Raw genomic sequence first — 57,671 nt, 5'->3', positions numbered from 1 at the left:
ACCTATAGGAGCCTGCCTTACGCGGTTACGTAGGCAATCAATACTGTAATCAAGTATGGTGTTATGGTCATAAATCAGATTTGGTATTTCATTTATCTTATACCATTTTGCATCGGAAGCAGTAAAACCGGGCTGAATAGTATAATCATCTCGCATTATTAATGCAAAGTAACCTATGGTTATTACTCTGCCTAAAGGAAAACGATCTGGCCTGCCAAACGCTTTCAGCTGTTCCAAATAAACATTATTAAGACCTGTCAGGTCAGCAAGAAGCCGCTTAGCGGCATTATCAATACTTTCCTTTTCTCTTATCCATCCTCCTGGCAAACCCCACTCCCCTTTACGTATACCTACACCGTGTTGAACAAGAAGTACTTCAAGTCCGTTTTTATTAAACCCAAATATTACACAGTCAATTGTAATGGAGTTCATTACTGACTTTTCTGTGGCCTTTCCTGACTCTTTATTAATTTTTTTTTCCACTTTGTAAATCATTTAAGGTGTTATAGCTGGGTATTCACAAGAGGCTTTTGAATATTGCCAAATAAATAACAAAGTTTTTATAGCTGAATTAATAGTTAATATCCCTTATTTGGTTTATTACAGTTTTAACCAAAATGGCTGTTTCCGTCAATGAATTGTAGTCTTTGTTTGTAAGTATATTTTTAGTTATCAGTTTACTCCCTAATCCTACGGCCGATACACCGCTTTTAAACCATGAAGTAATATTCTCCTGATTAGTTTCGACACCTCCTGTAACTATAAAATCAATATCATTAAAAAGAGGTCGTATTGCCTCAACAAATCCTGATCCCAGCACATTTCCGGGAAACAGCTTTATAGTAGTACATCCGGCAGCTACAGCAAGGTGAATTTCCCTTGGAGTCATACATCCGGGAAGGTACGGGATCTTTGCTTTTACTGCGGCTGTATTAACTGTTTCATCAAAAAAAGGGCTTACTAAAAAATCAGCTCCAAGCTCAATGAATAAATGGGCTTCATCGGCATTGATTACTGTACCAACCCCAATAAGAAGTTCCGGCATTGAACTATTACGTTCCTTTATAATAGCCCGCAGATTTTTTATGGCATTTTTGCCTCTATTAGTGAACTCTATTATTGAAATATCCGCTTTAAATAAAGCATTTGTAACTGCAATACAAACTTCTGTATCGTCATGATAAAACAAAGGAAGCAGCCCCTCACTTTTTATACGATTATATATAACTTTTTTATCTCGCATCATTTAAAATTCTTTTAATCTGCTCAACTGATTGTTTTGTTGCATCGCCGGGTTCAGCAAGTTTACATACAGCTGCAGCTGCAGCAAAATTAATTATGTCCTGAAAAGGAAGATTATTATATATACCGTAAATAAGCCCTGCCATAAAACAGTCACCACTGCCTACACTATCTGTAACAGTTATGTTTTCAAAAATATTTGAGGTAAAAAAAGCATTTTCCTTTTGGAGTACACCAAAATAAGACTCTTCTAACCTGTAGGTAAGAGCAATTGCATAAACCTTTTCATATTTTTTCTGTATTCTTTCTATGCTTATTAATGCTGCTTCCTTCAATTCACTGTTAGAAACATTTTTACTGTTAGAAAGAGGTGCAGATATCCCTAAAAGACTCTCAACAGCCCAAATATTTCCCATTATTACGTTACAGTTACGAACTAGATCAGGCATTATTACATCAGGCAATTCGCCATACTTCCATAATTTATTTCTGTAATTGAGGTCTACTGATATTGTTATACCTTTTGCAGATGCAGCAGTAACAGCTTCTTTACAGATAAGGGCAATATTTTTATTAAGAGCAGGGCTAATAGCACTAAAATGAAACCAGATACAGTCTTCAAAAACTTTATCCCAATCAATCATACCGGGTGTTAATTGTGAAAAGGATGAGAAATCCCTGTCATATACTACTCCATTATTTTTAACTTCGGTCCCATAAGGCAGGTAATATACTCCCAATCTATTGCCTGAATAAAAAACTTTATCAGTATTAATTCCTCTTTGTTTAATCTGATTACTTATATCCTTGCCAATATAATTATCGGGTAAGGTTGTAAGATAATTTACAGGAATACCCCATAATGCCAGTGCAGTTGCAACATTGAGCTCTGCCCCGCCTATATAATAAGGAATAGTCGAATCAGAAACCCAACTGTCTTTTAACGCAAAGCGAAGTAATACTTCTCCAAAGCAGCATATCTTATGGTCTTGTAAAAGAGTTATTTCATCCAAGTTTTTACAATGTTTTTATTAAGGCATCTATTTTATTGAGTTTAGCCTTCTATTCAAAAATAAAATATTTAAAACAGCTATACTTACAGAAGCTGTCTAAACTTACGAATACGTTTTAGCTGAAATATTTGTAATAAATAACCTTTCTTGAATTTTAAGGGTAATATTGAATATTGAAAAAAGATTATAAACCAATATTTTATCTATGGATATTTTAGACTCTTTTTCCTTAAAGGATAAAGTTATAGTCGTAACAGGTGGAACCGGTGTTTTGGGTGAATCGTTTATACAGGCAATTGCACAGGCCGGAGGAAAAATAGCTGTTTTGGGGCGTAATAAAGAAAAGGCTGATGCAAGAGTAAAGCTGGCTTCTAAATATGGGGCAGAAGCTATTGCAGTAATAGCTGATGTGCTTAATGAAACAGATGTTATAAAGGCCAGAGATATTATATTAACTCATTTTGGAACAATTGATGGTTTGGTTAATGCTGCCGGGGGCAATATTCCGGGAGCAACTTTTGAACCAAATCAAAACTTTTTTAATTCAAAAGTATCAGACACCATAAAAGCGATTGAACTTAACCTTTATGGAACTATAATCCCTACTCATGTTTTTGGAGAAATAATAGCTAAAAAAGGTAAAGGTTCAATTATCAATATTTCTTCCCTTGCTGCAAGTAGATCTATTACCCGTGTTTTAGGTTATACTGTAGCAAAACACGGTATAGACGGTTATACTAAATGGATGGCTACAGAACTGTCACTTCGTTATGGTGATAAAGTACGTGTTAATGCTATCGCACCCGGTGTATTTCTTACCGAACAAAACCGTACCCTTTTAACAAACGCAGACGGAAGCTTTACACCACGTGCAAAGAAATTTGTTGATAATACTCCTTATTCACGACTTGGTAATCCTAAAGAACTACAGGGCACCCTAGTCTATTTATTAAGTGATGCTTCCGCATTTGTAAATGGTGAAACAATTTTTGTTGATGGGGGCTTTAATGCCTGGTGTGGTGTATAATTATATTGATTTATGAATATTTATAAAAATAAACTAGAACAAGCCTGGAGGTGGTATGGACCCGATGACACTGTTAGCCTTCAGGATATAAAACAGGCTGGAGCTACCGGAATAGTATCTGCACTGCATCATATTCCGCATGGTGAGATTTGGACTGTAGAAGAAATTCAAAAAAGAAAAAAACAGATTGAGGATACAGGCTTAATCTGGTCTGTAGTAGAAAGTGTTCCTGTGCATGAAGCCATAAAAACACGTAGTAAAGATGCAGAAATGTATCTGTCTAATTACAAAGCATCGCTAAAAAACCTAAGTGCCTGTGGCTTAAAAACTGTATGCTATAATTTTATGCCGGTTTTAGACTGGACCCGCACAAAACTGGACCTTGAACTCAATAATGGAGCAAAAGCCCTTTATTTTGAGTGGGCTTCAGTAGCTTATTTTGACATTTACCTTCTGAAACGAAAAGATGCTGAAAAAGACTACTCTGATACTGTTTTACAGCAGGCAAAAAAAATAAAAGATATAATTACTATACAGGAAAGTAACACCTTAAAGGATATTATCCTTATGGGAGTGCCCGGGGAAAGCAGTACCACTCTTGAGAGTTTGCAGCAAAGTATAGAAACCTATCAGTCAATTGGTCATAAAGGATTAAGGCAAAACCTTATTTATTTTCTCAAATCAATTGCTGATGTCTGCAAAGAGGAGGCAATAAAAATGACAATCCATCCTGATGATCCTCCCTACCCTATATTGGGGCTACCAAGAATTGTAAGTAATAAAGAAGATCTTGAATATATAATTAATGAGGTTAAAGATGATTTTAATGGTATATGCTTTTGCACCGGTTCATTAGGTGCAGGTACTCATAATAACATTCCTCAAATATTTGAGGCGGTAAAACAAAGGGTATATTTTATACATTTAAGAAATGTAAAAAAGGATAAGTCAGGTAATTTTTATGAAGCAGATCATTTAGACGGTGATGTTAATATGTATGAAGTTATGAAAGCTATCGTAAAAGAAAATAATAACCGTTCTGTCCCTATTCCTTTCAGGCCAGATCACGGACATCAGATACTTGATGATCTTAAAAAAACATCACACCCCGGATATTCGGCCATTGGAAGGCTCAAAGGGTTGGCAGAACTACGAGGCCTGGAACTTGGAATTATGGGACAATAATCTTAAAATTACACTATGTCATTCTTTTTAAAAGATAATTTCATTCTTGAATCTGATATTGCAGAGCAGTTATACTTTAATTATGCTCAAAATCAACCTATAATAGATTATCATTCTCATCTATCTCCCTCGGCTATTGCTAATGATATAAATTTTGAAAATATAACCCAAGCATGGCTAAAAGGTGATCATTATAAATGGAGAGCCATGAGGGCTTTGGGTATCGAAGAAGAATATATAACCGGTACTGCCTCTGATTATGAAAAATTCTCTAAATGGGCACAAACAGTACCTCATACCTTAAGAAACCCGTTATTTCACTGGACACATATGGAACTTAAAAATCCCTTTGGTATAACGGAATTTTTAAATCAGGACACTTCCCGAAAAATTTATGATACAACTTCCGAAAAACTTAAATCACAGTCCTTTTCAGCAAAAGGATTACTAAGTAATTTCAATGTGGAAATGGTTGGTACTACAGATGACCCTATTGATTCTCTTGAAGATCATCTTAAAATACGTCATGATAATTCAAAAGTCAAAGTACTGCCTACTTTTCGTCCGGACAAAATATTTAATATTGATTACGGAAATAAATTCAGAAACTATCTGCAGAAATTAGGAGAGCTTACCAATATTACAATAATAGATTTAGAATCCTTACTACAGGCATTTAAAATAAGAATTGATTATTTTGATAGAGCAGGGTGTGTATCTTCTGATCATGGATTAAGTGCCATACCTCATAAGGGAAAATTTGGTAAAACTGATATTGAGAAAATATTTAAGGAGGTTTTAAATGGCAATGACAGTAAAGCTCCTGAAATAAAAGAAAGTTTTACCTATTTCATGTTGGTTGAGTTATGTAAAATGTACCACGAAAAAGGATGGGTACAGCAATTTCATTTAGGAGCGTTAAGAAATAGCAATGCATATAAAGTTTCCGTTTTAGGCCGTGATACCGGTTTTGATTCAGTAGGAGATTATAAACAGGCTGAAACATTGTCCGTATTACTAAATGAATTGGAAACTACCAACAAATTATCTAAAACCATATTATACAATCTTAATCCGGCTGATACTACACTATTTGCGACAATGACAGGAAACTTTCAGGGCGAAGGCATCAGGGGGAAAATTCAATACGGATCAGGTTGGTGGTTTTTAGATCAGCTTGACGGAATGACAAATCAGATAAACGCACTCTCTAATCAGGGCCTGATAAGTACTTTCATCGGTATGCTTACCGACTCTAGAAGTTTCCTTTCCTATTCACGCCATGAATATTTCAGGAGACTGCTATGTAACCTTTTTGCCGAGGATATCAGAAAAGGCTTCCTGCCTAATGATGTCACCTGGATAGGATCTGTAATTTCAGACATCTGTTACTACAATGCAAAAAAATACTTTAACCTGAACTAAAGTTAATATAGATGGATAAAACAAAACTCATAAACAATATTGGTAATTATCGCTGGACAATTTGTACACTACTCTTTTTTGGTACAACAATAAACTATCTGGACAGGCAGGTACTAAGTTTATTACATCCTATTCTTGAGGAAGAATTAAAATGGACCAATACTGATTATGGGTTGATTACTGCCATCTTTCAACTTACTTATGGATTGTTTACCCTATTCTCAGGTCGGCTTATTGATAAAATAGGTACAAAAAAAGGGTATGCCATAGCTTTAATAATCTGGTCCATAGGAGCCATATTACATGCTTTTGCTATTCCCATAGGAAAGGGTACTTCAGATCTTTTAGGAATATTAGGTATTACGGGGATTTCTGTTTCGGTAGCTGGCTTCATCATAGCAAGGGCTATTCTTGCAATTGGTGAATCAGCTAATTTCCCTGCTGCTATTAAAGCAACTGCAGAATATTTTCCTAAAAAAGAACGGTCGTTAGCAACAGGTATATTTAACTCCGGATCAAACATAGGGGCTATTCTGGCACCACTTACTGTTCCTTGGATTGCTTATCACTTAGGTTGGGAGAGTTCATTTATCATAATAGGATCTTTAGGTTTTGTATGGCTTGTTTTCTGGTGTATCTATTATGATGATCCTTCAAAACAAAAAAGATTAACTGTTGAGGAATATGAATATATAACAGAGGGCAGTGAAGTTAATGATATAGCTCCTGAAGAGATAAAGGAAACTAAAACTTCATGGTTTAAATTATTGGCTTTTAAGGAAACATGGGCCTTTACATTGGGTAAATTTTTTACAGACGGTGTATGGTGGTTCCTGCTTTTTTGGCTTCCCTCCTATCTCACTTCACAATTCGGATTAAAAAATACAGATATTACTCTGCCGTTGGCTGTATTATACAGCATGACCATGGTAGGTAGTATTTGTGGCGGGTGGTTTCCTTTATACTTCATTAAAAGAGGGTACGACACTGCACCTGCAAGACGAAAGGCAATGTTTTTTATAGCTCTTATACCGTTGGTTGTGTTATTAGTTCAGCCGTTAGGTGAAATAACATTCTGGATTCCGGTAGTTTTAATAGGAATATGTGCCTCTGCACATCAGGCATGGTCTGCAAACCTATACTCTACAGTATCTGATATGTTTCCCAAGTATGCAATAGCCAGCGTAATAGGCATAGGAACAATGGCCGGCAGTATAGGAGGAGCTTTAACATCTTTTCTTGTAGGTAGGCTTTTTGACTCCTATAAAGCTACGGGCGACCTAACTTCTGGCTACACAATAGTGTTCAGTTTTTGTGCAGTAGCCTATTTGTTTGCCTGGTTTATAATGAAACTTTTGGTGCCTAAACTAAAATAAATACTAATTACAGGGTTGTAGATTTTCTTATATTTATAGACGTTTCAAGTAATATAGTTTCATATAATGATGTCCTTTTTGTATTTGATGCACATTCTATAAGCTCAATAAGTTTTTTAAGTGCTAAATACCCCATGTCTTTTGCCGGCTGCCTTATCGCAGAAAGCGAAGGATTAAGAGAAAAAGCAATATCGGTATTTGCAAAACCTATTACCGCAATTTCATCGGGTACTTTTATCTTTAATTTTGCTAAAATACCCAAGCTTCTGGTAGTAATAACATCTGTGGCACCAAATATGGCATTAGGGGCTATATTTTGCTCAATTAACCCCAGTATGGAATTACTTATTTTTGCATCCATTTCATCAGTGTTTTCCAGATTGCAAAAAACCATGTATCTCGGATTAATTGGTATATCTAAATTCTTTAACGCTTTTTTAAACCCCTGAATTCTTTGATTATTATCACCAAATTTATCTCCAGTTATAAATAATATTCTTTTTCGGTTAATATCTATAAGATGCTGGGTAGCCTCTAAAGCTCCTTTATATTCATTTACCCCAATCTTAGTTGTTTTAATTTCAGGATTTAATCTATCAAACAAGACAATCGGACAGTGTTTTTCATTAATAAGGTTTATGTAATCAGAATTAGAAGTTTCGCTAACAGGAGACAATAAAATACCATCAACCCCTTTAGAGATCAAAGAGTCTAAGCAGGCTTTTTCATTCGCTACATTTTCATAGCTCTGCATTATAATAATATCACAGCCTACCTCATTGGAGGCTTTATGTATACCATCTAATACCTGAGCCAGAAAAGTACTGCTGAAAAAAGAGTTTACAATTACACCTATTGAGTTAGTATGCCCTATTTTAAGGCTCTTTGCCAGTCTGTTTGGCCGGTAATTATGCTGATTAGCATAATCAATTATTATTTTTCTTGTTTCAGCGCTTATTTCATAGCTGTTATTTAAAGCTTTTGAAATGGTTGAAACAGAAAAATTAAGTGCTTTTGCTATATCTTTTATTGTAATATTAGCCATTTATAATTGTATTGATTAATTAGTTAAGCAATTATAATAATTTTCAATAAAATATTAATCAATTAACCATTTATAGGAATAAATTATAACATTTTTTTTATCGATATAAAAAATTAAACCTGCAACAGTGGCTGTCACAGGTTTAAACTCAACTTAACACAAACTAATTTAATTATATCCCGGATTTTGATAACCTTGCGTATTTCCTACCATAGCATCAAGCTGCCCCTGAGGAATTGGTCGTAAATAAAGGTAAGGTTCTATACTACGCTGAATTGTTTGTGGTGTGTGATCACCAGTATCTGAACCACAAATAGTATAGGTTGAAGCTAACTCATTCCATTTTTGTGTTCGTACAAGATCGAACCAACGATAACCTTCTCCGTAAAACTCACGTGAACGCTCGGCAAGAATATAGTTAATATCAATATTTGTTGGTGTAGCAGCTACCATTGCCGCGCTATTGTCTTCATTTTTAACCATATTACCATTATTATCCCAACGCCACATACCTGCACGGGCGCGAATAACATTTATCAAATCATAAGCAGTTTTACCTCCCTGCGGTGATGCTCCTTTTACATTAGCCTCTGCTGCTATAAAATATAGTTCGGAGAACTTTGCTATATTGAAAGGACGTGTACTGGCCGCATTAGGCTGCCCTAAACCACTTCCATTATCAGTACGGTAAGTCCCCAGTTTCCATAACCCCGGATAAGTAAGTCTGCTTATACCTTGTGGAGATATTACATAGTCTGCCCTGCCAGGTAAGACACCTGCACCAATATTACTTTTGTATGTAGAGTTTGAATAATCAATTAACTCTGTAGGCTCTTCATTCAAAAAGGTTAATATGGCATCACCAGGATAAACCTCAATGTTATTAGCATTATATAAAAATTCATTAGTTACTCCGCCTTTCTGCCAGTTACCACGATAAACAGTTGTAAAAGTGCCGTCATATCGTGAGTCATTTGTTTTATCTGCAAATGTATTTGTAATAACTTCAATAGTAGGGCACATACGTGTCCAAGGGCGTCCAAGAGGCTGTGAAGCTTCTCGTTGTACCGAGCTTATAAGGGTTTCTTGAGTTTGATCGGCAGCACTTCTAATATTGGTGTAATTCCAGGTCATCATCCATCCTGCAAAATTATCAGGTGCTGTACCATTACTGTAAGTTAGACTTGCTCCATTATAAAATTCACTAGACTCAGTATGATCTGCATATAGGAGTATCTCATTATTACGGTCGTTAGAACCCAAATTAACATCATAATAGGTTTGCTGTAAAGCAAATGGTCCCGGATTATCTATAGCCTCTACAGCAATATCATAAGCCTGCTGATAATACCATTGTGCACTTTGCCCATCAGGGTCTACTCTGGAAGTATCAGGATAGGTTGGAATATTGTTAGGATTCTCAAGCCACCATGCGTAAGTTAAGTATGCTTTTGCCAAATAAAGGCGCGCAACTGTTTTGGTAACTCCGCCAGTAACACGTCCTGCTTCCGGTAAATCATTAATAGCTGTTAACAAATCAGGAAATATTACTTTAGTATATACTTCGGGAACTGTATTGCGAACAGATGTTCTTACCGGATTTGTATTAAACTTTAGCTCTCCGGTACCTAAATCTAACGGAACACCGCCAAATGTTTGTACCAGCATAAAATAATCAAATGCACGAAAGAATCTTGCTTCGGATATAAGTGCCTCTGGTATTGTACCTACTTCAGTGGCATTTTCTATTATACCGTTTGCTGTATTAATATTTGGAAAAGCAGCACCCCACAAAACATCGGCACGACTGGTAACACTAGTTACCTGCCCAACCCCCGAAAGATCCATATCTTTAAAGTTTGCATCAGCACTTTGGGCATAGGTTACTTCATCAGTCCCTGTAAGACAACTATTATAGTAATAAGCCTGTCCGTATATATATCTTAAATGAGCATACATTGATGTTAACCCTCCATAAACCCCTTCTTCTGTCTTAAAATAATCAGGAGTATAAATACTACGTGGCTGTTCCTCTAAAATTTCATCACTACATCCTACAAACATTATAGTTGCAAAAAGTGTAGCTGCTATAGTTTTTATTTTTAAATTTTTCATAATAGTTTTTTTAGAATGTTAGATTTAAACCAAGCATAAAAGTACGTGTGGCAGGTGTATTAGTTCCTACTGTAAGTAACCTGCTTTGATAAGTATCAGTCACAGCTGCGTTTTGATTACCATATGAATTAGGTTCCGGATCAAGACCGGTTTCCTTATGATAAGGAGAGTATAACACAAATGCATTTTGCACCGTAGTATAAAGCCTTAATTTATCTATACCTACCTTTTTAATAAAGTCCTGATTAAAGGTATAGCCAAGTGTAATAGTTCTTATTTTTACATAAGAAGCATCAAAATAACTTAATGTACTTCCATATTTAGGATTATCACCACTAGTTATACCTCCCGGTTTAGGGTATCTGGCATCTGTATTTTCAGGCGTCCAATAATCAACATCAACATTCCCCCTACGACCGTTAAGCATATTTAAATATCCTGTAGAACCGTAAAGTGTACTTATAAGAATACCTCCGCTCTGAAAACCTCCTACAATACCTAAATCAAAATTCTTATAGTTTACATTGGTATTGAAACCTCCCTGAAAATCAGGATTAACATCTAAAACCTGACGATCATCCGGGCCAATAGCCCTTGTTGGTGTACCATCTTCATTATAATCTCCGGTATATTCTACCTTAATCATACCAACATTACCTCCCGGCTCTAATATATCCAGATGGGGGTCTCCTTCCTGCCATAATCCAAGTCTGTTATAATCATAAATAACATTTATCGGTTTACCCACAAACCACCAGTTGGCTTCATCTTCCTGCTGTCCTGATGCTAGTGCTGTTAGCTTATTTTTATTAGAATAAAGGTTGAAACCGGCACTCCATGTTACACCATTTGGATTATCTAATATTAAACCGTTAAGGGAAAGCTCAAAACCTTTGTTTTGCGTCTCGCCTATATTAGCGGTATAACTACCTACTCCGGCTGTTGGCGGTAAATTAACTCCTAATAATACATTATTTGTATTTTGTACATAGTATTCTAAAGTTCCAGATAAACGATTATTAAATAATCCAAAATCAAGACCATAATTCCATGTTTTTGAAAACTCCCATCCCAGATTTGGATTTGGAAGTTCAGATACATAATATCCGGTAACAAAATCACCTCCGAAGTTATACGGACGTGTACTTAGTAATCCTAAAGTTTTATATGGATCAACTGCCTGGTTTGAAGTTTCACCATAACCTACCCTCAATTTTAAAAGACTAATTTCATCCAGTCCATTCATAAAAGATTCATTAGCAATATTCCATCCTGCAGAAACAGCCGGATAAGAATGCCACTGATGCCCCGGAGCAAGTCTTGAAGACGCATCTGACCTAAAAGTTGCGCTTACCATATAACGGTCATCATAAGAATACATTAAACGTCCCATATATGAAACTAACCCACTCTTTTGATAGCTCTGATTTGCCGGATTTATAGTTATTTCCCCTTGTGCCTGCCCCAAATTGAAAAACTGGAAAGCATCTGAAGGTATTTCTCTTGCTGAAATGGAAGAGCTGTTAAAGAAGTTTTCCTGTGCAGAATAAAGAGCAATAGCATTTATTGTATGCTTACCTCCAAAAGTGCGATCATAACTAAGTATATTTTCAACAGCCCAGTTACTATTAAAAGAATTATTAATTGTAGCTGTTGATGGCGTATCTGGATTTGTGCTGAATACTCCCTCTCCTGTATAAGTACCTCCTGTACTCATCCTAATGTTTCCTCCTAAGTTCAATCTATATTTTAATCCATCAACCCCCGGAATTTTCACCTCACCATATACTGTATTATATGAGGCAAAAGCCTTATTTTGATCTAAAAAACTATCACCAAGATTATTCATTATATCCCTAGAATATACCCATTGCTCGTCTAAAGGCATACTTACCGTTCTCTTCCATGAACCGTCTTCATTATAAGGATTTGCCAGTGGTGACATACTTAAAACACCATAAGTGCCTAAAGTACTTCCGTTAGTAATTGAATAATTGTTATTTGTATTAAAACCAACTCTTACATAATTACCTATTTGCTGATCCAGAGAACTAACCAGTGAAAAACGTTCATAATCCTGAAGTGGTATAACTCCTTCATCTTTATAATATGTTGTGCTAAAACTATAGCTGCCCGTAGCAGATCCTCCAGATACATTAAAATGATGATTTTCTACAGTTCCTGTTCTGTAAAACAAATCCTGCCAATCAGTATTGATATCATCAGACTCATCAATCCCATTTGAAAACATTCCGGCATCAGCACGTAATTTTGCATATTTGGCTGCGCCCATCATTGGATAGTCTGAAAAGACATTTCTAACCCCATAATATGAGCTATAGGTAAATTTGGCCTTTTGACCTATTGTTCCTCTATTAGTTGTTATTAAAATTACACCATTAGCACCTCTTGAACCGTAAATAGCAGTAGCAGATGCATCTTTTAATACATCTATACTTTTAATATCATCTGTACTTATATCTGTTAAAGAACCCGGAAATGGTATACCATCTAATACAATTAAAGGGTTATTACTTGCTGTTAAAGAACGGGCACCCCTTATACGTATTTGCATTGATGCACCAGGTTGCGATGAAGTCTGATTGATTTCGACCCCTGCAAGACGACCTTGTAATGCTTGTGTAATATTAGGAGCAGGTACCTCTCTTATGGCATCTCCTTTTATAGACACAACAGATCCTGTTACAGCTTCTTTGCGTTGTGCACCATAACCTACAATCACGACCTCGTTAAGCTCCTGTGCCTCCTCCTGTAATACTACATTTACAGTATTTCCGGTAACAGTAACTTCCTGAGACTGGTAACCTATAAATGAAAACTGTAATACAGCATTTAGGGGTGCCGATATAGTATAGTTACCATCTATATCTGTTGCTACAGAGTTTGTAGTACCCTTAACTGCAACCAGAGCACCCGGTATCCCCATACCATCATCCCCCGAAGTAACTTTACCACTTACATTCATATCCTGAGACCAGCACAAGTGCGTACTAAAGACTAAAGCCAAAACCAATAAAAGGCGATGGGGTTTAATTGATACTTTGTAGAGTTTTTTCATAATAGTTAGTAGTTGGTTATTAATAATATTTGTGTTTGTTTTTTGAGTATTCATTAAATACTCTTTACTAAATCGATTTCGTAAACTAAGCGTAAAACACCCTCTAAATTTTTTATGTAATGATTTAAAAACCTATTTTTTAATTATTTAAACCACCTTATGGTGTTATAGACCAAAAGTAAAATTTTCTTATTTTAAGTTAAAAATCTACTACATAAAAGCTACGAATACGTTTTAGTTAAAAATTCAATAAAAACATTATCTTCAAAAAAATAACACCTAATTTGTGAATATTTTATTTTAAATAGGTTTATGGAATAATAATTAAATTATAACGCTTAAAAAGTATTAAAGAAGTAGATTTAAAAAACATATTCATAATAACCTATATAAAAAATGGAATTATTGATTAAAAAAACTATTCTATTTTTAAATCAATATAATAGGTTAATGGCTTTTCAGGTCTTTCCAGTTCTTCCGGAATAGGCATTTTTGAAAAAGTCTGAAAATAAAGTACACATGAGTTTCTCCAAATCACAGCTTCCTCCTGCTGCTCTTCAAGCAACTGCTTTACTTTAACAAACCTCTCTTCATCAATAAAAGATTTTAATTTATTCCACGAAGACTGCATTTTCCTTACTTTATCTACACCAGTATAATAATGCTGGCACATTTCATCCCACAAAGTGTTACCTGATTTCATTTTATGTTTCCAGTTAACATGATGAAACCATAATAAAAGATTTTCAGGGCATGTTTCAATAGAGTTAAAGGTGTCCCTTACAGCAGGAAAATATTGTGATACCGCATTAGAACCACTTTTAGTCCTATCAAAACCAACACCTATACTATCTGCCCTGTGATAGTACGTAGATTTCCAATTAGGCTGTGCTGCAGTATCAACCCAGGGTCCCGGTCCTCTATGCGTATCATAAGCCATTATATGGTTCAGTCCTAAAGGTGTCATGTAATCTACAGTAGTTTCCCTGGATTGTAACATCATTTTTTTTACAGGCACAATAAATTCTTTATCGTTTGAAAAAGTCATACGTATCCAGTCGTCTGCTATGCTTTCCGACGATGTTTCAGGATTCCAGGCCAGCCTTCCCAAGCTATACCAGTTAGACTGGGCAAAAGGATGCCCGCACCAGTTTCTGCTATTGCCAATATTTGACACCCCTGCCATACCTGTAAGCTTATTAGAGGAATATTTCCCTTCAATTACGTTTGCTACTGTACTTCCTTTTCCTTTAGCATAGGTATCAGAATCCAGCGTTTCTTCATACAAGGTGGAAAGGAAAACCAAATGATTGGAGAACCCTAAATATTCCTGTGTAATTTGAAACTCCATCATGAGTGAAGTATTAGGCATTGCACCGAATAGTGGTGAAAAAGGTTCTCTTGGCTGAAAATCTATAGGACCATTTTTAATTTGCACAAGTACATTGTCTTTAAACTTACCGTCAAGAGGTTTAAAACTATTATAAGCCTGAAGAACCCTGTCTTCTTCAGGATCACTATTGTACACAAAAGCCCTCCACATTACAACTCCTTTATATGGTTCTAAAGCCTGAGCCAACATATTAGCTCCATCTGCATGTGTACGTCCGTAATCCTGAGGTCCGGGTTGTCCTTCTGAGTTTGCCTTTACCAAAAAACCTCCAAAATCAGGAATAAGCGTATATATTTCTTCAGCTTTAGCTTCCCACCAGTCAATCACTTGTGGATTAAGTGGATCTGCAGTAGGTAAACCTCCCAGTTTTATTGGAGAAGTAAATGAAACAGACAGATATACCTTTAAACCATATGGCCTGAAAACATCTGCGAGAGCCTTTACCTTTTCAAGATAGCTTTTGGTTAAAATCTTAGGATTGGAGTTTACATTATTTAATACTGTAGCATTAATTCCTACAGAAGCATTTGCCCTTGCATAATCAATATATCTTTTATCAACTGTATTAGGTAATTCATCCCATTTCCATAAGGAATTGCCTGCATAACCGCGCTCTATACTACCATCAAGATTATCCCAGTGATTTAAAGCCCTTATATCTAATTTAGGTGTTTCAGTAATAGTTAGTTTGTCGCTTATTTGCTGTGTTTGTATAAGTTTTATAAAATGAAAAACTCCATATAAAATACCAATATCAGTATTAGCAGTAATTAATGTACAGGTTTTGCTGTTAATTTTTACCGTCCTAATTATAAAGCCTTCTTTTCCTAATGCTTCATAATCTTTAGCAGAGATTTGACCATTGAGCACCGACTCATTTTTTGTTGCCAGGACAATGCAGTTATTTGTAATAGAATTCAAAACTTTAGGCTTAGTGTCCAGTAATCCTGAAAAAGCACGTTTAAGCTCATTTTCAGCAGCTTTTAGAGTCTCAGAATTCCCTGTGATATAATAACCGTTAAAAGCTTTGTTATATTTATCAAGTAGTGTTTTATTTTCAATTTTTCTGTAGTTGAGCCAAAGGTCATAACCGTCATTAGCTTTAAGACATAAAGGAAATAAAAGGATTAAAATAAATAAAAATCCTCGTGAGAATTTTGGTGTCATATTTATGTGGTATTGCAATTAAATATAAATGTGAGTTCATTATCTGGTTTCAGGGGGACCTAAGTAGCTTTTTTTCATACCTCCAAAATCCAATATGATTTTTTGTAGTACAATACCCGGATCTACCATCCATATCTTAACTGTATGCTTTCCGGGTTTAAGCTCCTTTAATGTGGCTTCTTTAATAATGATATTGTTTGCTACCCAACCAGCCCATGCCCTCTCTTCTTTCTCTCCGTTTATGCTAAGAATAACAGGTTGGGAGTCATCTACCGAAACAGCATAGCGTAATCCGTTATCCGTATTATGGAAATTAAGTGTTGGCGAAAAGTAGGTTTGTATATTTACTGGACCGTCCTCATAGCTGTAAAAAATATATTCCAAACTAGGTCCGCCCGAATTTGGATCTTGGACAGGAGCCGTTACCGGAAAAGGACTAACTCCTGACGCTGTACGACCTATATCTGGTATAATTTTCCATTCAATACCATTTGTGTTGTTTGCTTTACTGTAGTTTTCTGCATTAATGGAAACATAACCATCCTTTTCATAAAAAACAGTATTAGCATCCATTATAGCCACTTCTTTAGAAGATTTAACAACCTCAGTAAACTCGTTATAGGGCTTAACTTTAGCATCGTTTGAAACATAGGATACCGATGGCATTATATTGTTTTTAGGATCAAACCAAGAGGTATAACCTATATGTGTCTGATCCATAAAATGATTCCATTTACCTGAAGACAGCTCTTTATTATATTGCTTAGAAATAAGGGAATCTTTTATAAAAAGTTCTTTCACTAAATCTGCATAAACATTAGCTTTTGCATTATTTTGAGATGCATACTTTTTATTCAGGGCAACAGCTACATACATTCTATGTAAATTTTCATTGGCTTGTATAGGGTGTAAAACCAACTGATAGTAAGCATCTTTATAATCCTTCGGTAATTGTTTCTCAATTTTTTCTGCTTTTTCCAATAACTGTTTGTATTTGTTAACTACCCTGAAAGCCTCGTCATAATTTTCAATACTATAGGTATTTTCATCAACTAGTTCAGGTTTTCGCCTTGAAGCCAGTTGACCGTATTCTTGCAAAACAACACCTATCTCTTTGGCATATGTATCTCCAAACTGACCTTTAGCCCACTGTGTATAATAATACCTTAAATTATCAGGTGTCCACTTATCAGGATTCCACGCATAATCCAGAAAGAAAGAAATAGGAAACTCCATCGGTTTTATATCGCCAACATTTACAATCCATATCTGCTTCACATTGTATTCCCATGCCAAATGCATTTGTTCCCATACCCTGGCTATATTATTGGTATTTATCCATTTGTAATTTCTTGGTCCTCCCACATAATCAAAATGATAGTATATACCATATCCGCCCTTTCGTTCCTTTTCATTCCTCTCTGGTAATTTTCTTATATTTCCCCAATTATCGTCACACAGCAGTAATGTAACATCATCGGGCACACGCATACCTTTATCATAGTAATCCTGAACCTCCTTATACAGTGCCCAAACCTGAGGTGTTTCTTCTGCAGGCCTTCCCGTTACCTCTTTTATAATATTGCGTTGGTCTCTAACTATTCTCTCTAAAAGCGCTGTGGCAGTACCTTCAGTCATAGGTTCATCACCATCACCACGCATACCAATAGTTACCAAACTTTCATGAGACCCCATATTCTCAATACCCTTTTTCCAAAAATCTTTAAGAACCTCCTCATTTTTTGTATAATCCCATGCTCCGCTGCCATATCTCTTCCATTCCTCCTGAGCTCTTAGCATTGGTTCATGATGGGATGTTCCCATAACAATCCCCCATTTATCGGCCAATATCGGATTAAGCTTATCGTCATCATTAAAAGCCCTGCCCCACATTGCAGGCCACAAATAATTGGCTTTGTTTCTTAGCAATAGTTCAAACACTTTAGTATAAAACTCATGATTAAACTTCCCAAAATTCTCTTCCACCCAGCCACTTAACGCGGGTGCCTCATCATTTATAAAAATACCTCTGTACTTTACTTTAGGAGCATCATTAATATTTACATTGCTTTTTATAAAAATCTGTTCTTTTTTCTTTACCGGTACATCTGCCCACCAATACCAGGGAGAAACTCCCATTTGTTTAGTCAGTTCCAAAGCACCGTAAGCTGCTCCCCGTTTATTGCTACCTGCAATAATCAATGCCCTGTCAACTCCTTTAAAAGGATTATTAACCACCTGAATCATATACCCGTCCCATTTTCCTTTTAGGGAAGAAAAATCTATTCTTTTATTTTTTTCAAGTTCCTTAAAAAAACTGCATTTCTCTACGGTACCTATTATGATGATATTCTTTTCTTTGTTAATCTTTGTAAGCTGTTGTAGTCTTTTCCCTGTTACACGTTCAATATCATCTGTAAAAAGGTTTACTGCTATTGATACAAGTGAATCTTCATTCTTATCATAAAATACAGTTGTAACAGTTTCTGTTGTAACAACCGGAAAATCTATTCCGTTATTACTATCAGTTATAACTTCCTGTGCAACACTATTTAAAGAGACTAAGGTTATTAAAAAGGTTATTATTTGTTTCATTATATTTTAATTAATCCCAGGATATACCGTAAATATTAAACTTTTGTATTTCAATAATACCTTTTAAATTTCTTAATTATCATATTTTTTTGAAATATAAGCGCAAACGTATTCGTAACTTTCATTTTGTTTAGACAAGAGCACTATAATTATGTTATATTTTTGAAATATGCATTTTCTTTCTCTGCATTGAGAAAACAAAAAATTCATATAAACTTCCTCATAGATAATCTTTCAAATTATTTAAAAATGAAATTTAATACGCTTTATATATTCCTGTTCTTTCTGTATGCAAATATTTGCCTTTCGGCATTTGCACAGAATCAGCAATATCCGTTTCAGGACTATAACTTAACTTTTGAGGAAAGAGTAAATGATCTTGTTGGCAGACTGACCCTTGAAGAAAAAGTATCACAAATGCTTAATTCTTCCCCTGCCATCGGGCGTCTTGGCATACCGGCTTACGACTGGTGGAATGAAACACTTCATGGTGTGGCTCGTACTCCCTATAATGTAACGGTATACCCTCAGGCAATAGCTATGGCTGCCACTTTTGACAAAGATGCACTTTTTACAATGGCTGATTTTTCGGCCACAGAAGGACGCGCCATATATAATATTGCGCTAAAAACAGGACAAACCAAAGAGCGCTATTTGGGACTTACCTACTGGACTCCAAATATTAATATATTTAGAGATCCACGCTGGGGACGCGGACAGGAAACCTATGGAGAGGATCCTTTTTTAACAGCACAGCTGGGTGATGCTTTTGTAAGAGGACTACAGGGTGATAATCCTAAATATCTAAAGGCTGCCGCCTGTGCTAAGCATTATGCGGTGCATAGTGGTCCTGAACCCCTTCGGCATACTTTTGATGTTGATGTTAGTCCGTACGAACTATGGGACACCTATTTACCTGCTTTCAAAAAATTGGTTACCGAATCTGATGTGGCGGGAGTTATGTGTGCTTATAATGCATTCAGAACACAACCGTGTTGTGCCAGTAATACCTTAATGATTGATATTTTACGTAACCAATGGGGATTTACAGGATATGTTACCTCTGATTGTTGGGCCATTGATGACTTTTTTAAACATCACAAAACACATCCAAATGCTGAATTAGCATCGGCAGATGCTGTGTTTCACGGTACAGATCTGGAATGTGGAACAGATGTATATCTTTCACTAATCGAAGCGGTAAAAAACGGTGAGATTACCAAAGAGCAAATAGATATTTCCGTAAAAAGATTATTCATGATTCGGTTTCGCTTGGGGATGTTCGACCCGGTATCTATGGTAAAATATGCACAAACACCAACATCTGTATTAGAAAGCCAACCTCATTCAGACCACGCATTAAAAATGGCAAGGGAATCTATAGTGCTGCTTAAAAATGAAAACAAAACACTCCCCTTAAGTAAAAAACTAAAAAAGATAGTGGTTCTAGGTCCAAATGCTGATAACAAAATAGCCATACTGGGTAATTATAACGGAACCCCATCAAGAACAACCACTGTACTGCAAGGCATAAAAGACAAACTTACTAAAGACTGTGAAGTAATTTTTGATAAGGCAGTTAACTTTACAGATAACACCATTCTTGAATATAATAATCTTAATGACCAATATTTTTATGATGGTAAAAATGGGTTTAAGGCAGAATATTATAATAATGTCCTTTTACAAGGGAATCCTATTGTAAAAAGAGAAAAAAGCCCTGATTATAACTGGCAGGAAGGGCAAACTGTTATAAACGACATTAAAGCCTACAATTTTTCTGTTCGCTTTACTACTGATTTTAAACCTCAGGTAAACGGTCCGGTAGTTTTTGAACTGGAAGCTGATGATGGTTATCGCTTTATTGTAAACGGAAAAACTGTTATTGATGCATGGGACAGAAACAGATGGGGAGCAAAAACTTATGAATTAATTGTAAAAAAAGATTCTGTTTACAACTTACAGATAGAGTACTGGCAGGGAAAAGGAAAAGCTAATATAAGATTCAGCACCGGTAAATATACTAATACCAGTTTTGAAAATATTGCTGACCGCTATAAGGATGCCGATGCTTTTATTTTTACAGGAGGTATATCACCTCAACTGGAGGGTGAAGAAATGGAAGTTAACTACACGGGATTTGAAGGCGGTGACCGCACCTCTATCTTACTGCCGAAAATACAGACAGAGCTAATGAAGGCATTACAAAAAACGGGGAAACCTGTAATTTTTGTAATGATGACCGGAAGTGCCATAGCGACTCCCTGGGAATCTGAAAATATACCTGCTATTATAAACTGCTGGTATGGCGGACAGGCTGCCGGCACAGCCGTAGCTGATATCCTTTTTGGAGACTATAATCCTTCCGGTAGATTACCTGTAACTTTTTACAGAGATGATAAGGATCTCCCTGCATTTACAGATTATAGTATGACAAACCGTACCTACAGATATTTTTCCGGAAAACCTCTATACGGTTTTGGGTTTGGGCTAAGCTATTCCTCTTTTGCTTATGAGCAGTTAAATATACCTACAGACATAAATAAAGGAAAAGAAGTTGAAATATCAGTAAAAATAACTAATACAGGAGCTATACAAGGAGATGAAGTTGCCCAATTATACCTGATAAATAAAAACAAAGAAATAAAAACAGCCTTAAAAACCCTTAAAGGATTTGAGAGAATTAACCTAAAGTCGGGAGAATCTAAAACCGTAATCTTTAAGCTTACACCTCAAGATCTTACCTATGTTACCCCTAACGGAGAATTAAAGCCATTATATGGTGAATTAGATATTGCTGTTGGAGGCCATCAACCGGGAGAGACCAATAACAGTACCAGTAACATGGTAACCAAAACGATTTATATAAATTAAAAAATACTGTTTATACACAGTTACAGTAACATAACTTTTAAATAGTTAGAAGTTAGTTAGCGTTCGTTAAAAAGCCTGTAGGATTGAGCTCCCTACAGGCTTTGCTATTTACTAATCAAAACTATTTATTTTGCAGCATTTAGTATTGCTTTTGCTACCTCTTTTTTAAGGGTGTAGTCCCTGTTAAAAGGCAAAGGATAATTGGTTCTCCCTCTAACAGGCCAGTTATTTAACCAGGTATCAGCATCGGAAAGCCCCCAAAAAGTGACCCTGTCAATATGCTTCTCATACTTTACAAATAACTTAAATATGCTTCCATAGCGTTGTGCCAAACGGTTTTCTACTTCTATAGGTAACCCGTCTACATATGGGTTAAGTTCTTCTTTATATATTTCAGAATTAGCCACATCTGCTGTAGCATCTGTATTTGCTTCAGGCAATACAGAAATATCCAGCTCTGTAAAATTTACATTTACCCCGGCTTTTATAAAATCCTGTATTGTAGCCTCAATATCCTGTAAAGAGGCACGATCCAAATTATAATGTCCCTGTTCTCCTACTGCTTTTATTGGTATTCCTTTCTCCTTTAAGCTATTAACTATTTTAATTGCCCCACTTCGTTTTTCTGCCTTATATAAATTATAATCATTGTAATACAGTTCAGCTTCAGGATCTGCCGCATGGGCAAATTCAAAAGCTTTTTCTATATAATCATCCCCTATTATAGTTCTCCATTTAGAATCTCTTAAAGAACCATCTTCATTAAGGGCTTCATTAACAACATCCCATCCTTTTATCTTCCCTTTATATCGGGAAACTACTGTATCTATATGGTCTTTCATTCGCTTAAGTAACTCCTCACGGGTAAGTAAATTTTCTTGTTCATCGGTAAATACCCAATCAGGTGTTTGCGAATGCCAAACTAAGGTATGCCCTATAATGAACATGCCCGACTCCGTTCCTATTTTTACATAACTATCGGCAGGATCAAAATTATAAATTCCCTGTGAAGGATGGATGTTCTCCCATTTAAGATCGTTCTCCGGGCTGATACTATTAAAGTATTGCTTTATAAGAGTAGTTTCCTTTTCATTTTTTTGCAAGGCTTGTCTACGGTTTATTGCTACCCCTATATAGAATTTATCCTTAAAAGCATCTTTAAATGTCTCTCCCATGGTATCATGCTTAACTTCAGCACTATGCTTACAGGAAAACAACAGTATTGAGCACAAACCTACAGCAGTGATTAAACTAATTTTCCTTATGCTTTTACTTATATGCATCATTAATTATCTTTTTATTAAGGGTTAATTAACTCCAAACTACCATCAGGATTATGATTCAGTTCTGTCACCTTTACATTGCGAAGATGAGTTTTACCCGATAGTTGTGTATCATGATAAAAGATGTACCATTTTCCATTAATTTCAACTATTGAATGGTGGGTTGTCCACCCCTTTACAGGGTTCATAAAATGCCCTCCATAAACAAATGGCCCGGTAGGCTTGTCTGATGTTGCATAAGCCAGGTAATGAGTATCTCCTGTAGAATATGTAAAATAATATTTGTTATTGTATTTGTGCATCCATGAACCTTCAAAAAACCTCCTGTCATGATCTGAGGTAAGAAGTGGTTTACCATTACTGTCATTAATAACAACATCCTGTACCGGCCCGTCAAATTGCAGCATGTCGTTAGAAAGTTTAACAACTTTACAACTTAGCGCAGGAACATTTGGGTCTTCTAAATCGGTTTTTGAACCATTTGCATCAAACTTGCCTGAAGCCCATTGCTGCAACTGGCCTCCCCAAATGCCTCCAAAATACATATAAGATGTTCCGTCGTCATCGGTAAACACAGCAGGATCTATACTAAAGCTTCCTTTTATTGGCTCTTTTTCGGGTGTAAAAGGACCTTGTGGAGATTTACTGGTAGCCACTCCAATTCTAAATACATCATCTTTATCCTTTACAGGAAAATACAGGTAATATGTTCCGTTTTTATATGCTGCATCCGGAGCCCATAATTGTCGCCCGGCCCAGGGAATATCTTTAATATCGAGTGCAATACCATGATCAGTAACCTTTCCGCCTATACTATCCATCGATAAAACATGATAATCTCTCATATCAAAATGGTCGCCATTATCATTTTCAGGAATACCGGCATCAATATCATGAGAAGGATAAATATATATTCTGCCATCAAACACGTGTGCTGAGGGATCTGCGGTATAAATATGAGAAACCAAAGGCTGAGTTAAAAATTCTTTTTCTGTTATCTCTTTTGTTTCCTCTACGCTAGCTTCTTTCTCCTTTTCCTCTTTACAGGAAGTAAATGTTACTAGTGAAGCTGCCGATATAATTGCTATATACGATGTTAGTGTATATTTTTTTCTGTTCATTATAGATTTTAGTTTTAGTTGGTAAAAGAAACCACTTTAAATAAAAATATTTAAAGTGGTTTAAAAGTTTAATATGCATTTGCTATTATCTGCTCAAATAATTCCTGCCTGCCACTTCTTGGTTTAGGATTCCCATTTTCACGCGCTATGTCACTAAGATTTTGAAGCTTAAGCTTGCCATTTTCAAATGCCGCACCGTTACCACTGTCAAATGACATATATCGTTTGGCTTTTAATTCGCTATAGTTAGTATTGTTAAGTATATGGTCTGCACAAATAAGCCCTCTTGCAAAAACATCCATACCACTTATATGAGCGATAAACTTATCTTCATAATCTATTGAGTTACGGCGAACTTTTGCGTCAAAATTTATCCCTCCGCCTTTTACTCCTCCGTTTTGTAAAAACACCAGCATAGCTTGTGTTATCTCATAAACATCTATAGGAAACTGGTCGGTATCCCAGCCGTTTTGATAATCTCCCCTATTGGCATCTATACTTCCAAGCATACCCGCATTAGCAGCAACCTGAAGCTCGTGTTCAAAGGTATGCCCTGCCAGTGTAGCATGGTTTACCTCTATATTTAATTTAAAGTCGTCTTGTAAACCAAATTTGTTAAGAAATCCTATACATGTGGCCGCATCAAAATCATACTGATGTTTCATAGGTTCCATAGGTTTAGGCTCAATAAAGAAAGAACCTTTAAAACCTTCATTACGTGCATAATCTCTACACATGGCAAGAAACATTGCCAAATGTTCCTGCTCACGTTTCATGTCGGTATTTAAAAGGCTCATATAACCTTCACGACCACCCCAAAACACATATCCTTCACCATTTAAGGCTATGGTTGCATCTATAGCTATTTTAGCCTGCCCTCCGGCATGAGCTACCACATCAAAATCGGGGTTGGTTGAGGCTCCGTTCATATATCGCGGATTACTAAATAGGTTACTTGTTCCCCAAAGCAGTTTTATTCCTGTTTCCTTTTGTTTTTCCTTTGCATAAGCTACCATTGTCTGTACCCGCTTTTCAAACTCTACAAGTGTTGGAGCTTCGTCTACAAGATCTACATCATGAAAACAATAATAAGGAAGACCAAGTTTTTCCATGAACTCAAAACCTGCATCCATTTTGTCTTTTGCCCGGGCTATGGCATCTTCCTTTGAATTCCATGAATTTTTTATTGTACCGGGACCAAAGGGATCATCACCCGTATTACACAGTGTGTGCCAGTAGGCCATTGCAAATTTAAAATGTTCTTTAAGTGATTTTCCGGCAACTATTCGGTTTTCGTCATACCATTTAAAAGCAAGCGGATTATCGCTATCCCTTCCTTCAAACTGTATCTTATCTACAGTTTTAAAATAAACCTGTTTTGTAGTGTTCATATTTTTAGTGGATTGTAATATTCTTGAAAATAAGTACTTATTCTCAAAAGTAAGTGTACTATTCCTAAAGCCTTAAAAGTAAGAATGAAAATTTACGAAAACGTTTTCTGTATCTTTTATTGATATTGCAAGACAAACTGATTAAAAAAAATAACTTTACAAATAATGCTTTTTTATCTTATTCGTTTAACTCCAAATTCATAAACATTTAAAATTTAAACCAACTAAACTATGAAAAAAGCCCTGCTTTTATTTTTCACTCTTATACTTTCAATTACCGCTAAAGCACAAATAAAACTTCCTGAGATAGTAAGCAATGGTATGGTATTACAAAGAGAAGAACCTATAAATATTTGGGGTTGGGCAGCTCCTAACGAAAAAGTAACCGTTAGGTTTAACAATAAGAAATACAAAACCATTACTGCAAAAAACGGTGTATGGAAAGTTACCCTTTCTCCTATTAAGGCTGGAGGTCCGTATAATATGGAAATTGAAGGCAGTAATAAAATTATACTTAATGATATTCTTGTTGGTGATGTGTGGCTTTGTTCAGGTCAGTCTAATATGGTACATCAAATGCGTTTACATAATGTGCTCTATGCCGATGAAATAGCAAATGCATCTTACAATGAAATAAGGCAGTTTTTTGTTCCTAATACAGTAAATCTTTCAGGTCCTCAAACAAAACTTCCCGAAAGCTCATGGAAAAAAGCTATAAATCCTGACGTTAATGAGTTTTCGGCTGTTGCCTATTTTTTTGCTAAAGAATTATATAAAAAATATAAGGTTCCTATTGGAATTATCAATTCCAGCTGGGGCGGCACGCCTATTGAGGCATGGGTTAGTGAAAAAGGGTTTAAGGAATTCCCTAATGTGCTTGAAACTATTAACAGAAACAAAGATACTTTATACATAAACAGCCAAAATACATTGCCGCAAGCTGAAATCCCTTTACCTAAAGATAAGGGTTTAGAAGAAAAATGGTTTGATACAGTTTATAAACCTAAAGGATGGAGAAATATAGCCATACCCGGCTATTGGGAAGACCAGGGAATAAAAGGCTTAGACGGTACAGTATGGTACAGGCGGGAAATTGACATTCCTGAAGCTATGACAAAGAAAGAAGCCATGGTTTTTTTAGGGCGCATAGTAGATGCCGATGTATTATATATTAATGGTAAGCGAATTGGAAACACAACATATATGTATCCACAGCGTCGCTATCCTGTTGCAAATGATGTATTAAAGCCCGGTAAAAACCTTTTTGTCGTGCAGGTTACCAATAATTTTGGGAAAGGTGGTTTTGTACCCGACAAGCCCTATTATATTGTTGCAGGAAAAGATACGATTGATCTTACCGGATACTGGCAATACAAAGTAGGAAGGGTAAATATGCCTTTTAATAATGGCTATAATAAAATAACACTGCACTATCAGCCTACTGCTCTTTATAATGCTATGATTTCCCCTTTAATAAATTATAACATTAAAGGTTTTGTATGGTATCAGGGAGAAAGCAATACCGGAAATGCCAGTGAGTATTCAAAGTTGCAGGCTGCACTTATAGACGACTGGCGTAATAAATGGAATAAACAGCTTCCTTTTTTATATGTACAGCTTCCGGGGTTTATGGACTATAACTACGTCCCTTCCGAAAGCCAATGGGCATTGTTTAGGGAAGAACAGGCTAAATCTTTATCAATACCAAAAACTGCAATGGCAGTAGCAATAGATTTAGGCGAATGGAACGACATTCATCCTGACAGAAAAAAAGAAGTAGGTGAACGGCTAGCTTTAGCAGCAGAAAAAACGGCATATAATGAACCTATAATAAGCTCTGGTCCTTCTTACAAATCATTACAAATTAAGGGAAATAAAATAATAGTAAGCTTTAATAATACAGGGAATGGGCTTTCCACAACTGATGGTGAGGCTCCATCTGAATTTGCCATTGCGGGAGCAGACAAAAATTTTGTCTGGGCAAAAGCAAAAATTGAAGGAAATACAGTGATTTTATGGAATGAAAGCATTGAAAAACCATTGTACATAAGATATGCCTGGGCAGACAATCCTGTAAATCCTAATTTGATAAATAAGGAAAATTTACCGGCTGTACCTTTTCGAACTGATGAATAGTTTTATAAATATTTAAAAAATCTAATATTATTATTTTGATGAAAAAAATAGCAATAACAACTCTATTAATTATTTTATCATTTAATCAGTGTTCAGCTCAAAAGCGTAAGGCAAATAATAAAGAAGAGCCAGTCTTTTCAGAATTCACCTATCATGGAAAGGACGACATTTATGATAAAAATCCTTTAAAGGCCGATGAATTTTATACTCCCATACTACAGGGCTGCTATCCTGATCCAAGTATTACCCGCAAAGGGAATGATTACTATCTGGTAAATTCTTCGTTTGCCATGTTTCCGGGAGTGCCGATTTTTCATTCTACCGATTTAGTAAACTGGAAACAGATAGGACATGTACTGGACAGGGAATCACAGCTTAAAGTAGAAGATTCACGAATATCGGGTGGTGTCTATGCTCCCGACATTAAGTACAACCCCTATAATGATACTTTTTATATGATAACTACAGAGATTGCAGGGGGAATGGGGAATATAGTGGTAAAAACAAAAGATCCTTCTAAAAGCTGGAGTGATCCGTTTAAACTTAACTTTGAAGGAATAGATCCGTCATTATTTTTTGATGATAATGGTAAAGCTTATCTGGTACACAATGACGCCCCTGATAAGGGAACAGAGCTATATCAGGGACACAGGGTAATAAAAATATGGGAATATGATTTGCAGAAAGATCAGGTTGTGCCTAATTCAGATAAGATTATTGTTAACGGCGGGACAGACATCACTCAAAAACCTATTTGGATTGAAGGACCTCATATCTATAAAAAGAACAACAAATATTACCTAATGTGTGCTGAGGGCGGGACAGGCGACTGGCATAGTGAGGTAATTTTTGTAAGTGATAATCCTACCGGTCCTTATATTCCTGCAAAAAACAACCCTATACTTACCCAACGTTATTTTGCAAAAGACAGGACAAACAAAGTAGACTGGGCAGGGCATGCAGATCTTGTGGAAACTCCTGACGGAAATTATTATGGGGTATTTCTTGCTGTTCGCCCTAACGAAAAACAACATGTAAATACAGGTCGTGAAACATTTATTCTCCCGGTAGACTGGAGCGGAGAGTTCCCTGTATTTGAGAATGGTCTCGTTCCTTTAAAACCTTTATTAAAATTACCTAATGGTGTTGAGAATAAAACCGGAAAAGCAGGATACTTGCCTAACGGAAATTTTAATTTTACTGATAATTTTACCTCTAATGAGTTAGATTATCGCTGGATTGGTATAAGAGGACCAAGAGAAAAGTTTATAATAACAGGAAAAAATGGTTTAACTATCACTCCTTTTAAAACAAATATTAAAGCAACTGCTCCTACCTCTACCCTGTTTTACAGACAACAGCATGCCTCTTTTAAAGCAACAGTAAAACTATCATACAAACCCAAATCAGAAAAAGACCTCGCCGGTATTACTTGTTTTCAGAATGAAAAGTTTAATTATGTATTTGGGGTTACAAAAAAAGGACAGGATTATTACCTTGTACTTGAGAGAACAGAAAATGGAAAATCGACAATTATTGCCAGTCAAAAAACAGATATAAACAATCAGTTATATCTGCAGGTAACTGCAAAAGGAGATGACTATAGCTTTAATTACTCTTTTAGCGGCAATGCATTTAATAACTTTGGAGGAGTCATGTCTGGTGATATTCTTTCAACTGATATTGCAGGAGGATTTACAGGAAACCTTATTGGTTTATATGCTACGGGTTCAAACGATATTTTACCTTAAATTATATTCAAATAAATAAGAACATTAAGTATCCAAAAATTAAAAATTATCTTATATAAAGCAGGCTAATTTCTTTAATCATGCATAAAATGTTTTGAAATTTGTCCTGTAAGGTTCACTCTACGGGATAATCGCTACCTCATATATATTTATTAAGACATTATAAAGTTATCTTAAGTTCTAAAGATTCTCATGCTCAAAACCCTGCCAATATTGTCTAATCTTTTATAAAAAAGTTCGACATTAATCCTGTCGACTCCACAAAAGCCTTTTGCTATTGGTAAAAGGCTTTTTTTTATGGCAGAAATGAATGAGAAGAGGATTATATAGATAATCTGGTTTTAGAAATCAGGAACAACCGCAAAGAAATTATTTAATTTAAAGACCTCCAACAGTAATCACTATAAAAATAAAACTTTTATTATCAGCAGAAATAATAACCATTATTGTGTATATTTATCTTGATATAACAAGTTGTGCATAATGCAAAAAAACTATGAGTGAAGAAAAATTTCATTTTGAAATACCGAAAGAGAATATACGAAATGTAAAGTATGACAAGCACGGTTTTGCACCTTCAGTCCAGCGTATTAGCCATACTCAACACGGACAAAAACTAAAAGTTCAAACTCAAGATTTTATTAGTAATGAATTTAAGAAAAAGGATATAGAATACACAAGCGATTTATATCTTCAAATTGAAACACCTGAAAAAATAACTATCAAAAGTCAAAAACAAAAAATTGAAAATTTAGGCTTTGAATTATTATCATTCTCAACTAAAAATGAATCAATAGGAACTGCAAAAATTGAAAAAGAAAAATTAAATGTATTTGAAAAAAGGTTAGAAAACTACATATCAAGTCCAGAAAATACAGGAAAAACTTATTTTGCACCTATAGAAAGTATTTCAAGTATTCCACCTGAAAACAAAATAGATGATACAATTGACTACGAATCAGATGAAAGTATCGAAATTGTTATTAATCTCTTTAATGCAATAACATCAAAAGAATTACTTGCCATCACAAATTCAATTGAAGCAGAACTTAGGCAATTTTCAGATGATGTAAATAAAAGAAATTTCAAAAATGGTGTAGCCTCATTGCATTGCACAATACAAGCAAAATATTTACCACAACTTGCAACTGACTTTTCTACTATAAAAGAAATAAAAACAAGTCAAACATTCGTTGTACCTCAATCTGTACCTTCTGATGCAATTCCTAATCCACTAGTTATAAATCCTGTTAAGTCAGATTCTCTAGTTTGCATAGTTGACTCGGGTATTAATAAAAATGGTATAATGGATAATCTAATTAAAGACCAACTAATCTACATTAATTCAACTTCAATAGATTGTGATTATAACCATGGAACTTTTGTTGCTAGTAGATGTGTTTTTGGTGATGAAATTGACAATTGCCTAGGCACTCATAGCTTAACACCTTATTGTAATTTAATTGATTTATCTGTGTTTGGGGTAAATAATGAAGGGCATGTTGTTGGGCCAAGTGAGTTTTTATTAAGAACTGCGATTGAAGACACAGTAGATAAATATGCAGGAATAGTTCAAGTATATAATTTATCTCTAGGCACTGACACACCAATTAAAGATTCGGCGTTTTCAGATTTAGCGAAATTATTAGATTTTTTATCCAAAGAATATAAAGTCTTGTTTGTATTGGCTGCTGGTAATATACGTAATTTATTAGGAACTTTTCCAACTGATCATTATGGAAGTCCACTTTCAAGAATTGGTTGTCCTGCAGAATCATTATTAGGGTTAACCGTTGGTTCAATCGCAAAACATACTAATGGAACTGCATTGTCTGACGTGAATTTTGTATCTCCTTTTTCACGAAAAGGTCCTGGAGCAGATAATGGAATTAAGCCTGAGTTAGTAGCCCACGGAGGCAACCTAATTAATCCTTATTCTAGCTCACCTCGAATATCAACTTATGGTATTTCAAAAGATGGTAAAAATTTATCTGTGGATAATGGCACAAGCCATTCTGCCCCCATAATTTCGCAATATGCTCAAAGACTTTTTGATGCATACCCACAAAGTGATCCGAACTTAGTCAAAGGACTTTTGTGTCACTTTACTGAACCAAGAAGCAATCATGATGAAATAAGCGAATCTGGTTTAAATTATGTCGGTTTTGGTGAGCCAAATATAGAAAGGGCATTAAAAGCAGGTGATTTCAACGCAGCTTACATCTATGAAGGCCAATTAGACCAAGAAAATTATCAGTTTATAGGCTTTCATATTCCATCTACTTTGAGAGCAAATGAAGAAGACACTAAATTACGTGTAAAAATAACAGTTACTTATGACCCTCCAGTTAATCCGGACAACGATAAAGAATATTCAGAAGCAAGAATAACTGCAACTCTAATAAAAAATACGGATGGCGGTATGAAAGATATAACAATATCAACAGAAGATAAATACAACTTACCTTGGAATCCAATAATTCAATTTGAGAAAAGCTTTATTAGGTCTTATTCAGCAGGATATTGGGAATTAAAACTTAGACTATACACTCGTGGTAAAGTAAAAGATGATTATTTACAAGATTATTCTGTTGTTATAGAAATTATAGACGATAATAAAAAGACTGATGTTTACGCTGATGTTGAAAATGAATTTGCCGATCTTTATAAAAAGATTAAGGTTACAATTGCAGCATAAGCACTATGCACAACAACTTATATAAAAATAGTGGTTTAATAGCTTAATCGATAGAAAATTAATAAACTAAAGATCATTGTAAAACCTACAAAGTGGGGACTAAAATCCTCAACTGATCATTCACTTACAGTTACAAATCATTTTATAAAAAACACTATATTCTTTAATAAAGCAACAAATACTGGATAAGACTTAATTAATCAACAACAGAATATTATCATAAAACATAAATTATTATAATAAAAGCCTTGCCAATACCGTCAAATCTTCTATAAAAGTATTCGAAAATTTTCCGGGCAAGTCAACAAAAGCCTTTTGCTAATTGCAAAAGGCTTTTTTTATTGTATTAAATACAGAAAAAGCCAAAACTGTGTGAATTTTAAAAATGCTCTAATAAAAAACTCCGTTTTCATATAAGAAAACGGAGTTCAATTACAGCTTAAAGGGACTCTTACCTTATCATACAACGTGTTTGGTAAATCTTACCATCCACAGTTGCCACATTCATCATGTAAATCCCTTCGGGAAGATTAATGTTAGCTAAAAGCAGTTGTTTTCCGGAAGTGTGTTTTTTATACCCACTGCTTACTATAGTTCTTCCTAATATGTCTGTAAATGTTACTTGTTTCACCTCAGTATCTTCCGGCAATACTACAGTGGTGGATCCTTTAAAAGGATTGGGATAATTAAATATATTTGTGTGTAGTGTTTCAAATTCGGGAACCGAAAGAGTCTGAGCTCCAAAACTCATGTTACTTACGGTTATGTCAAAATCCTCAGTAGCCGTGTACCCGCTTATTACAGAGAATACAATACTCCTTACCCTCTCTCCGTTTAACGACTCTCCCTGTAAATTTTGAAAAGCCGATAAAGGGATGCTGATTCCGGTATCCTGACCATGAGCAGGTAACTGATAGGTCAACCTGTTTTCCCAATTAGTTAGGTTTTCTGTAACTAAAACTACCTCAACAGTATGAGAGTTTTGCAGGGTAAAATTAAGGGCTTCATAATCATTTACATCAAGTGTAAGCTCTCCTGCCAATATATTCCTGAAAAGATTTATCGTACCGCTGGTCTGCCCGGTTAAGGAAGCATTTCTTTCTATATTATAGCCTTCCTGCACATCTTGTTCATAAGGTTGTACAGTAAAGGAAGTAATACTTGTAACCTGCACATCATAATCAATTCCCCATGGACCATCTGCCAGATACAGCGCATCTGTTCTAACCGATTCGGGTGTGTTAACCGAAAAACCAACATCAAATAAGCTTCCTGTTTGTATTACAAGACTTTGATTATAATCTCCTGTAAGTATACTTCCTTCAGTAATATTTTCTACCTCTGCCTGTTCTGTTAGTCTTTTATTACCTTCAAAATTCAGGTTTGACGATGCTGTTTTGTTTATTATTTCAAGATTAAGACTACCATCCTTATAAAAACCATTTTTAACAAACACCTGTGGTATTCTGTTTTCAACCTCAATATCGGTTACTGTAGTATCTTCTGCCAATTGGGTTAAAATATAATTAGTAATACTGCTTACCTGTCCCATATTACTACCCCATACCTGAAAATTAAGATAATCTCCTGCCGGATACTGACCTATATTCCAGTAACTGTGTAAATAGCTTATAGTTTCGGTTTGCTGTATTGAGAAAGTAAGGGCATATTCGGTTATACCGTTAGCTCTTTTTATTTTAGACATAATCAGTTCGTGTCCCTGAATTTTAATAGTGCGGACATCCTCCAGAGACGAACCGTTAAGCCTGTCGCATATTGCCTTTGAATGGTCGTAAACACCACCTGTAGTTTGTGTTGCCAGTGCAGCAGCTACCCTTTCTGCTCCCGAATAATAATCTACCGAGAATACCTGCTCGGCATTAGTGATTTGGGTTAAATCTTCAGGGCTTGAAACATAAGGTGTTTCTGTTCCAAACATTCCAGTTGTTGGCAACAGTGCAGCGAAATTTACTGTTTGACCGTTTTTTAAAATACTGTTAGATGATACATACGGGTTTTGTAATTGTTTCTTATTAAGGAAACTATTGTTTTTAGCCCTTATAAAGTTCCTGTTAGCAATAAGTCCGGCTAGGCTACCGTTACTCTCCAGTCCGCCATCATTGGCAGAAGAAACGTCGTTAGCACTATCCACATCGGCTACATTTACCAGTTTCATAGCCGTGTAAGGATTTGAGGTTACATAAAAAACCACATCATTAAAATCGTTATCACAGCTTTGGTAATCCCTCCTTATATCTTCAAAACTTAAAAGCACCCTTTCATTATCAGGGTCAGAAAGCAATACATTATGATGACGTAATTCGGGATCTGCTTCAGGGTTAAAATCAGGATTAGAAAACAACTGCCATGCACCTCCGGTTACGGCACTTCCGTTCCATCCGTTGGCAAGCAGTACCCAGCCTATACCTGTACCCGCAGGGAAGCTTCCTATTTTAACCTTATTCCCGGCAGATAATCCGCCGCCATATCCCCCTTCGGAAGCATTAGGAAAAATAATGGTAATGTCTTCAGGCTGAGGTGCCGATATATACGGATTGTTTACATCATAAGTATAAAAGCCCAGTACGTTTTTATAACCGGCGCCTTCCTTTACAAAAGTTACCCACACATCGGCAGCTTCCAGCAGCTCAATATCAGTATCATATCCTGCCGATATATATTGCGGGTTGTATATGGGTACCGGATAGCTTTCCGGTAGTGAATTGTTCACTAAATCGTGTGTTGCCTGTGTTACCACATCACCCGGCGATTCCAGGTACAAGGGAACTCCTAACGAGTTATACTCTCCTAAAAACTGGTAGTTTTGCCCAAAAGCAAAAGAACAGCACATCATTATAGATAATAGTAGTAATCTTTTCATAATCATATACTTTTGAGTTTGTTTGTTATAACAAATTTATATAGCTAAAGTTCTGACAGTATGATTATTCGATTACACATAAGCTGTTAAAGACGAAAGGCTTTTATCTTTCGTTTAATGGACTTATTTAGTTTCAATCCTGATAAACAATGGTTTAGAAGTAAGGTGCCATTTTAAACGGAAACCAAGCTCTGTATAAGTAAAACCGGCGGCTGTGGTAGAAGCAATATTACTGTGCAGTCCATACAGGTTTATAAGCAAACGGTGAGAGAACTTATAGCCTATTTTTCCCTGTAGCCTGTAGGTAGCCTGTTTCTGATCGCTTTCTATAAACTGATACCCCACAGCCGCGTTAAGGTTATAAAACAGGCTTTTGGGTTCGGCAACCTGTTCATCCTTTAGGAAATCTACAAAAACCTCCCCTACGTTAAATCGTTTTGGACTAAAGTATACCTCCGGTCTGCGTTCCTGAAAACTAATATACTGGTAATTTATACCAGCCTTTAAAACAGGTGCATACATAAAGTTATAGTACAGCGAAGTGAATAAAAGGTTACGGTCGTTACCATCACTTTGAGAGGTATAGTAATACTGTGTAAACCACCCCAGGTTAAAGTTTGTACCTACGTTGTAGTTTATATACATATTATCGGCAGTGATTTCACTATCAATCAGGTCGGCATTAAAGTTTTGTATATCGCGTTTATATCCTATTTCGGCATCGTGCATTTTAAAAGGCTTTACTTTAAAAAACACATCGGCAAGAAACTGACTGTAGCTGTTATTAAACGAACTCGCATTACTGCTACCCAAAGCAAGGTTAAAGCTCAGTTTTGGCAGTGCCTGAAACTGCATTCCTATTTTAAAATCGTTAGTTTCGGCCTCAACATTCGTATTATCGTTTTTTGTTTTCCTGTACTGATAAAAGCCGTTAAATGTAATTTTTGTGCTTACAGGGACTGACAATGAAGTATTAGTATAATAAGCCCTGTTCTTACCATTATCAAAAGAATATCCCAATTTTTCTTCCACAAAAGGAGAGTAAGTTGTATTGAGCTTTTGAAGGAAAGCTTCGGCATCTTTTTGATTCTTAAATATACTCAGGGTTTTATTAGCTGCCGAATAAGCCTCTACAGGTTTACCATCGGCAAAATAAGCATTAGCTATACCAAGGTTACCATCAAACGAAAGTGAATCCTGTGTCAGTATGGTCTCATAATCAGTAATACTTTGCCTGTAATCGCTTTTATACATGCCTAAAGTGGCTGAAGCAGCCAGTACATAACCTTCATTGGGTTTTATAGCTCTTTCCTTTTCAATGGCTGCTTTTGCCTCTTTAAATTTACGGTTCCATATAAGCGCCTGTATGTGCCTTTCTTTAGCTAGTTTTACGACCATCTCATCATTACTATTTTCAGCTTTTTCTAAAGCCTTATAGGCCCATACCAGCGCTTTTTTATCTTTACCGTTAATATGATCTGCCAGAGAATACCCTGCCATAGCCACAACACTGTAGTTTGCATTTACGGCTATTTTAGAATAGGCATCTTTGGCCTCATCTGTTTGTTTTGTAATCAAATATATGTTTGCTTTATTTAGCAGTGTATCCTTATCATTTGGAAAATCTTTCAGGTTATCATCCAGCATAAGCTGCGCTTCCTCATATTTTTTTTCCTGAACCAACATAGCCGAATACCCCAAACGTATGTACTTTCTGGAAACCATAGCATTTGCATTGCCGGGAGAAACATCAAGAGCCTTATTTACATAGCTTAATGCTTCAGGATATTCTTTAAGATTGGATAGTGTATTGGCATACCCTAAAAGTGCCGGAAAGCTTTCCGGCTGTTTTTCTATAAGTCCGGAATAAAAAACTTTGGCTTCACTGTACTTTTTATTCCATAGCAGTGATTCGGCATAATTCAGTTCTATTTCGAAGTCTCCCGGATACTTCTCCAGCATTGCGGTAAAAATAGTATTGGCTTTACCGGGATTACCATTTAAGCCCACAGCCCTACCATAACAAAGGTTGGCTGTTTTATTATCAGGATAATCCTTCAATACCTTTTCAAAAAAGATTTCGGCCTGTGCAAACCTGCCGGTTTCAAGATGAGTAAAGCCTTCCTGCATATTTTGTGACCATGCAGTTAAACAAAACAGGTATGATAATACATAAGTAAAGTGTTTAAAATACTTCATAATACTGTTTTTTATTTGGTTTGATAACTGCAAGTTAATTACTAATGTTAAAAAAATAATCCACAGTAACTTACCACTCATCGGGTCTAAAAAGCATTTTACAGAAAGGTAAGTAATTATAACTGCTTATACTGCGTCTTCTCTCCTTAATTTTTGATAAAAATTTATGTAAATAACTGATATACAAACCAAATATCAGCTTATTTATATAGCCTCAATGATTAGTATAGTGATTTTCAGCTACGCTTATTCTTTTATCATTACTCAGGTTACATTCATCTAAAGTAATCTTCCGCTAAACGAAAACAGGCCATAATACCTTCTACACAGCAGTAACTTTAAACTAATAATCTTAAATACAAACACTTATGAAAGTAGCAGTTGTAACTTCGTTCCCTCCAAGTAAAGTAACTTTAAATGAGTACGGGTATCATTTAGTAAAGAATTTTGTAAATAAGAATGATATTACCGAACTACTATTACTAACCGATAAAACAAAAGCTCCAAAACAGCTTGATTTTGAAAACAGCGATAAAGTAAAAGTGAATGAATGCTGGTCATTTAACAGTTACCTTAGTTTTTTCACTATACTGAAAACAATTTTAAAGGAAAGACCCGATGCAGTACTATTCAATCTTCAGTTCTTAAAGTTTGGAAGCAAAAAAATACCCGCAGCAATGGGACTTATGCTTCCTATGTTGTTAAGGCTTATAGGTATCTCAACCATTGTACTGCTACATAATATAATGGAAGAAGTAGATTTAACCAAAGCCGGTTTCTCTAAAGGCGGACTACAGAAAAAAATATACTCCTTTATAGGTACAAACCTCACAAAATGTCTGCTGAAATCTGACAGGGTAGCTGTTACCATTCAAAAGTATGTAGAAACATTAAATGAAAAGTATAAGGCTGCTAATGTTACGCTTATCCCTCACGGTTCGTTTGAAATGGTTAAGTCCCCTAATTTCGATCCGCAGCCGGGGCCTAAAAAAATAATGGCTTTTGGTAAGTTTGGTACTTATAAAAAAGTTGAAATAATGATAGAAGCCGCCCAACAACTTCGTGAAAGGATAAATGAAGAAATTGAAGTTGTTATTGCAGGAACCGATAGCCCTAACACACCAGGGTATCTTGACTCTGTACAAAAAAAATACAGTCATGTAAAAGGTGTAACCTTTACAGGATATGTTGAAGAAAATGATGTAGAGCGTATTTTTACAGAAAGTACAGTTGTAGTATTCCCTTATACTGCTACAACCGGTAGTAGCGGTGTATTACACCAGGCCGGAAGTTATGGTAAAGCTGTTGTAATGCCTGATTTAGGAGACCTTGCTTTACTGGTGGAAGACGAAGGTTATAAAGGCGAGTTTTTTAACCCTACGAGTTCTTCTTCCCTATCTCTTGCCATTGAAAACATTTTAGTGAACGACAGCTATCGTAAAGAACTGGCTGTAGCCAACTATAAAGCTGCAAAAGCACTTTCGATGGAAAGAATTACCGAAATGTATTTAGAAGAATTCAGAAACATTGAAGAAGTTAAATTTGGTAAATCACTTATTAGTAATATATAAAAATGATGGTTTGGGTTTACCGTGTTCATCTAAAAACCCAAACTTTTTCTGTTTGTTTTTAATCCAGGGCCATTTGCCGGCTACATTATTTGGAACAGAAGGAAAATCATAAAGTGTCCATGATAAGAATGCAAGTTGTTTTTCCTTAAAAACGGCTTGCATTTTTTTATGATACTCAGCCTGACCGTTCTCCCCTTTTCCAAACCAACTCCAAAAACCCCTGTAAGACGAAACGCCAAACTCCTGTAATACTACAGGTTTATCTATTTGTGTTTTTAATACATTATACTTATCCAAAAAATGATTTGGGTTAAGGTAATAGTGATAAGATACAAAATCGACCTTATCCTGTAATAAAACCGCATCATGAGGGTTAGACCAGCCTATGGTAACCAAATGGTTAGTATCCCATTTTTTAATTAAAGGCAATAGCGTTTGCAGCCATCCTGTAACGTTATCCCTATCTCTGTTCTTAAAATCCAGGTCAGGTTCATTTTTAAGATCCCAGGCTAATATAGCATTATGGTTTTTAAAGGTTTCCACAATCTTTTCGGCGTGCCTGTGGGTTAAAGTCCAGTTTTGCGGAGTATAATCACTATAAAAATCAAACAGGGTTACTATAACAGCTAAGTTCTTTTCTTCAGCTAAATCTAATACCTGCTCCAGTTTATCCAAACGATCTTCCTGAACATCGGCCTTGCCAAAATCCTCATACGGCACAAAAATCCTTACCGTGTTGAGTTTTGCATTGGCTATTATATCAAAATCGGCACTTATGGTATCTGTAGAGAATTTATCTCCATACATATCCCACGCAGAGTTTTTAGGATAATAATTGATTCCTTTTATAAGATAGGCTTTACCATCCTTCATTATACTGTCTCCCTTTACCTCAAAATACTTATGGGGTTTAATACTATCCTGTACTATAGCTTCTGGTGACATTCTTTTAATGTGGCGTATTCTCCAAAAACCATCTTCTAAAAGCATCATTACCTTATAACTGGCAGTATCGGTAACCGTATTAATAAGCTTTTTATCCTGATATATTTTTTGGTATTCTACAATATTCCTGTCGGTAAACACCACTAGCTGACCATCGGCACTGTAAAAATCAATAGCCGGGTTATGCTCTATGGTTGTGCCTTCTATGCTTATTTTATTTTCTTTATTATAGTCTACCAACTTAAACAGGTTTACCCTTGCACTATCGGTATAAAAATCGGCAATACCTTCTGTAGTATTGGCTTTGAGGGCGTTGTTCTTTACATACCACGAAAACAGATAATCTTTCTCTATCTCCTTTAATGCCTGTTTTTCCATTTTACGCCCCGGGTTATCAAAGCTGCTCCAGTTTACCTTAGGCAGATAGGTTGTAATGGTTTCCTTTTCCAAATGCAACATATCACTACGCTCAGCACCCGAATTAAGGTATCCCAACACCTTACTGAGCCCAAACAACAAAAGTGCATTAAGTGCTATAAAACTGATAATTATTGCTGCTCTGTATATGTTTTTATTATTTACTCTCATACTGAATCAAACCTGTTTTTTGCGTGTGTCCCATTACACTTATTTCAAAACTGTATGCCTTTGCATTGTACTCTCCTTTTGGTAAGCTAAATACGGCTTCTCCGTTTATGGTGTATTCTTCAATAGTACTTACCTCCTGCCCTGATTTATTATATAGTTTGAGTAAAACCGTAGTACCGTTAGGCACAAGCTGTTTCATAAAGCTTTGTAAAGCGCCTACTGTTATTGTCCTCTTATCTTTAGAGAAAGCATAGTTTATTTCACCTTTTAATGCCAACTTATAACTGATTTTAACCTCATTACTTTCGGCTATACCTGTTATGTAGGCTTTTATAGTATAGCTATCTTCTTTTTCCGGACTCGGTATTTTACTTTGAGCTATTCCGTTAATGGTATTTCCGTAGGTTTTCAATAGGTTTCCATTATTGTTCCTTATCATAAAGGTGACCGATGTTCCGTCATTTACGGTATTACCATACTTATCTTTCAGTTCTGATGTATAAATTGTAGTTAGCTGGTTGCCATCGGCATATTCATGATTTCGGGTATAGTTTATGGTAAAGTTTACCGGTAAAGCAGCATATACATCTGCTTCAAACTCTTTTGTCGCTACAACTCCACAATTTGAAGACAACAGCATTTTCCCTGTTTCTTTAGGTGCTGATATTCTTTCAAAAGCGATAAAATTTTCAGTGTAAAGTGCTTCTTCATATATACTTTCCTTAAACTGATGCTTAAGTGTAATTGCTGTACTATCAGCTACAGGATTATCAAGCGCATCATGAGGTATGGTTACCATCATGGTATAATTTTCATTGCCAGCATTAATGGTGCGTGGTCCAAGATAGGTTTCTATGCCTGTTGTAACAGCATTAGGAACAATCGTAAAGTTTCCCTGTAATTTCAATTCGTTACCTGAATAAAGATACCAGTTTACCAGTCCGGTTTTGGCAGCCAAAAAATCAGGAAGTATAAACTCATTCCCTTTTGGTGTCAAAACTGTACTCCCGTAAGATGATTTCACCATCATAACAGTTTTGTTTACCCCTTCAGTATCTGTAAAAGACAATGCAATAGCACTCCCGGCAACATACTCCTGTTGGGGGTTTAACAATACAATTTTTGTATCACTACTATTTGACTGTTGCAGCCCGAAAGACAGTAATACAAAAACTATTGCGATAGTTAATACTATGTAACCTGATTTAGTTTTTATCACCTTGGGTTAGCTATATAGTTGTTAATCTCTATTTTAATGTATGAATAACCTTTTCCGTTTATTGGTATAAGTTCGTTATCATTATGCCCCAGTATTCTTAAAGGTACTGTTTTTCTTGCCATTTCCCGGTTGGGCAGTCCGTTTACATAACAATTTTCCGTACCTGATTTCAACAGTTCCAGTTTACTCAAATCGAGCAGTTTATAACTGAACTTTTGTTTACGCTGTACTCTTATCCCCTCACGGATAAAGAAATGATCTGCATAAACAATCTCCCTTTTTTCATTGTAATAACTTACCAACAGTTCGGGTATGGTAACTTCCTGAATGCCATAATTAAATAAAGCACCTTGTATAGTTGTATTATCAATATTCAAATCGTTTAAGGCAACCTCTTTATATAGGTCGGTTGTAGCTACATTACCTGCACTTTGTATATCAAAATTAACGGGTAGACTTTTCAGTTTGGCAGGTGTAAACTCATCGGGGTTAAACGTCTCTGGTTTTACCTCCCCATTACTTTGCCAGGCAATATCTTCAAAATTAACCTTAAACGTAGTGGTTTCCTTAGGCATTAGTTTATGCTTTATAACATACTTGGCGTTATGTGTTGCCAGCCTTTTATCATTTTCATCATACAGGGTTGCCTTTACAGATACATCTGCAGGGATATTGTCTATGTTTTGCAGTTCGCCCACTATCATATACTTATTATCCTGAAAAATCATCCTAGCCGAAAGTATTTCCAGTTCAGGTTGTTTCAATACATCCTCATGATAGGTTTGTTGGGTAGTTATACGCCTGCGTCCGTGTTTATAAAATTGAGTGGTATTATCAGCAAATATCTGATCTGGCGGAATATCCGGATCTTTCTTATCGGGTACTATATACCATTTCCCTTTTTTCTTTACCAGCCTGTGTACATATTCCCTATCTATAATTTCAAGCGGAGTTACCCATTTGGTTTTTACTTTTACCCCTGCACTGTTTTTGGTTTTATCTGTAACATTTACGGTTATAGCATCAAGCTTGGCATACGAGTTCACTATACCATCTGTTACCGAAATTTCCAACAGATACTGTGATAACGGATAGTCATCATCGGGGGTGATATAAGAATAAGCTCTTTCGAACTCCTTAAAATCGAGCGCATCATAATAAGACTTTACCACATTATCCGGACTTATTTGCGGCGATATGCCATAGTACAGTTTGTACAATCCATAAGACGAAATCACAACCATAAACAACACCCAAAATCTATTAACCCTAAGCATACTCTTAGAGAAACCGGTATAACTTTTTGCATGTAAAAAAAAGCCGGGTTTCGGTATTTTACGGGTTTTTAAGGCATGTACCCACAGCATTTGTATATTAATTACAAATGCCAATACCACCGTTAATAACGGAATAATACCCCACATTAAACGAAGAGGCAATGGAGCTTCCTCTTTAGGTATTATTTTTGGCATGGGTGGTACATTTAGCTTTTCCCAAACCATAATACCATTCTCTAACTGATTGAGTCGCTGCCATCCGCTAAAATACAGTATGGGATCATAAAACTTATCGTTAGAGAAAACATATTTAAGGTTATACTTTTCGGGCACGGTAAGAAACTGCTGTAGTGAACCTATCCCCTCCATTCCTCTAAACTTTGAGTTTTCCAGTCTTTCTACCGCCCTTGATGTAAGCTCAGGGAGTCTTCTGGCAGAATGGTAATTACCATCTACAGTCATAGCTCCCGTTTGTGTAGACAGGTAAGCCATTTGATCACCAAAACCAAGAGGCAGAAAACGCCAGCGGTCATGCTGATCCTGATTGAGGAAGTTGACTATTGGCAGCATATTAATTTTTTGCGGCTGAAACGGACGAAAATATCCTAACGATATGGTGAACAAAGCAAACCCTAGGAAAGCCCCTGCAAAAACTCCGCTTATAATACGATGGTATACTGTGCCATATCTTTGCTGTAAACTCTGCTTCAGGTCACCTTCTACCAGTCTATATACAAACTCACCAAACATTGGTAAACTGACTATAGATGCCCATAGCGTAAACCTGTCTAACGTTAATATATTAAAAGCATTTGTACCTAATAGTTTTAAAGGTATAGGAGTTGTACCGCCTGTTCCTAAAATTGTCAGCATACTTAACGATAGTCCAAAGAATATGTACCTCTTGCTAAAATATCTGTAAAACACATAAGGCAGTATAAACAGTATTATTCCCCACGGAATAAGGAAAAACATAAGTCCTGACGAGGTAACTTCTAAAAAATTATCCCTGCTTCCATGTGGTATAGGCACCTGGGTTATTGGGTTTTTTCTGGAGTTTATCCAGTAAGGCAATATACATACCACTACTAAGGTCAATAACCCTATGCCAAATACAATAATACGTTTAAGTGAAGTTATTAGGGTAGCTATAAAAAGCCTGAAGGTAATATTCCTATAACTATCTGTCCTTTCACTGGCCATATCCATAACGGCTACTCCTATTAAGGGCAGTATAAAAAATACCATCCCAAAAATAGGTGTAACATGATGTGAGGTTACCGTTACCGCGATTAGGGATAATGACGTTAGCAAGTAGCGCTTTCTTCCTGTTTTTACCCATAGGTAAATTTCAGGGAGGGAATGCATCAATATTGATATCCCCATGATACTTGGTAACTGCCCAAAAATGTGAAGTGTCTCCAAAAAGGAAGAGGAAAACACTGCTATGAGTGAAGCATAGCCTGCTATAGTGCGGTTACCCGTTAACAGTAAGGTAAATCTATATACCCCTGTTATGAAAAGTATAACACATATAATAGTAACGGCAAACAACCCAAACTTGAGTCCGCCAATTAATGAGAACAATCCTATCGCCTGATGTACTAACGGCGGATACCCCATAATGGTAAACCCTGTATACCAACTTGTGTTCCATGATTCAAACCAGTTGTGGGCATAGTGATTAGCAAAAAACAAATGGATTAAGGCATCATACGTGTTTTCCAGCGTAAAGAACATTAGGGCTGCATGGAAAACCACCCCTATGAGTAAGGCCGAAATAAGGTATTTGTTTGTGGTTTCACTCACGTTATGATGTGGTTATTTGTTGTAAAGTAAAGATAATAAATAAAATAGGTAATGTTAAAATGAAGCACCTATACATCCTTACCATTCACCGACAGAAATCTTCTATTCAACTAAAACGACTTATAACACTCTCATTATCAATATAAATTTGAGATAATAAATCACAACAACTAATACGCTGAATTATGAATAAAGTTTTAATTGTAGACGATCAGCAACTGGTGTTGCTATCTCTGGAGAGATGCCTTGCCGAATTGGGCTACGAGGTTAAATGTTCAAACAACATTTATGATGCTATAGAGCAGTATGAGATTTTTAAACCCGATCTTGTAATTACAGATATTAATATGTCTGCCCAGTCTAACCATGTTCCCCTACAGGATACTTATAATGAAATTGTAAGTAACGTATCAGGGCTCGAAGTTTTAAAGTATATACGATTTGTAAAAAATCAGCATACACCGGTTATAATACTTTCGGGCAATGTTGATGAAGATATAATAGTTACGGGCTTTGAGCTTGGTGCTAACGATTATATGAAAAAACCCCTAAGCCTTCGTGAAATAGGAATAAGAGTAGGCAGATTAGTGGGACATACTAACATACAAAAAAAAGAGAATATAAAAGAACAATACATTCAAAACACCTGCATTGGGGTTGTTATCCCTTGTTATAATGAAGAAAAAAGACTTTTAAGCGAAGAGTTTAGAAGCTTTGTACACAAAAACCTTGGTTATCATTTGTGTTTTGTAAACGATGGCAGCAAAGACAATACCCTTGCATTACTTAAAGAGCTTCAAAAAGGAAATGAAAGTCATATAAGTGTTTACGACTGTGCTAAAAACGGCGGAAAAGCCGAAGCAGTACGACTTGGAATGCTACATCTGGCAGAACAGAAACAGTTTGATTACATAGGATTTCTGGATGCCGACCTTTCTACCAACTTTGATGACTTCTCTGATTTGGTAAAAACCATAACCAATTCAAAATACAAAGTGGTAAGCGGTTCCCGAATAAGCAGGATGGGTGCCGATATTACTAAAGAATCGGCCAGAAAAATAATAAGTATGTCCATTAATTTTATTATAAGGAAAACACTTGGAATGGAGTTTAGGGATACTCAATGCGGAGCAAAAGTGATGACTACCGATGTGGTGGAGAAAACATTTGACAGGAAGTTTTTAACCAAATGGTTATTTGATGTAGAGATATTTATGCGAATGAAAAAAGTATACGGCAACAAACAAGCACAGGAAATGCTTTGTGAAAAACCGTTAAACAGATGGATTCATGCCGACGGGTCTAAACTTTCATTCAAAGATTCCTTTAAAATTGTTGGACAAATTGGGCAAATAGCCCTTCATTACAGATAGAATAGCAGTAAATTTTTTTCATAATGTTGATTTGGTTTTTATGATGACACCCATAATGCTCAATTATGGGTGTTTTTATTTTTTTATCACTACGGCGCTAAAGCCTCATCAATATTGACTAAATCTTTTTTTTAAAAACCAGTGATTAGTACTGTTAATAATAACTTTTTTAATTAAGCCTTGAGTGTCTAATAACTTTGCTTTCTTTATTAAAAGAAACCTTTATTGAGTCTCTGGATATTTTATTAACAGTAACTCCGCTTCCATTTTCACCTATGTGCATTTTTTTTACAGATCCATTTATGTTTAAAAGTACCAGCTCTTTGTTGTCTCCTGATTTTATATAACCGTAATATTCAATTTTGGGCCAATATGTTTTTATTTCGGTACTAGAATGTGTAACAACCTGTTTAGGCTTCACAGTATTATTTGCCGAATTATTACGAACTAATATCGACTTAGAATCACTTTTAATCTTATTAAGAAACGGATCTCTTTTAATAGGTTCCATAACAAAGGTATCCCGTTGTACAAAAATATTATCGATATCTGTATTCGAATCAAAATATGTTCTCAATACGGGTTGATCCGGAGTAAAGAAATAATTACTCAAAAAACGATACCCTATACCTCCCCAAAGAGCTATAACAACTATAATTAATATTACATTTATCTTTTTCTTCACTTAACTATTCTGTTACTGTTATCGTAAAATAATCACTATAACCCGTTTCATTACCAGCCTGATCTTTGGTTTTAACTCTCCAATAATAATCTCCTGTCGATGTAAAAGTATACTCAAAAGCAGGCGTAGTAACATTTCCTGTTTGTATTATAGTATTAAAACTTACATCGTTTGCTATTTGTATTGTATAAAATAGTGGCGAAGTTATCACCCCTGTATCACCTGGTGCAGTCCATGCAAAATTTACCGCTGTATTTTGTGTAATAGATGTACTATTAAGAGGTAAAGTGTTTTGAGATTGATTTGGAATAGTAGTATCTATATAAAAATTCCTGCTTGAAAATTGTGTTTCGGTTTCATTTTCCGAATTTACAGCCTTAACCTTCCACGAGTATTGTGCGTCTTCAGTTATAACACCGCTTGTAAGTGTAAAAGAGCTATTATTTAACTGCGGCTCTTCGTGTATTAAAATATTACCTGCTGTAACGTTTATTAACTGGAAAACATAATATTCTGCAGCATTAACAGGAGTCCAAGAAAAGGTTAACGATGTATTTTGTGTATAGAAGCCTGACGAAGGATATGATAAAACTATCTGCTGATTTGTCAAGTCATCAGATGTAGTTAATGTAAATGTAGCAGGAAAAGTATAAGCCGTTTCGTAAGCAAAATTTTCTCCTCTTACCCTCCATTGATAAGTCCCCGGATTTAAAGGCTGTATAAAATGATTCGTGCTAACCAGGGAGTCAAGTACCATGTTATTACTTTCTGAAAAAACCTGAATACGGTATTCGTCTGCACCATCAAGTAAAGCCCATTGAAAGTTAACAGCATTGCTCTCTATCTCTGCATTATTTAATGGATAATACATTGTTATGTTGTCATTGGTAATATCATCTTCCAATATATCTTCACAACCATAAGTAAATATTACAAGAATGGCAAGCAGTATGTTATTTTTTATTTTCATAGTTCTGAAATATAAGTTTTAAATGTAAAATGTCACTTTGATTAGTTTTTCTCGCTGTGTAGAAATTCATACTTATTAAGCGGGAATTATTAAATTTTATTTCAAAATCATAGGTCAGCTTTAACAGATCATTGAGTTCTCCTGTTATATCTACCTCATTTGTATATATATGGTAATTATCATCAGAAAATTCATGAATTGACTGCAAGTGGTATATAGAGGTTTTTTTACCGTTACTGGTAATAAAGTCAATAATATCCTGCTGTATCTTTTCTTTATTTATTCCTTCCTTTCCTATTATCTTATCTATAGCTGCTATTTGTGATTGCAGCAAATTATAATCAGAAGAAGTATTTTTTAAATCGGCTACTTTATCTTTTAGTTCAGAATTCTCCTTAACAACCCCTATAAGAGTACTAAAAGACCTTTTATAGGAAGTGAGCAGCAAAATGAAAAATATTGCAATAAGTGCCCTGAATTTTATTTTAAACGAATATTTATCAAACATCACTTACTAATATTTTTATTTCAAAATGCTGCATATTTTTTTTGTCTTTTTTAAAAGACAGCACCTCAAACTCCTTTATCCAGTCTACCTTTTTTAATTGTCTTAACCAGTCGTTAAAAGACGATTCGTTAAAAGTGGCTCCTTTTAACATTATCTGGTTTGACTGTAATTCTATCTTTTTATTTTGTTTTACTTCGCCTATAACCGGGAAAACCTCTATCTGGCTTACTGATAAATCCTGAGGAATTGAGGAGGACAATGTATAAACGTAATAAGTAAGAAACTTCTCTGAAAGCTGACCACTATCGTTTAAAATTTTAAGCTTACTTTCTTTTTGCTCCTCTAAGTTTTTAATATATTGATATGTTTGGTTGGAATAAACATTTTCCTGATTTAACGCATTATTTTGTCCTGAATAATATTGTATTCCAAAATAACTTATTAGTAAAAGAGTAAAAAACAATCCCAGCATACCTATTGCAAGATAATTAAAGCTCTTTTTATAAATAAACTCTTCATTATCTATAAGCTCACTATAACTTTTAGATATTTCCTTTTGTTTTATAAAGAAATGTATACCTGCGCCATATGATGATAACTGTACCGAAGAAAAACGTGTATCACCAATAGCATAATTTTTTTCCTTGCCCTCATCTTTTGTAAGATTTATAAGCGTTCCCCCTTCAAACTCTAGTAATGAATTGTTTGAAGTTATTAAATTTTCATCAATAGCATTTTGCAGTAATGCAGTGGTAAGCGGACCTAGGTAAAAATCTAAAATATGTATTCCTTTTTTTTGCAGTAATGAAATTATTTCATCAACATTATGTCGCCGTGTAAATGATAAAAAGGTGTATTGAGAAGTAACAAGTTCAGTAAAATATACCGTATTAAAATCTATATTTTTTTTCCAGGTTAAGTCGGTTGTATTTTTAGGATCTATTTTTTTATTTAAAACACCTTTTCCCTCCAATAGTAATAAAACCGGAAGTTTACTATTATAATTATCAAGAAAATCATCCAGGTCTTTATAACTGTGAGAAGAGACCACACTGAGACTATTACCCTTTTTCCTCAGGGTAATAGTATGGCAGTCTTCGCCTTCATCTGTTTTAAGATAACTTAAAACAGTTACATTATTAATTTTTATAACCTTTGATAAAAATGACAACATTTAAATTAGTAAATTATGGTTGGTTTAATAAAAATATGAAGTTTGGAGTTTGACTTCGACTTTCTTTTTCCGCTAAAGAACCAGCTTATAACCGGAATCCTTGACAATAATGGTGTACCCGAGGCTGTATTTTCTTTTCTCAATTCATCCAAACCTCCTAATAAAATCATTTCATTATTTTTCACCCTTACAAGAGACTGAAACTGTTGTGTTGCTTTTCCCGGAGGAGCTGTTTGACCTACTCTTCCTAAAAAAGAACTTTTCTCCACTGCAACATTAAGCGTTACCGTTTCGTCTGTAGAGACATATGGTTTGATTGAAACACTCAGGTTAGCCTCGGTAGATTTCCATGTCCCCGACTGTAATATATTATTATTGATATTGTTTGCCAGTAACTGATTATTTTGTTCAAAGTAATAATTTGTTTCCCCTATAGCCAGTTTAGCTTCATGCCCACTAATTGTTGCAATTTTAGGGGTAGATTCTATTTTTATAATAGAATTATCCTCTAAAAATTTCATATTAAGATAAAATGCCTCTGTTACTTTACCTATCTTTAAAACTCCAAGACCATTAAATGCATCTATAAGGCTGTTTACTGATGTAGCGTTTAAGTTAACATCGCCTGACGGAAACAATACTCCATTGGTTTGTGGATATTTAGTTTTGTCCAAACCTGCGGTAATACCTGTTTGAATATCATAGGCCTTGTTATACTGTACAATCATTACATCTATTTGTACTAACGGAACAACCTTATCTATTTGTTTAATATAAGCTTTAAGCTCATCTATGGTTGTTTGTGCACCGGAAACTATTAAACCATTAAGTTCTACAAACTCCTTTATCTCAACATTTTCAGAAAACACTTTTGGTAACGACATCATTACTGATTCTATTGACCTGTTCTCTAACTGGATAATTTCTGTTTTACGTAAACCTTTAGTTGATTCTTCTCCTATAAGGTAAAAATCACCATCTTTTTTATACGTATATTTCTTTCCTTTAAATATATGCTCCAATAAATCATCAAATGTTATATTATCTGCCAGAAGTGTGGTTTTTTCATTTTCAGGCTTATTATAAAGAAAATAAGTTATATTTAATTTACTTGCCGCTTCAATAATAAGCTCAGCAGCATCTGCAGCATAGGCCTCTACAGAAAGGTACCCATATTGGTTAAGCTTTACATCATAATACCCCTGCTCACCTATACTGGATTTCTTTAGCTTCCTACTTCCTGTGCTACTCATAGCATCAGGTGTTTCAATAGGTGCAAGGTTTTTTTCTATATAATAAAACCCATTGTCATCTTTAGTAACTTTTAATTCATTTGATTTAACCATCATATCCATTACCTGATCAAATGGGCGGTTTACAATATAGGAAGTGATTAAAGCATTTTTAACATTAGGCGCAAGCACTATACTTTTATTAGACTTATCTACAATAGCCTTAGCCACACTTACTAATGAATCGTTTTGAAGCCTTACTGTTAAAAAATCATTTTTAGGGTTATATTCAACATCAATTAATTTTGGCTGTTTTTTCTCTACTATTTTTACCTCTTCCCTCTTTTTAAAAATAATAATGTTGCTCATAAAGCTAATATCAAGCTGGTACTTTTCGGCTAAAAACAGGAATACATCTTTTACGGTTACATCATAAAAGTTATTATCTACTATTTGATTTAAATCCCTGTCAACACTAACATTTAGGTGATGCTCAAAAGCAATTGTAGATATAAAGTCATGCAGGGAAAGCCCTGAAACATCTATTTTTATTACCTCGTTTATACCTGGTTTTTCTTTAGCAAACTCATCTAACTGAGCGCTTATAATTGTAGGATCTTGCTGGGCAAGTAATGTTAGATTAATCAAACAGGCCACAATAAGGCAATAAATTTTTTTAGGCATGGTTTTTTATACGTTTACAAGTATTGAATAAATTTCTTCTAATGAGGTCTCCCCTTCTGCCAAAATATCAAAGGCTTTATCAGAAAGGCTCTTATACTCTTCTTCATTATAAAGTTTATCTACATTGTTATTTTTAATTGACTGAGCTATAGTATGATCAATATTCACCACTTCATAAATGGCTCTTCTGCCTTTATATCCCGTGTGATAACATTTATTACAGCCTACAGGTTTATATATTTTCTCTAGGTTATAAGGTTTTTTATATGTTTTAGGAAAATCCTGTTCCTCACAGTTAACTTCTGTTTTACAATCTGGACACAGTTTTCTAACAAGCCTTTGGGCTACTGAAAGATTTAGGGTTTCTGCTATAAGGTATGAAGGTACCCCCATATCAATTAGTCTTGATATAGTACCAAAGGCAGAGTTAGTATGTATGGTAGACAGAACCAAATGTCCCGTTAGCGATGCCCTGATAGCCATTAATGCTGTTTCAGAGTCCCTTATCTCACCAAGCATAATAATATCAGGATCCTGCCTTAAAAATGACTTTAATGCAGACGAGAATGTTAAACCTATATCTTCTTTAAGCTGAACCTGATTAATCCCTTTAAGCGTATATTCAATAGGATCTTCAACAGTTACTATATTACGCTTACTATCATTAAGAAGCCTTAGTGTAGCATAGAGAGTAGTTGTTTTACCTGAACCTGTGGGACCGCTAATTAATATTATTCCGTTAGGTTTTTTAACCGCTTCCAGGTAATAGTAAAGTTCTTCTTTTTGAAATCCTAAAGTTGAGAGATCAATATTAGAAGCATCCTGTCCCAAAAGCCTCATTACAATTTTTTCTCCAAAAAGCGTAGGTAAAATGGAAACCCTTATATCAAAAGTATCATTTGTAATCCTGCCATCCTGAGGTAATCTTTTCTCTGTAATATTTAGCTTAGACCTGATTTTTACTTTATTAACCAGTTCCAGATAATTCTCTTTCTCTACTTTATATCTTTCTATTAATTGCCCGTCAATCCTAAACCTTATTCTGGCATTTTCTTCATATACCTCAAAGTGTATATCACTACTTTTTAACGATTTAGCCTCCTGTAGCAGGCTCTCCAAAAAGTCTCCTTTATCTATAGTGAAATCTTTAGCAGTATTCGTAGCTCTTTCCTGCCTGTAATAGACCGAAAGCGCTTTTTCAATTTCATTATTAGGGAAAGAAAATAAAACTACTTCCTGTCCTAAAAGCAATTCTAGTTCATCTTTTACTTCATCGGTATTATTAGCCTCATCTATATATAAAGCCATATTCCCTTCTAAACTGTCTTTAGGCAGTACACGGTAATGGTTGGCTATATCACCCGAAATTAAGTGCTGATTTTCCTGACTTACAACAATCTCCATAACTAGTCTAATAAAGATATATGTGAATAATCAAGTAAAAAATCAGCAGTTATAATAAACAGAAAAAGAACCGAAGCGTAACCTGCAAGCGGAATTGTTTCTTTTTTTATAACCTTCTTAAAAGCAAAGTAAAGTACTATAGAAAAAAACATAGAAGCTATAAAGTATACTATATAATTTCTCAGAACAAAAAACGGGGAAAGGGCCATAAAGAAAAGTAAATCTCCAAAACCAAAATAGTTTTTAAACGGATTGAGTATTCTTTTTTGCTTAACACTCATATATAAAACTAATACAGAGAAAACGAATACAAAAAAAAGAACATTTAGAAACATAACATCTAAAAGAATTTTAATATCTGCTTTTATAAGATATAAACCCGAACTAAATATAATAACAGGTAATATTACATGAATATACCTGTATTTAATGTCCTGATAAATAACAAAACAAAGAGATAAAAACAATACTATTATAACCAAAAGCTCCACTATTCTTTAACTACCTCTTTAAGTACTTTTTTATGATCTATTTCCCAAGTATTAAAATTGCCGTCTCCATCAAGATCAGAAACAGAAGTAGCTCTTGCTAAAAATGAGTTATTACTGGCTTCAATAATTTCAATTTTATAAACAGCCTGTCCGCCTTCGTCTACCGTAAGCTCCTGTTCAAAACCAAGTTCCTCCAAACTGTTTGAATATTTAGAAAAACGATAAAAATTGCTTTTTTGCAAACCATAAACCTGATTAAGCATTGCCTGAGCCTCAATAGCTTTAGCTTGACCTATTACAGATGTTTGGTTTGGCAGCACCATTAACAATAAAATACCTATAATACAAAGCACTATAAGTATCTCAGTTAACGAATACGCCTTAACTTTAGCAGCTTTTAACTTTTTAAAATATTTAAAAAATAAATAATTTTTTCGCATAATTTAACTTTTAAATAACAAGAAAATCATTAATAAGACAATCTTAATGCCAAAAATACAAAACTATTGGTAACTAAAGTTAATTACGCAAAATTTTACTTAAATCAAACATTGGAGCATACATTGATATCATTATAATGCCCACTACTAATCCAATTACTATTATAATCATAGGCTCAAGAATTACTCCTATCATCTTGGTTTGGTGATTAATTTCTTCATTATATTGATCACTTAATTTCTCAAACATGACATCAAGCTGATTAACATGTTCTGAAACTTCAATCATCGTTACCAAGCGATCTTCGTATATTTTATGCTTTCTGAGACTTTCACTTAAAGATGCTCCACGGGTAATATCATTCTTTATATCCTCAATTGAATTTTCAATAGGATAAAATCCAATCATTTTTGATGTAAGATTAAGTGAAGCAATAAGAGTTGTTCTGGAAGATGTTAAGAGATTCATTGCCTGACAGAACCTTGAAATATAAATTTTCCTGATAAGGCTCCCAAAATATGGAATTTTCAATACCAACGATGCCATAAGCCCCCGGTAGCTATTTTTATTTTTTAAATAATAGTGTCCTGCTACCAAACCGGCAATCACAATAGCAATTACAGTAAAAAGATAACCTGAGTTGTTTGACAGTTTAATAATATACTGAGTACTTTTAGGCAACTCACTACCAAACTGACGGAATACCGAACTAAACATAGGTACTACTTTTGTGAGCATAAAATACAGCACTAAAAAAGTTACCAGTAAAACAATTACAGGATAAGTAAGCACACTAACTATTTGCCTCCGCATTTGTATTTTTCGGCTAAAAAACTTTTGTAGTTCAGTAAGTACATCCTCCAGTTTCCTGGTTTCTTCACCTATTTGTATGCTATAATATTCATAAGGAGAAAAATGTCCCGAAACCTTCATTGCCTCATAAACTCCTTTACCGTCAACTACTTTATCTTTTATAGTATCAATAATATCTTTTTCAAATTTATTTTTGTTTTGATTACTAAGTATCTCAAGGGCTTTTTTAAAATCAACCCCTGCTTTTAAAAGCATACCAAGTTCACGGTAAAAAAGTTCTTTTTTCTTATCTGAGAACTTCTTTCCAAAAGTTACCTGTGTATTTAAATTGAACCCCTGTTGCTTTTTTTCTTCTTTCTTATATGTACTTAAATCAAAACTCATTTTTTTGGTAAGGCTTTAAAAGTTCTTCAGGATATACTTTTTTATAAAAAAACATATCTGTTTTTTGTTGATCTACTATAAGTTCCCAATGTAGTCGCTGGTAGCGAAAAGGTTTGTTTTCTGACTGTAATTCTTCTATAAACACTCTTTTTGTTTGTAAATGAAAGGTATCTGTAAAATCTCCCTGCGCTCTCACAAAGTATTCCTTCATAATAAAATATGTTACATCATTCTCTTTATAATCAGAAAACACTAACCTATCTCCCGAAGGCATTTGCATGCTACTACTTTCAAAAACAGCTTTATTTAAACTATAGCTCATTCTGTTAAGGTCCGATATGCCTTCGTTTTGTTTTTTAAAATCGTCTAAACGCTGTGATGTAACAGAAAATATGATAAATACTATAGTAAGTATAATAGCCGTTACAGCCATACTTACCACAGCTTCTACAATAGTAAACGCCGGTATTTTATTTCTCTCAGGGTACATAAAAAACTTTTTCAGGGTATTCAGTAATACTGTCACTGTATTTAATGATAATTTTTTTACTCCCTTCGGTAAACTCCTCTTCTATACTCCAGTTTTCATTATCATATTTTTCTTTTAAAGAATCAAGCCCTATCTGCATATCAAAAAAAGCAGCCTGTATCTTATTTTGAGAACTGTAAAACTTCATTGATGTATTAGGGGCAAAAACAGCCGAATATACCATTATTGCTATATACAGGCACACCGATATTATAGTAAGAGCTATAACCGATTCCAGTAACGAATTTGCCGGTACTTTACATAACCTTTTTAATTGTTTCATAGCTTTTATTACTATTATCAAGTAGTGGTAATGGTATAAAGAATTGTGGTCGCTTTAAAATATTTATCTCAATATCGGCCAAGCAATTATCATATCCGGTAGATGCTGTTTTGTGTACAAACCAGTTTGTATAAACAGATCCGTTTACGTCGCTTTGCAATACAAGTCTGCCTGTACAATATATACTACCGGTTATCAACCCTTCCTTTTCAATAAACATAATGTTATTTTCTAACATTTGCATTTCATTTCCGCATAAAACCAATACCCCGTTAACCACGCTCCCCTCCTTTAGCAAAATACCTCCCTTATTAGCATAGGTATTATTTACACACAATGCAGAAGGATAATTAAGCTTTACCCCTTTTGCAGTTTCTATTTTTGTTCCTGCAAAAGCCTGGAGTGTGCCTTCAAAACCTTCTTCAAAATATATTCTTGATGCCTTTATAATAACATCTTCAAGTCTTGCTGTTTTTTTTATCAAAATAGAGTCGGTACCCGTAATAAGCACATTACCCTTTATATTTACATTACCAAGCTCATTACCTTTTAACCTGAGTTCAAGCAATGGATTGCGAAATGAATTAAAAAATACCGAATCGCTTTTAACCACTTCCTGCAACTCAAAGCTTTGTGCTGAATTAATCGAGAAAGCATCTTTTAGCTGTTGGTTCATATCTGGAAGTTTAGTCTCGGAAACCTGAACCAGCCCTACATCTTTTTCCAGATGATTAGGGCGATTATCAATATGTATCGGTTTTATAAAAATTGAAGGCAGTTTTTTATTACCTACAAGTACCACATCGCCCGAATAAGTGAGGGGTCGGTTTATATTTGTTAAAAAAACACACGTCTTATCTACAGTATTAGGAACGGCAAAATGAGATGACGTAACCGTATCTCCCTCTATAAAGGAATGAGCGATTATAAGCTGTAAAAGTCCGTATGGTTTAGTTTCGTAAGCCGACTCTATCCCCTCGTTTTCATCTAACGGCAATGAACCCGATTCCTGCATTTCACCTAATGCATAATTTACCAGAGACTGATTATGGATATAAAGCTCTTCGTGAGTATTATAATAAACATTGAGTTGATTATACAGGTTTGCCGCATAGAGCAACCCAGCACATAATACAGCTACAATAAGGCATACAAAAATGGCATACAGTAAACTGTGAGCCCTAACCATTACTTACCTGCTTTTTATCTTTTTTTCCAAAGAGTCTTTTAAAGAAACCCGGTTTATCATCCTTAGGCTGAGATTGCTTCTTAACCTTTTCTTTTTTTACTTTTTGTTGCTTAGGTTGCTTGGTTTTGTCTCCTTTATCTTTTTTTGAGAACAGCCTGCCAAAGAAGCTCTGCTTATCTTGCTCACCGGCCTGCTGTACTGCCGACTTTGGTTTAACCTGCTGCTGGGTTTTATTAACCTCTTTATCCTCGGGTTTATCCTTTTTACTGAACAAACGCTTAAAGAATCCCGGTTTTTTATTCCCGTTGGTAAGTGTATCTTTAGCTTTAACCTTTTTTACAACCAGTTCACCACGTTTATATTTAAGGGTATCGCCTTTAATATAGTTAATCCAGCGTCCGTGCTTTTTATTGTTTTTATAACGACCTTCTTCAACAAGGTTTCCTGTTTCGTCATAAGCATAATAACTTCCGTCAAGTTGCCCGTCGTTCCAGTAGGCCTTTGATTGTAATGTACCGTTTTCAAACCACGACTTCCAGTATCCTTCTTTTATACCGTTTTTAAACTTACCGGCTTCAGCTAACTGATTGCTGTGATAGTATTTAAAAAATTCGTCGTGAAGCAGTTCCCCGCCCGTACCATATTCACTACTGTGAATACGTCCGCCTTTAAACCAGTAATAGTGTCTGTCAGACTCCGGTTTAACAACTTTATCGGTAGTATAGAATTCGTAACGAAAATCAGGGTCGGAAATTTTCTTTTTTAATGAAACTCCAAAAGAAAAACAGCAGAAAGCTGCTATGAGTAATAAATATTTATGCATTTGTGTGGTTGGTTTTTTGGCTGTGCCAATATAACTATTTTTTGTAACCTAAAACAGAGATTATTTTATATCTTTAGCATAAATAAAACGAATAAAAAAGTGCTTTATTAATGTATTTTTTGTGCCGATTTTAGCATTATTAGGCATAAATTATAAACATAAAAAAAGCCATACGTTCTTAAATATAAAGGGGAAAGAGGGGATTAGATTACTATCCTTTCGGAATGCAGATGCCAAACCGTTTCTATAACGGTACAGATTATAGGTATGGGTTTAACGGGAA

The 57,671-nt window shown here is 35.1% G+C and carries 38 protein-coding genes (1 of these 38 running past the window's edge); 10 read left to right on the top strand and 28 right to left on the bottom strand.

Annotation, left to right across the window (positions count from 1 at the left end):
- From V3Z67_RS10955 to V3Z67_RS10945, 3 genes are all read right to left on the bottom strand, one after another.
- On the bottom strand, positions 1-495 hold the 5' portion of the coding sequence (locus V3Z67_RS10955; RefSeq protein ID WP_330443346.1) for an NUDIX hydrolase. Its footprint begins 234 nt before the window's first position; only the first 495 of its 729 coding nucleotides appear in the window; it begins with the start codon at positions 493-495; its stop codon lies beyond the left edge, outside the window.
- Between the two features lie 76 nt (positions 496-571).
- A complete protein-coding gene (locus V3Z67_RS10950; RefSeq protein ID WP_330443345.1) occupies positions 572-1,246 on the bottom strand; it encodes a bifunctional 4-hydroxy-2-oxoglutarate aldolase/2-dehydro-3-deoxy-phosphogluconate aldolase in 675 nt (224 codons plus the stop codon).
- On the bottom strand, positions 1,233-2,255 hold the full coding sequence (locus tag V3Z67_RS10945) for a sugar kinase (RefSeq protein ID WP_330443344.1): 1,023 nt from the start codon (positions 2,253-2,255) through the stop codon (positions 1,233-1,235). The genes V3Z67_RS10950 and V3Z67_RS10945 overlap by 14 nt, the downstream gene beginning before the upstream one ends.
- A 205-nt stretch (positions 2,256-2,460) precedes the next feature.
- Between V3Z67_RS10945 and V3Z67_RS10940 the strand changes: the two genes are divergently transcribed.
- From V3Z67_RS10940 to V3Z67_RS10925, 4 genes are read left to right on the top strand one after another with little or no spacing between them, the layout of a single operon-like run.
- Positions 2,461-3,282, top strand: coding sequence for an SDR family oxidoreductase (locus V3Z67_RS10940; protein WP_330443343.1), 822 nt, complete (start codon positions 2,461-2,463; stop codon positions 3,280-3,282).
- Between the two features lie 12 nt (positions 3,283-3,294).
- Positions 3,295-4,467, top strand: coding sequence for a mannonate dehydratase (gene uxuA / locus V3Z67_RS10935; protein WP_330443342.1), 1,173 nt, complete (start codon positions 3,295-3,297; stop codon positions 4,465-4,467).
- 15 nt (positions 4,468-4,482) lie between these two features.
- Positions 4,483-5,892, top strand: a complete 1,410-nt coding sequence (gene uxaC / locus V3Z67_RS10930; RefSeq protein ID WP_330443341.1) for a glucuronate isomerase — start codon at positions 4,483-4,485, stop codon at positions 5,890-5,892.
- A gap of 11 nt (positions 5,893-5,903) precedes the next feature.
- On the top strand, positions 5,904-7,268 hold the full coding sequence (locus V3Z67_RS10925; protein ID WP_330443340.1) for an MFS transporter: 1,365 nt from the start codon (positions 5,904-5,906) through the stop codon (positions 7,266-7,268).
- Between the two features lie 7 nt (positions 7,269-7,275).
- Here V3Z67_RS10925 and V3Z67_RS10920 read toward each other — a convergent pair whose 3' ends face one another.
- From V3Z67_RS10920 to V3Z67_RS10900, 5 genes are all read right to left on the bottom strand, one after another.
- Positions 7,276-8,313 carry a LacI family DNA-binding transcriptional regulator gene (locus V3Z67_RS10920; RefSeq protein WP_330443339.1) on the bottom strand — a complete coding sequence of 346 codons (1,038 nt, stop codon included), beginning with the start codon at positions 8,311-8,313 and terminating at the stop codon, positions 7,276-7,278.
- 168 nt (positions 8,314-8,481) lie between these two features.
- Positions 8,482-10,428, bottom strand: a complete 1,947-nt coding sequence (locus V3Z67_RS10915; protein WP_330443338.1) for a RagB/SusD family nutrient uptake outer membrane protein — start codon at positions 10,426-10,428, stop codon at positions 8,482-8,484.
- A gap of 10 nt (positions 10,429-10,438) precedes the next feature.
- On the bottom strand, positions 10,439-13,507 hold the full coding sequence (locus V3Z67_RS10910) for a SusC/RagA family TonB-linked outer membrane protein (RefSeq protein ID WP_330443337.1): 3,069 nt from the start codon (positions 13,505-13,507) through the stop codon (positions 10,439-10,441).
- Positions 13,508-13,925: 418 nt separating this feature from the next.
- Positions 13,926-16,067, bottom strand: a complete 2,142-nt coding sequence (locus tag V3Z67_RS10905) for an alpha-glucuronidase family glycosyl hydrolase (RefSeq protein ID WP_330443336.1) — start codon at positions 16,065-16,067, stop codon at positions 13,926-13,928.
- Between the two features lie 39 nt (positions 16,068-16,106).
- Positions 16,107-18,662: a glycosyl hydrolase 115 family protein gene (locus tag V3Z67_RS10900; RefSeq protein WP_330443335.1), complete on the bottom strand. Its 2,556-nt coding sequence runs from the start codon at positions 18,660-18,662 to the stop codon at positions 16,107-16,109.
- Between the two features lie 249 nt (positions 18,663-18,911).
- Between V3Z67_RS10900 and V3Z67_RS10895 the strand changes: the two genes are divergently transcribed.
- Positions 18,912-21,536, top strand: coding sequence for a glycoside hydrolase family 3 C-terminal domain-containing protein (locus V3Z67_RS10895; RefSeq protein ID WP_330443334.1), 2,625 nt, complete (start codon positions 18,912-18,914; stop codon positions 21,534-21,536).
- Between the two features lie 125 nt (positions 21,537-21,661).
- On the opposite strand, the gene V3Z67_RS10890 is transcribed toward V3Z67_RS10895, so the two are convergent.
- The 3 genes from V3Z67_RS10890 to xylA all read right to left on the bottom strand — a co-directional run bounded on the left by V3Z67_RS10890 (position 21,662) and on the right by xylA (position 25,331).
- Entirely contained in the window at positions 21,662-22,822 is a 1,161-nt protein-coding gene (locus V3Z67_RS10890) for an endo-1,4-beta-xylanase (RefSeq protein ID WP_330443333.1), read from the bottom strand.
- Between the two features lie 14 nt (positions 22,823-22,836).
- Complete coding sequence (locus tag V3Z67_RS10885) at positions 22,837-23,940, bottom strand: glycoside hydrolase family 43 protein (protein ID WP_330443332.1); 1,104 nt, start codon at positions 23,938-23,940, stop codon at positions 22,837-22,839.
- A 68-nt stretch (positions 23,941-24,008) separates the two neighbouring features.
- Positions 24,009-25,331 (bottom strand): xylose isomerase, encoded by a 1,323-nt coding sequence (gene xylA, locus V3Z67_RS10880; protein ID WP_330443331.1) that lies wholly within the window; start codon positions 25,329-25,331, stop codon positions 24,009-24,011.
- 231 nt (positions 25,332-25,562) lie between these two features.
- Between xylA and V3Z67_RS10875 the strand changes: the two genes are divergently transcribed.
- The 3 genes from V3Z67_RS10875 (at position 25,563) to V3Z67_RS10865 (ending at position 31,916) form a co-directional block, all read left to right on the top strand.
- The gene (locus V3Z67_RS10875) at positions 25,563-27,467 is read left to right on the top strand and encodes a sialate O-acetylesterase (RefSeq protein WP_330443330.1); all 1,905 of its coding nucleotides are present in this window, start codon (positions 25,563-25,565) and stop codon (positions 27,465-27,467) included.
- A 38-nt stretch (positions 27,468-27,505) separates the two neighbouring features.
- Positions 27,506-29,218 (top strand): glycoside hydrolase family 43 protein, encoded by a 1,713-nt coding sequence (locus V3Z67_RS10870; RefSeq protein WP_330443329.1) that lies wholly within the window; start codon positions 27,506-27,508, stop codon positions 29,216-29,218.
- A gap of 496 nt (positions 29,219-29,714) precedes the next feature.
- Positions 29,715-31,916, top strand: a complete 2,202-nt coding sequence (locus V3Z67_RS10865; protein WP_330443328.1) for a S8 family peptidase — start codon at positions 29,715-29,717, stop codon at positions 31,914-31,916.
- A gap of 451 nt (positions 31,917-32,367) precedes the next feature.
- Here V3Z67_RS10865 and V3Z67_RS10860 read toward each other — a convergent pair whose 3' ends face one another.
- Positions 32,368-34,797, bottom strand: coding sequence for a DUF4114 domain-containing protein (locus V3Z67_RS10860; protein ID WP_330443327.1), 2,430 nt, complete (start codon positions 34,795-34,797; stop codon positions 32,368-32,370).
- 123 nt (positions 34,798-34,920) lie between these two features.
- Positions 34,921-36,996, bottom strand: a complete 2,076-nt coding sequence (locus V3Z67_RS10855) for a tetratricopeptide repeat protein (protein WP_330443326.1) — start codon at positions 36,994-36,996, stop codon at positions 34,921-34,923.
- A gap of 368 nt (positions 36,997-37,364) precedes the next feature.
- Here V3Z67_RS10855 and V3Z67_RS10850 point away from each other — a divergent pair, with 368 nt between their 5' ends.
- On the top strand, positions 37,365-38,567 hold the full coding sequence (locus tag V3Z67_RS10850; protein ID WP_330443325.1) for a glycosyltransferase: 1,203 nt from the start codon (positions 37,365-37,367) through the stop codon (positions 38,565-38,567).
- Here V3Z67_RS10850 and V3Z67_RS10845 read toward each other — a convergent pair.
- The 3 genes from V3Z67_RS10845 to V3Z67_RS10835 are packed head-to-tail and all read right to left on the bottom strand — an operon-like array spanning position 38,547 to position 44,405.
- Complete coding sequence (locus tag V3Z67_RS10845) at positions 38,547-40,100, bottom strand: glycoside hydrolase family 2 TIM barrel-domain containing protein (RefSeq protein ID WP_330443324.1); 1,554 nt, start codon at positions 40,098-40,100, stop codon at positions 38,547-38,549. The two genes, V3Z67_RS10850 and V3Z67_RS10845, sit on opposite strands and share 21 nt — an antisense overlap.
- On the bottom strand, positions 40,087-41,319 hold the full coding sequence (locus V3Z67_RS10840; RefSeq protein WP_330443323.1) for a hypothetical protein: 1,233 nt from the start codon (positions 41,317-41,319) through the stop codon (positions 40,087-40,089). The genes V3Z67_RS10845 and V3Z67_RS10840 overlap by 14 nt, the downstream gene beginning before the upstream one ends.
- Positions 41,316-44,405 carry a hypothetical protein gene (locus V3Z67_RS10835; protein WP_330443322.1) on the bottom strand — a complete coding sequence of 1,030 codons (3,090 nt, stop codon included), beginning with the start codon at positions 44,403-44,405 and terminating at the stop codon, positions 41,316-41,318. Before V3Z67_RS10835 ends, V3Z67_RS10840 begins: the two co-directional genes overlap by 4 nt.
- 185 nt (positions 44,406-44,590) lie before the next feature.
- Between V3Z67_RS10835 and V3Z67_RS10830 the strand changes: the two genes are divergently transcribed.
- Positions 44,591-45,778, top strand: coding sequence for a glycosyltransferase (locus tag V3Z67_RS10830; protein ID WP_330443321.1), 1,188 nt, complete (start codon positions 44,591-44,593; stop codon positions 45,776-45,778).
- Positions 45,779-45,947: 169 nt separating this feature from the next.
- Here V3Z67_RS10830 and V3Z67_RS10825 read toward each other — a convergent pair whose 3' ends face one another.
- From V3Z67_RS10825 to V3Z67_RS10770, 12 genes are all read right to left on the bottom strand, one after another.
- Positions 45,948-46,463: a hypothetical protein gene (locus V3Z67_RS10825; protein ID WP_330443320.1), complete on the bottom strand. Its 516-nt coding sequence runs from the start codon at positions 46,461-46,463 to the stop codon at positions 45,948-45,950.
- Positions 46,464-46,467: 4 nt separating this feature from the next.
- Positions 46,468-47,433 (bottom strand): hypothetical protein, encoded by a 966-nt coding sequence (locus tag V3Z67_RS10820; RefSeq protein ID WP_330443319.1) that lies wholly within the window; start codon positions 47,431-47,433, stop codon positions 46,468-46,470.
- The gene (locus V3Z67_RS10815) at positions 47,417-47,944 is read right to left on the bottom strand and encodes a hypothetical protein (RefSeq protein WP_330443318.1); all 528 of its coding nucleotides are present in this window, start codon (positions 47,942-47,944) and stop codon (positions 47,417-47,419) included. The genes V3Z67_RS10820 and V3Z67_RS10815 overlap by 17 nt, the downstream gene beginning before the upstream one ends.
- The gene (locus V3Z67_RS10810) at positions 47,934-49,115 is read right to left on the bottom strand and encodes a PilN domain-containing protein (RefSeq protein WP_330443317.1); all 1,182 of its coding nucleotides are present in this window, start codon (positions 49,113-49,115) and stop codon (positions 47,934-47,936) included. The genes V3Z67_RS10815 and V3Z67_RS10810 overlap by 11 nt, the downstream gene beginning before the upstream one ends.
- Before the next feature lie 5 nt (positions 49,116-49,120).
- On the bottom strand, positions 49,121-51,031 hold the full coding sequence (locus V3Z67_RS10805) for a type II secretion system protein GspD (protein ID WP_330443316.1): 1,911 nt from the start codon (positions 51,029-51,031) through the stop codon (positions 49,121-49,123).
- Between the two features lie 6 nt (positions 51,032-51,037).
- Positions 51,038-52,435: a GspE/PulE family protein gene (locus V3Z67_RS10800; protein WP_330443315.1), complete on the bottom strand. Its 1,398-nt coding sequence runs from the start codon at positions 52,433-52,435 to the stop codon at positions 51,038-51,040.
- Positions 52,436-52,925: 490 nt separating this feature from the next.
- Positions 52,926-53,366, bottom strand: a complete 441-nt coding sequence (locus V3Z67_RS10795) for a type IV pilin protein (protein ID WP_330443314.1) — start codon at positions 53,364-53,366, stop codon at positions 52,926-52,928.
- 79 nt (positions 53,367-53,445) lie between these two features.
- Positions 53,446-54,564, bottom strand: coding sequence for a type II secretion system F family protein (locus V3Z67_RS10790; protein ID WP_330443313.1), 1,119 nt, complete (start codon positions 54,562-54,564; stop codon positions 53,446-53,448).
- The gene (locus V3Z67_RS10785; protein ID WP_330443312.1) at positions 54,554-55,054 is read right to left on the bottom strand and encodes a PulJ/GspJ family protein; all 501 of its coding nucleotides are present in this window, start codon (positions 55,052-55,054) and stop codon (positions 54,554-54,556) included. Before V3Z67_RS10785 ends, V3Z67_RS10790 begins: the two co-directional genes overlap by 11 nt.
- Positions 55,044-55,376, bottom strand: coding sequence for a hypothetical protein (locus V3Z67_RS10780; RefSeq protein ID WP_330443311.1), 333 nt, complete (start codon positions 55,374-55,376; stop codon positions 55,044-55,046). The genes V3Z67_RS10785 and V3Z67_RS10780 overlap by 11 nt, the downstream gene beginning before the upstream one ends.
- Positions 55,351-56,565 (bottom strand): hypothetical protein, encoded by a 1,215-nt coding sequence (locus V3Z67_RS10775; RefSeq protein ID WP_330443310.1) that lies wholly within the window; start codon positions 56,563-56,565, stop codon positions 55,351-55,353. The genes V3Z67_RS10780 and V3Z67_RS10775 overlap by 26 nt, the downstream gene beginning before the upstream one ends.
- Positions 56,558-57,388: a toxin-antitoxin system YwqK family antitoxin gene (locus V3Z67_RS10770; protein WP_330443309.1), complete on the bottom strand. Its 831-nt coding sequence runs from the start codon at positions 57,386-57,388 to the stop codon at positions 56,558-56,560. Before V3Z67_RS10770 ends, V3Z67_RS10775 begins: the two co-directional genes overlap by 8 nt.
- Between the last annotated feature and the right edge of the window lie 283 nt (positions 57,389-57,671).

It is taken from the genome of Flavobacterium sp. C4GT6 (assembly GCF_036347315.1).
GTDB lineage: Bacteria > Bacteroidota > Bacteroidia > Flavobacteriales > Flavobacteriaceae > Flavobacterium.
Note: the sequence above shows the minus strand (reverse complement) of the source record. Positions and strands in the feature narration are given on the sequence as shown.

Excerpts from the sequence above, each read along its gene's own strand:
- V3Z67_RS10870 (WP_330443329.1), top strand. The coding sequence starts at position 27,506 with ATGAAAAAAATAGCAATAACAACTCTATTAATTATTTTATCATTTAAT.
- V3Z67_RS10770 (WP_330443309.1), bottom strand. The coding sequence starts at position 57,388 with ATGCATAAATATTTATTACTCATAGCAGCTTTCTGCTGTTTTTCTTTT.
- V3Z67_RS10885 (WP_330443332.1), bottom strand. The coding sequence starts at position 23,940 with ATGAACAGAAAAAAATATACACTAACATCGTATATAGCAATTATATCG.
- V3Z67_RS10780 (WP_330443311.1), bottom strand. The coding sequence starts at position 55,376 with ATGAAACAATTAAAAAGGTTATGTAAAGTACCGGCAAATTCGTTACTG.
- V3Z67_RS10910 (WP_330443337.1), bottom strand. The coding sequence starts at position 13,507 with ATGAAAAAACTCTACAAAGTATCAATTAAACCCCATCGCCTTTTATTG.
- V3Z67_RS10830 (WP_330443321.1), top strand. The coding sequence starts at position 44,591 with ATGAATAAAGTTTTAATTGTAGACGATCAGCAACTGGTGTTGCTATCT.
- V3Z67_RS10905 (WP_330443336.1), bottom strand. The coding sequence starts at position 16,067 with ATGACACCAAAATTCTCACGAGGATTTTTATTTATTTTAATCCTTTTA.
- V3Z67_RS10775 (WP_330443310.1), bottom strand. The coding sequence starts at position 56,565 with ATGGTTAGGGCTCACAGTTTACTGTATGCCATTTTTGTATGCCTTATT.
- V3Z67_RS10790 (WP_330443313.1), bottom strand. The coding sequence starts at position 54,564 with ATGAGTTTTGATTTAAGTACATATAAGAAAGAAGAAAAAAAGCAACAG.
- V3Z67_RS10785 (WP_330443312.1), bottom strand. The coding sequence starts at position 55,054 with ATGTACCCTGAGAGAAATAAAATACCGGCGTTTACTATTGTAGAAGCT.
- V3Z67_RS10855 (WP_330443326.1), bottom strand. The coding sequence starts at position 36,996 with ATGAAGTATTTTAAACACTTTACTTATGTATTATCATACCTGTTTTGT.
- xylA (WP_330443331.1), bottom strand. The coding sequence starts at position 25,331 with ATGAACACTACAAAACAGGTTTATTTTAAAACTGTAGATAAGATACAG.
- V3Z67_RS10920 (WP_330443339.1), bottom strand. The coding sequence starts at position 8,313 with ATGGCTAATATTACAATAAAAGATATAGCAAAAGCACTTAATTTTTCT.
- V3Z67_RS10925 (WP_330443340.1), top strand. The coding sequence starts at position 5,904 with ATGGATAAAACAAAACTCATAAACAATATTGGTAATTATCGCTGGACA.
- V3Z67_RS10950 (WP_330443345.1), bottom strand. The coding sequence starts at position 1,246 with ATGATGCGAGATAAAAAAGTTATATATAATCGTATAAAAAGTGAGGGG.
- uxuA (WP_330443342.1), top strand. The coding sequence starts at position 3,295 with ATGAATATTTATAAAAATAAACTAGAACAAGCCTGGAGGTGGTATGGA.
- V3Z67_RS10805 (WP_330443316.1), bottom strand. The coding sequence starts at position 51,031 with ATGCCTAAAAAAATTTATTGCCTTATTGTGGCCTGTTTGATTAATCTA.
- V3Z67_RS10900 (WP_330443335.1), bottom strand. The coding sequence starts at position 18,662 with ATGAAACAAATAATAACCTTTTTAATAACCTTAGTCTCTTTAAATAGT.
- uxaC (WP_330443341.1), top strand. The coding sequence starts at position 4,483 with ATGTCATTCTTTTTAAAAGATAATTTCATTCTTGAATCTGATATTGCA.
- V3Z67_RS10895 (WP_330443334.1), top strand. The coding sequence starts at position 18,912 with ATGAAATTTAATACGCTTTATATATTCCTGTTCTTTCTGTATGCAAAT.
- V3Z67_RS10860 (WP_330443327.1), bottom strand. The coding sequence starts at position 34,797 with ATGAAAAGATTACTACTATTATCTATAATGATGTGCTGTTCTTTTGCT.
- V3Z67_RS10875 (WP_330443330.1), top strand. The coding sequence starts at position 25,563 with ATGAAAAAAGCCCTGCTTTTATTTTTCACTCTTATACTTTCAATTACC.
- V3Z67_RS10850 (WP_330443325.1), top strand. The coding sequence starts at position 37,365 with ATGAAAGTAGCAGTTGTAACTTCGTTCCCTCCAAGTAAAGTAACTTTA.
- V3Z67_RS10890 (WP_330443333.1), bottom strand. The coding sequence starts at position 22,822 with ATGATGCATATAAGTAAAAGCATAAGGAAAATTAGTTTAATCACTGCT.
- V3Z67_RS10810 (WP_330443317.1), bottom strand. The coding sequence starts at position 49,115 with ATGTTGTCATTTTTATCAAAGGTTATAAAAATTAATAATGTAACTGTT.
- V3Z67_RS10940 (WP_330443343.1), top strand. The coding sequence starts at position 2,461 with ATGGATATTTTAGACTCTTTTTCCTTAAAGGATAAAGTTATAGTCGTA.
- V3Z67_RS10865 (WP_330443328.1), top strand. The coding sequence starts at position 29,715 with ATGAGTGAAGAAAAATTTCATTTTGAAATACCGAAAGAGAATATACGA.
- V3Z67_RS10800 (WP_330443315.1), bottom strand. The coding sequence starts at position 52,435 with ATGGAGATTGTTGTAAGTCAGGAAAATCAGCACTTAATTTCGGGTGAT.
- V3Z67_RS10795 (WP_330443314.1), bottom strand. The coding sequence starts at position 53,366 with ATGCGAAAAAATTATTTATTTTTTAAATATTTTAAAAAGTTAAAAGCT.
- V3Z67_RS10915 (WP_330443338.1), bottom strand. The coding sequence starts at position 10,428 with ATGAAAAATTTAAAAATAAAAACTATAGCAGCTACACTTTTTGCAACT.
- V3Z67_RS10820 (WP_330443319.1), bottom strand. The coding sequence starts at position 47,433 with ATGAAAATAAAAAATAACATACTGCTTGCCATTCTTGTAATATTTACT.
- V3Z67_RS10845 (WP_330443324.1), bottom strand. The coding sequence starts at position 40,100 with ATGAGAGTAAATAATAAAAACATATACAGAGCAGCAATAATTATCAGT.